The organism is Methylobacterium sp. PvP105, from assembly GCF_017876975.1.
Taxonomy (GTDB): Bacteria; Pseudomonadota; Alphaproteobacteria; order Rhizobiales; family Beijerinckiaceae; genus Methylobacterium; species Methylobacterium radiotolerans.
In genome coordinates, this window is record NZ_JAGIPA010000003.1 from 1 (window position 1) to 43915 (window position 43915).

Here is a 43915-nt window from a genome sequence, read left to right on the forward strand (position 1 = left end):
AGGATCCGCGCGCGCTCCTCCGGCCCCGCGAAGGCGGCGAGCACGCTCACGCTCTTCGGCGCGGCGAACTGGAGATCGTAGCCGACGCTGCGCCGACCGTTGGCTGGAGCCCGCACCAGCGGCCCCAGGCTCTCCGGGTCGCGCCCGGCCGCGAGGTCGCGCAGCACCCGCCCGTCGACCTCGGCACCATCCGGGCACAGGCGGAACGGATCGCCGGACCGGACCGGACCAGCCTCGGACGCGGGGCCACGCGTCCACCACACGCCGTTGGCCTCGCCCGCGCCGTTGTCGGTGTAGTACGCGACCTGGTCGCGACCCTCGGTGTGACCCCGGTGCAGTGTCGCCAGTGCCCGGTCGAATGCTTCCGCGTAGGCCGCCTCGTACACCGCACTGCCCTCCACCGCGACCGCTGCCGCCACCTTTCGGGCGTACGCCGCGGCCGTGTCGTCGCGCGGGGTGTCGGGCGTGCTCAGACCGGCCTCGCGCCGGATCTGGCGCGCCATCGACTCGTAGTACTCGACGCTGGTGATCCGTGTGCAGGTCATCATCGCTCAGGCCTCGCCTTAGCCTTCAGCCGGACCGGCCTCGTTGCTTGCCTGAGCCTCCGCCCGGTACAAATCGACGATGAAGTCCGAGATCACCTGGATCTGATCGCGCATCTCGGCAGCACTCACCCGAGCCTCGCGGGCGCTGGCGGCCGCGGCCTCTGCGAGTTCGGCCACGCGCGCCACCATCTCGGACGGGCCGAGCGCGGCGGTCAGCGCCTCCTCGACGAACAGGTACGGCGCGATCCCGCGCGCCCGGGCCGCCGCCTCCACCGCTGCCCAGAGAGCCTCATCCAGGGCGACGCGGACGGGACGGCGGGCCATGATGGGGCTCCGAACAGCGGGGCTATGAGATTTGGCAATAGCTTAGCCGCAAGCCGGGCCTCCGCCCAGCACCATCGGTGCGTGATGTGTCACGATTTCGGTCTCCAGGACTACGGTTATCCACAGCCCGTCCGCAGCTATCGTGCCCACAAGCTCGGCCGTGGTATCATGCTGATCGACCGGGACGGTGCGTTCGAGCGCTTTGCTGATCCGGTAGGCATAGCGGGTGCACCCGACCGAACGGACTGCGAGGAGCGCGAGAGGAGTGATGGAGATGGGTGAGGCCGTCGAACCCGATCCTTTCAGCGAGCTGCGCGCCTTCCTGCGCGAGGAGATCAAGCTCGCCCCGAGCCGCAAGCCGTCCGCCTATGAGGCGGTCAAGGCCGTGCTCCCGGAGATCAAGGAGCTCAAAGCCAAGTGCAAGACCGACGCCGAGATCCGTGAGCTCCTCGCCCGCATGGAGGTCAAGCTCAGCATCGCCACGCTGCGTCAGTACATCCAGACCGCCACGCGCGAGCTCGCCGGCCACAAGCCCGTGCGACGGCGCGGCAAGGTCCAGGCGAAGTCACCCGCTAAGGCCCCACGGGTGCCGGCAGAACACCGGCCCGGTCAGCAGCTACGCTCAAACACCGCGCGCGATCAGGGATCAACGCAGGGGCGCGCGCCCGCCTCACCTGCCCTCGGGCACAGGATGAGCAACAAGGACCTCTAGGCCGCGGAGCAGGCCTGGGCACCGGATCGGAAGGGCAGCATGGCAAGGGCACAACAGGCGCGCAAGGAGACCGCCCCGCAGCGGAAGCGACTCGTCCTGGTCACTTCTGAGAAGGGCGGCGTCGGCAAGAGCGTGACCGCCCGCACCTTCGTGGAGTACCTGCGCGAGGGCGGCACACGCGTGGCGGCCTACGACGCCGACGGCAGCGTGGGCGGCCTCGTCCGGGTTCTCGGGACCCGGGACGGGGCGGGCGAAGTCCTGGACGAGCAGGATCCGGCCATCGGCGTGGGCTACTACAACATCCGCGACGCTGCCGAGAGCCACACCCTGCTCAACTGCCTTGGGACGCAGGAGCCTCTGATCGTCCACGATCTCGCCGGCGGCAGCTTGGCCGACCTGACGCGCATCACGGATATGGGTGAGGGGCTCGACGACCTGCTGGTTGCCGTCGACGAGAATGGCTACCGTCTTACCGTCTTGCACCTGATCTCTTCGGAGGTCGCCGCGACCCACTCGGTCGCCCGCTGGATCGAGCTGGTCGGAGACCGGGTCGATCATGTCGCGGTCCGCAACACCCGCTGGGGCAAGGCCGAGTCCGATTTCCCCTTCTGGCACGGCTACACCGACGGCGACGGTCAGGAGCGGGGCGGCAAGGTCCGCAACCGCCTGCTGCAGGAACTCGGCGGCCTTGAGATCAGCCTTCCCGCCCTGCCGGCCGGCACGTTCGCCAAGGTCGATGCCGACGATCTACCGTTCTCGACAGCGGCCTCCGCGTCGCGCCTGACCATCGTCGAGCGCTCGCACGTCGCGCGATACCGGCGCGAGTCCGCGGCCGCCTTCGAGCCCCTGCGCCCCCTCCTCGGCCTCTGAGGCGAGGTCCAGCCCGCCGACCCCGCCCCGCGATGCATCCCGACGCCAAGCTCAATTTCGACAAGGCCGCCGAGGTCTTCGGGCTCGACCCGGCGCTCCGCGACCTCACATGGCGCCGGATGACGGATCTTGGGGTCAATCCCGATGATCCCCTCTGGGTCTATCTCGCGGTCACAGGGCTGCTGGAGAAGGCGGCCCGGACCATCCCGGAGGCGGTCGATGCGGTCCCCGCGCGAGTCGAGCAGGCGGCCAGGCGCGCTGTCGGCCCGGTCGCGCAGGCCGCTAGCGCCCGGGTCGAGGCAGCTCACGCCATGCTCGCGCAGACCACCGGCGCGGCGGTTGCGGCGAGCGCGAGCGAGCATTTCAGGAAGATGGAGCGCACCCGCGCCCACGAGGTCGGCCTTTGGGCGGCCGGAATCGTCCTGGCCAGCGGCATCGTATGCGGCGGTGTCGGTTACAGGATCGGACGGGCTGAGACCACGAGCGTAACCGCACAGTGGTCGGCCCTGTCCACGCGCGCGGACGGGTCCGAGTGGCTTAAGCTGATCGCCGCCAACGCGGACATGCGCGAGCAGATGGTCAAGTCCTGCGGGCCACATCAACACAAGACGGATCCGATACAGAAGCGACAGTACTGCGAGTTCCCGCTCTGGGTCGAGGGCACCGTCGCGCCCGTCGGCGGCTTCTGGGATGCACTGTCCTTCAGCGTACGCAGCTGGCTCTTGGATTGGGGGGCGGGCTGGCTGGTCGTTGCGGCTGGGTTGACGGTCCTCGTCGCCCGCCGCGTGCTGCGGGCCGTCATCGGGTGGCAGCCCGCAGCCTGGCTGCTGAAGTGAGCGCAGGCCCATGCTGGAATGCGGGCCGCCGGAGGCACGGCATCGGACCATTCAGGCCGGCTGCGTACCTGAGGTAACCGCAGGATAAATCCCAAACCGCACGCTAAAGGCTGACGCCTCTGTAGGCGGCAAGCGCGAAGCGGACCTCTGTCAAGTCTCAGAGGGGATCTATGGCGGCCCGAGCGAAGTAGGCCAAGGCCGGCATCATCTTGTACGAGCGACCGCCCTACGGTCTCCGCGATAGGCGGCCTGCGCGTCAGCCTCCGTCCAAGGTAAATTCAGTCAAAAACAACCGGACATATCAGCCGATTGTTCTTCAGTAGCATATTTATTATTCTAGCGCCTCATCGCATTTTCTATGACTTCGAAATCATCTTGCTCAACATGGTATTCAGTGCCGTCTCGCATTTTCACAGTATGGAAATTTTGAAGCACATTCCGAACTTCTCTTCCAAAGGTATTCTTGCCGACAAATCTATATGCTTCGATCGTATCTATATTTTCTGTGATTATACGTTCGATTTTTGTGTTTTGCTCGGATGGAATTCCCATGCCGGTTGCCATCCAGTCTCCGTTGAAGTCTTGTTCAACGTAGGAATAAGTCTTGACTTGAACCATAGGCAATTTGTTGTCCTCCAAGTTTGATCGCTAATCCCTCTTCGCCGACGCTGCTGCCTTCTACCTGCTCTAAGCGGAGGATCAACAGCGCTGCCTTGATCCCGCGGTCGGAAGAAGCATGGTCGGCTTGGCCGACCTCCCCTACGCCGAGATCATTGTGAGGGTCACCTTCGATGAGGCCGGCCAGTCCTCCCGTACGTAGATATGTCCCAAGTTCGGCCGGCTGGGGTCAAGGCCCGACAGCAAGGTCTAGATACCAGGCGTGTACCGGTGCGATTGCTGGAGCAGGCCGCTCGCACCATCCCGGCAGCGCTCGACGCCGTGCCTGAGCGAGTGGAACGGGCCGCGAACCGGGCGGTCAGCCCAGCACCGAGCTGCCCGTGCAGCTCGGTGCTCTCGGTTGCCAGGGGCAGGAGCGGCGAGTTTTCGTGCATCGGTCCGCTCCAGAATTGGGCTCGGCGCGTCTAGCCGTGCCGGGGTATCGACGCGCGCTGAACAGCGTGGACTGAACACTCCGTGATCTGCAGATCGTCCGGCCGCGAGCAGGTGAGCCGAAGCCACCCGCGTTCGTCAGACCGTCCGGGCGCAGACCCTTAGCGCATGGCTCTGGCTGTCCCACCACCCGCGCGGATTACCGTAAACGGTATGCGACCAACTGGAGTCGGTTGAACGGGAAAGCCGGCCCCAAATTGGCGGCCAGTCAGAGATTCGTGGGAACACCGGCCCCAGATTTCCCGGTTTTTCGACGCGAACCGCTGCAGGAAGCGCGATTTCGCGTCGGGCGCGGGCCGATCGACAGCCTGGCTGCGGGTACGCACAGGCACGGGAAAGCCCGCCCCAGATTGCAGCTGGCGACAGCGGGGGCCGAGTTCATCCGATGGACCGGCACTCCTCATCCGAAAGATTCGCAGTCGCGAAGCGACTGCCTCATCACACCACCGTGCTCAGCGCGGTAACAAAGCCTCTCAGGAGGGCTGTGAGCGGCTTTTCGAGGCTCTGCCGTCCGCTGTCGGTTCTGCCGCCCGAACCCTTCCTGAGGCCACGCAGGTGGATTTTTGCCATCCGCACACTCGCAGAGCTTATCTTTGGTCGCCGTTGGGCGACCACCATTCGGAATTGAGCCGCTGAAGGCGGCTTCTTTATTGGGTGGGGGAGCGGGTTTTCGCGCAGCGAAAAGGGGCGGGGTTTGTGCCTGCACCAATAGGTCCGGAGATACACAGGCTGTCCACGGGCTTGTTCAGGGTATGGTTTCTGCCCTGCTTTTCCCCAGATCTGTGTCTCTTTAGGTCTCTTTAAGATATCTATATAAAAGTCTTTATGAAAATTCCTGTTATAACGTAGGGGTTTACACCATAAATTTGGGGCCGGTTTTCCGGTAAATTGGGGCCGCACTTCCAGAATTTGGGGCCGCGCTTCCGGAAATTTGGGGCTGCACTTCCGGTGCCCCCTCGTGTTATCCACAGCACTAAGGCTCCGCTTGAGAGCCTCTGCCAACAGCGGATTTCTGCGGAAATTTGGGGCCGCGGTTCCCGCATGCCGTATTGCCGCTCTACACCCCCTAAAACGCTCTCTGACGGCGCATTCTGCGGCAGATTTAGCCGTGAACTTGGGGCCGGCTTTCCGCTGCGAAGCCAGCCGACACAAGCACTTAGCCCAAAGCATCCCTGCCCCGGCACAGCGTGCGGCACTGGCCTTTGGGCCAATTCTGGGGCCAGCTTTCCCGTGCACTTGCAATGATTGCAGGGACTTAGCGGCGGAGTCCACGAGGGGAGACGCCATCGACCTGCGCGAGGCCAGCCGGAATTTGAGGCTGCACTTCCGGGGTGAAGCCTGCAATTCCAGAGTGTTAGGCGGTCAGCTGCTCGGCAGCCTGCCCGGCCGCCTTGGCCAGGTCCATCTCCAGCTGGGTTGGCGCGGCGTGGGTGTAGTGATAGCGGCGTGACTTCTTCCAGCCCGAACCGGTGATCTCCTCGCGCCATTCCTTCAGGCCGCCGGCAGCAACCATGTCGTTGAAGGCCTGCCGGCAGTCCTTGCGGAACTGGGCCCGGGTCGCGCTGGTCTCCTTGTCCGACCAGAGATCCCGGCCGGCGAGCTGGGCGAGGCGCTCCTCACCGATCCAAGCAAAGGCCGGCTGGCTGTCGATGAACGGCCAGAACGTCTTGGCGTGGTCGCCCTTGAGGCGGAACTGCACGTCGGCGTTGATGCTGACCAGGTGGGCCTTCTCGATCATCTGCAGCACACTCGGGCCGTAGCGGACCGTGACGCTGCTATCGAGCCGGGCCCCTTCCCAGCTGACCTCGGTGATCAGCGGCGCAGCGCTGCCGCGGCTGTCCGGCAGGGCCCCGATCGAGCGGGATTTTTTGATCTTGTCGAGCTCGTCGAGGGAGCGGCCCTCATGGATTAGCACGCTGACCTGCTGGATCTCCTGGAACACGTGCACGAGGCTCAGGAGGTTGTTCACGTGCTCGGTGCGGCCCATTACGCGGATCAGCTCGCGCCAGCTCGTGCGCGTCTCGTAATAGGTCCGCATGGGCGGGATGAACGTGCCCGGCCGGTAGTCCGGGTTGGGCATGGAGACCTTTTCGCGCTTGAGGCGGAACAGGGCGTAGATCGCGTCGCGGTGCTGGCTGCCCAGCTCGCGCCCCCTTACCTCCACGACCGAGTAGCCCGGCACCTCGTAGACGCGGGTGAAATTGCTGTCGGTGATCAGGTTGACCTTGCGCGGCACGAAGGCCGAGGTCCGGGCCAGGCGGTCCGGCATCACGGCCGGGTTGCGCCGGCCGCGCCGGTTCTTGAGCGTCCGCTCGCGGCGCGCGAGGCGCTGCTGTTCTTCAGGCGTGAGTGGGCGTCCGGTGGTCATGGCTGCGACTCAAGCTAAGGCATGACGGGAACAGTGGCACCAAAATTTGGGAACAGCAGCCCCAAATTTTTGCTCACTGTGGCAGCAGCCCGTATGCGGTCGGTCGCCAATCTAGACGGTTTACGGTTTACGGCTTACCGCAAGCCGTAAACCGCCCCTTACTTGTCGGAAAACTCCGCCAGCGACGGCTGGCCGTATTTGGCCAGGACCATGTCGAGGCCTTCGCGCAGATAGCTGTTCAGGTCGCGATTGTGCTCGATGCACATCAGGCGCAGGCGCTTGCTGGCGGCGGGCGGCACGTAGACCGTGAGCTTGGCTTCCTGCGGCTTGCCCGGACGGGCGGCTGACGCAGACGGGTGCTGCACGACCTCGGCGATGTCGTGGGCAGCGGGTTGGCTGTGGCCGCTGAGGGCGACCTCAAGCGACGCGGGTTTCTTGGCCATGCTGTTTTCCTTCCATGCGGTTGAGCGCCCACTGCAGCAGCTCGCGTACTTCGGCGGCGGCCTTGCTGGTGGTGTCGCGTTCTGTGACCCCCTGCCCTGTCGCCAGCGCGTCCATGTGGTCGGCGCGCATGGCGAGCGGCGTGTTCGCCACCGCCCCGGACAGCTGCAGGACGCGGAACGCGTCGCTGGTGCGGATCGAGCGGCCCGGCGGGCACTGGTTGAGGACGTAGGAGAACGGTTTGCCGAGGCGGGTGATGCTGCGCACGGTCGGCGCGGCAGCCTCGATGTCGGCGATGCTCGGCCGGGCCGGGATCAGGCAGAGGTTGGCGACCTGGATCGCGGCAGTGGCTGCCGGGGTGTCGACGCCGGGCGTGTCGATGATCACGAGCTGGACGCCCTGCTTCTTCAGGATACCCATGGCGGCCTCAAGCTGGCCGGCCTGCAGGGCGTTGACCTCCGGCCCGCCGGTGCCTTCACGGCGCTCGTACCAGTTCTTGGCGGTGCCTTGCGGATCGAGGTCGATGATCGAGGTCTTGATCCCCCGCTCCTCAGCCGCGACGGCCAGGGAGACGGCCAGGCTACTTTTTCCGGTGCCGCCCTTCTGGGTGACAAATGCGATGACGTTCATGGCGGCATCCTTTCGGGGGCGAGCCTAAACGGCAAGCGGTTAACAGCAAACTGCACGCGGTAAGCGGCAAGCGGTGTGCCCTATGCGGCACACGGCAAGCGGTATGCAGTTTACGGCAAATCTTGCAGCGAGGCCAGTTCACCGCAGGGTCGATGATCTAGGGAGGACGCTCACAACGCGACGATCGCCGCCGAGTACCGCAAACGGCATACGGTAAGGCTGTCAAAACAGGAGCTTGATGGCTTCGTCCGCAACAATGAAGGCCGTGGGGTTGACCATCGCGGCTGCGGCATACCGCATGCGGTAAGCGGCAGCTCTATTCGTACTCGATCCCGGCCTGGGTCACGAAGTTGTTCCAGAGCCGTTCAGCGGCCTGCTCCGGCGTGACCTTCTCGTCGCGGGAACGGCCCAGTCCGTCGATCATCGCGTTCAGGAACAGGTTGTAGTCGTCTGCTTCGACGCTCATCCACCCGTTCGACGTGCCGTCGTCGGCATGCGGCTGATAGACGAAGGAGAGGTCGCCCACATGCATGCGGCCGCCGCGGGCGTGGCGGACCGTGATGTGCGCCTCGCCGTTGCGCATCAGGGCGCGGTTGACCACCGTGCAGGTGAACGCGTTCGGGCCCATCAACTCGAACCGCGCACGGATCTGGTCGCTGGCCTCGTGCAGCTCGGCGCAGGCGTTTTGGAAGTAGGTCTGGATCGTCCTGAAGGCGGCCTCAGCATACTCGGCCTTCTGGATCGCATCGAACTGCTGCTTGACCCGCACGCGACGAGCCGTGCCGGTCGCCGTCGCGCCAGTACCCTCAGCCGCCACGTCCGGTCCGGGGGAGGGGGTAGCGGCCAGCGCCCGGCGGATCCCCTCCACGGCATTGAGATAGGCGGTGTTCTCGTTGGTCCACTCGGACACCGGCTTGCCATCCTTGGGCAGGACGAGGATCTGGCTGAACGGTGAATTGAGCCAGTCGCACGGCTCGAGGATCACAGCCACGATGCGCAGGCGTCCCTCCGCCTGCAGCTGCAGCGCCCGCTGGAATTCCTTTTCGTAGCAGTAGTTAGAGTTCAGGTAATCGGGGCTTACCAACGCGATGAACAGGCTGCTCTGGTCGAGCGCTGCGCTGATCGTCTGGCCGACGTTGTCACCGGGGATGATCGCGTGATCCGACCAGGCCTGCAGGCGGCCGTCCCGGCGGAGCATGGCCAAGTGCTTGTGCAGGCGCTCCAAGTGCTTTTCGTCGGCGTGGGCGTAGGAGATAAAGGCGTTGTTCGGCATCGGGAACAGCGCCTCCGGGCGTGATCGGGTTGCGCTGCTCTCCCTCTAACGGCCTTGGCAGCTCAGCAGACCAATGGTCTGGCTAGGCGTTCGTTCCATCTTTGTTCAACGTCACCGTTTGCGGTGAACGGCTTACCGTAAACCGTGTACGGCATGCGGCAACGCGAGCGTTTTGGCAGAAACCTGCCGTTCCGGCAGGCAGCGGCAGGGACTCCCTAAGCCGCTCCGGTGTACCGAGGAGCCAGCAGCCTGTCAGAACAGGCTTAACTGGTAACATATACGGTACTATATTGAATGGAGATCAGGTAGTTTCTGGACGCCCGCGGAGGGAGCCCGTTCGCCAGCTGGTTCGATGATCTGGACGCCCAAGCGGCGGCCAAGGTCACGGTGGCGCTGACGCGAATGGAGCGCGGCAATCTCGCGAACGCCAAGGCGGTCGGGGGAGGGGCCAGGAGTTCCGGATCGACTGGGGTCCTGGCTACAGGCTGTATTTCGGCCGGGATGGGGACACGCTGATCATCCTACTGTGTGGCGGCACCAAGCGCCGACAGCAGGACGATATCGCCGAGGCGCAGGCGCACTGGGCGGAGTACAAACGACGCAAGAAAGAGGAGGGGTGATGGCCCTGACCCGCAGCTTCAAGGACACCGTGAAGGCGCGTGCTGAGCGCGACCCGGCGTTCCGTGACGCCCTGCTCACCGAGGCAGTCGACCAGTTCCTGGCGGGTGACCTCGATACCGGTAAGGCGGTGCTCCGCGACTACATCAACGCGACGATCGGCTTTGAGCGCCTGGCCGCAGAAACCGGCAGCTCGTCCAAGAGCCTGATGCGCATGCTTAGCCCAACGGGCAATCCCACGGCCAGCAACCTGTTCAGCGTCCTGAGCACGGTTCAAAAGGCGGCGGGTGTGCACCTGGCTGTGGCTGTCGGCCATTAAAGGACAATCAAGCAGACCAACGTTGGGAAGGGATGTTCGCATAAGGGCGGGATACTGTTGGCGAAGTGAGCGTGGCCGGCCTGTGGAGCGTTGAGAAGGTTTCCAGTCCGGAGGCCGCCCATGTCGCTCCGTTCGCAACCTCTGCCGCCTGTCCCTGAAGACACCGCTCGGATCGCGCAGACCGCTTTCCGGCGCGGCAACCCCTACATGCTCCTGCGCGACCGGCTCGGCGCCCTGTTCGCCGATGCCGACTTCGCCGACCTCTATTCGACGCTCGGTCAGCCAGCCTACGCGCCCTGGCGCCTCGCGCTCGTCACGCTGATGCAGTTCCGGGAAGGACTGAGCGACCGGCGCGCCGCCGAGGCGGTGCGAAGGCGGATTGACTGGAAGTACCTGCTCGCCCTCGATCTGGCGGATGCCGGCTTCGACTTTTCGGTCCTGTGCGAGTTCCGGGCCCGCCTGCTCGAACACGAGGCGGGCGAGCGCCTGCTCACTCGTCTCCTGGACGCCGAGAAGGCCCATTCGCGCCAGCCAGGGATCCACACGGCACTCGGTTCCGAAACGTTGGCGTAAGCCGTCCGCCGGACGCGCCGGGCAAGCGGCGCGTGTCGCGGTATGGTCGATGAAAGCGGTCAGCGATCTGCAGGGATAACCAGGATCGCAGCAGCGGGGTCGATGCCCCGCTGCATTTTGTTCGGAATGCGCCGGGATTTACTCGGCTGCTGCGCGTGCACGCCGAGCAGTCCGGCCTGCGGTGTAGCCGGAGGTGTAGGTCGCGCGGCCGGCGTTGAGCTCTGCATAGCCCTGATCGGACGGCGCAGCGGCGTCCGAGCTCAGGTTGCCGAACAGGCCACCGGGACGTGAGGTCGGCACTTCGATATGGGCGCCCCAGACGTTGAGCACGCGGGTGTCCTGAGCGAAGGCGGGCGAGGTCGAAGCGGCAAGGCTCAGAGCCAGCAGGCTTGCAGCGGCAGCGAGGCGGGGGGTCATAGTCTTGTCCTTTGGTGTTCTTTGCCGATTGGGCTGTATGCGTCGCCTGAAAGCGGCGGCGTGCAGCAACGCTAGCAAATGCGTTTCGGTTATACCAAGGCTACAAGATGCGGCTGGTTATGCGTGTATTGCATGAGATGCGACTATGTCGCCTTGGGCGTTGAGCATCGAACGGGAGCAGGAATGCCTTGGGATACGAAGCAAATGGTCAGGCGCTACGGGAGAGCGAACCTTACAACCGCAGAAACTCGCCTTCACGAAACGCGAACCGTTCGTCGCGTTTTGGTTCGAACCGCTGCTCCGCGTTCCCGTCGCGTTGAGCTGTCATGAGATCAGATGAGCCCAAGCATGAAGCCGAGCCGGTCCTTCAGCCAACAGGAACTGCGCGCCGGCCTGCGGGGAGGAGCCCGGTCCAAGATCGCAGCGCCGTGACGGTCGGTAAAATCAACGCCGCCGCAGCTCGTCTGCTTGGGCGTCGCATCCCACCCTCTCGGCTTACAACCGCGCAGATTGCACGAGAAGCCGGCGTGTCGGTGGGGGCCCTCTACCGCTTCTTTCCCGACAAGGAGACGCTGGTCCTCGCACTGGCCGCGGAGCGCTTCGAGGCATTCGAGGCGACGCTTCAGCGGGAGGTCGAACCCGGGCTCCTGACAGCAAACGGGCCAGCCTTGATCGCCCGCCTCGTGAATGCTGCCGCCTCCCTGTTCGCTGCCCATCCGGAGCTTCGCACCATCGTCTACGATGGACAGGAATTCGATTGCGGCGACCTGCCTATGCAGGGGCGGCCCGGTCTCGGCGCAGCCGCACTGATCCGGCGCCATATGGTTGAGGGGCTCGGTTACAAGCTGACGCCCGACCTCGAACTCCGGCTGCGCGTCGCGGCAGAAGCCGGAGATCGGTTGATCGGCTTTGCCCTCGAGCAGCAGGACCCGCAGCAGCGCGAGGCGATCCTGGACGAAGCGAAGCGCCTGCTGTCCGGCTACCTGTTCGGATAGCGATGTGCATCGCGCAGCGACCTGGACCATCGCCTGCGGCCAAGCTGTTCAATGTCTTCCAGAGCAGGTCAGTCGGAGCGTTCGCGAAGGATCACCGGAGGCGACGGTCTGGAGTTGACCCGTTTTGGTGGAGCGGTGGAACGTGAACCGCTCCGGGATTTCCGGAGGCTCCAACTCTTGAGAGGATGGAGCCATGACGAAGCGCAGCACACCCTTTTCACCTGAGGTCCGCGAACGCGCGGTCCGGATGGTGTTCGACCACCAGGGCGAGCACGGCTCGCAATCCGGTTCGATCTGGTCGTTGACGAAGACGGGCGCCGGTTCAGCTGTGAATTGCGGCACCGCTCAGGGTCGAGCGCGAACGTGCAGTTCCGGCAGGCTGACCAGCACAAACTGACATCTGTAGCGTGATTGCCAGCAGCCATCCTTCAATTGCTGCATTGCCGCACCAAGCTCTCTAGCGTCCTCCCAAGGGACACCCACCGGCTCGGTCCAAGGTGACCCCCCTTCCCCGCGGGCTGGGTCGGTGGGGCTCGTGCATTAACAGCACAGCGGGGTGGAACTCTGCGGCGCCCGGCGACTTATCGCAGTGCAGCAATGCGATAGCGTCAGCGCCGCTGCGCTGCAGCCCTTCCGAGGACGTTTCCTCCCGTGACTTCGGGCCGCTGCTTGAGGGCGGCCTCTTTTGTTCCGAGCCCTATCAGAGTTTGGAGTGAGCCCCTGGGGGTGGACAGTTCGGGCAGGACTAATTGACCGGATCACTGGGTCTTCGGAGGATGAAGACCGTGGACCGACATCGTTCCCACAGCATCGCATTCAAGCGCCAGGTCGTACAGGAGTACCCGTCGGGCGAGACGCTGCTCGGCTTGGCCAAGCGCCATGACCCCTCGCGCAACCTCCTGCGCGTCTGGGTGCAGAAATACGAGGCTGGCGCGCTCGACGACGATGCAGCCGCCGCCGACACGATCCAGGCCTATGAGGCACGGATCGCCACGCTCGAACGGCTTGTCGGCCGACAGGCGCTTGAGCTTGAGTTTTTAAAAGGGGCACGACACTGTTGGCGAAGTGAGCGTGGCCGGCCTGTGGAGCGTTGAGAAGGTTTCCAGTCCGGAGGCCGCCCATGTCGCTCCGTTCGCAACCTCTGCCGCCTGTCCCTGAAGACACCACTCGGATCGCGCAGGCCGCTTTCCGGCGCGGCAACCCCTACATGCTCCTGCGCGACCAGCTCGGCGCCCTGTTCGCCGATGCCGATTTCGCCGATCTCTACCCGAAGCTCGGTCAGCCAGCCTACGCGCCCTGGCGCCTCGCGCTCGTCACGCTGATGCAATTCCGGGAAGGACTGAGCGACCGGCGCGCCGCCGACGCGGTGCGAGGCCGGATTGACTGGAAGTACCTGCTCGCCCTCGATCTGGCGGATGCCGGCTTCGACTTTTCGGTCCTGTGCGAGTTCCGGGCCCGCCTTCTCGAACACGAGGCGGGCGAGCGCCTGCTCACCCGTCTCCTGGACGTGGCCCGTGCCGGTGGGCTGCTGAAGGCCCGCGGTCGGCAGCGCACGGACAGCACGCACGTCCTGGCCGCCATCCGCACGCTGAACCGGCTCGAACTGCTTGCCGAGACGCTGAGGGCGGCCTTGAATGCCGTGGCCAGCGCGGCGCCGGCCTGGCTTGGGTCTATCGTTCCGGCGGACTGGCACGAGCGTTACGACCGAAGGGTCGAGGATGCCGACCTTCCCGGACCGGGGCCCAAACGCGATGCCCTCATCGCTCAGGTCGGCGCGGACGGCTTCCACCTGCTCGATGCACTGGACAAACCTGACGCGCCTCAGTCCGCACGGGATCCGGCTGCGGTTGCAGTGCTGCACCGGGTGTGGGGGCGGCACTTCGTGCGGGGCGGTTCAGGCCCGCAGGGAAATCCGACCTCCAAGGTTCGATTGCTCCCCCTTCAGAACCGCGGCCCAGGCGATCGCATCCAGTCGCCCTACGATGCCGAGGCTCGCTACCGCACCAAGCGTAACACGGGCTGGATCGGCTACATGGTCCACCTGACCGAGACCTGCGACGCGGGCGCGCCGCACCTGATCGTCCATGCCGATACGACCGCGGCGACCGTGCACGAGATCATGCGGGTCGAGGCGATCCACGCCGCGCTGGCGGCCAAGGGCCTGATCCCCTCCGAGCATTTGGCGGATGCCGCCTACATCAGCGCAGCTCAGCTCGCCGCTGCTCGTGAACGCCACGGCATCGACTTGATCGGTCCACCCCGGCCGCAATCGACGTGGCAGTACAAGACCGCGGGCGGCTTCACCAACGCCGACTTCGACGTGGATTGGGACGATCACGTCGTGCGCTGCCCCGCGGGTCACCGCAGTACGGCCTGGCACGAGTTCACCCGCCGCTATTACGGCGAGGCACGCGGGCGGCGCATCCGGGTCTGCTTCGACGCCGCTCTCTGTGCCCCCTGCTCATCCCGGGCGCGCTGCACATCGGCCCGCGCGCAAGGGCGGCAGCTGACGCTGCACCCGCGCGCCGAGCACGAGGCACTCGCGGCGGTCCGGGTCCGGCAAGCCGGCGAGACGGAGCATCTCTACGCTCAGCGACGCGGCGTCGAAGGCACGATCGCCCAGGCCGTAGGCGCGTTCGGACTGCGCCGCTGCCGCTACCGCGGCTTGGCCAGGGCCGGCCTGCAGAGCCTCGCCACCGCCGCCGCCCTCAACCTCGATCGGCTCGCCGCATGGTTCGCTCGGCGCCCCCTCGCGACAACCCGCACCTCCCGCTTTGCTACCCTCGCCGCGTAGCCACTCACTTCGCCAACAGTGTCGGGCGGCTTACGGAACGGCAGGACGACGAGCACCGCTCGCGAGACAGTCGGGATGATTCCCTGCAATCGGCTGATCATCGCGACAGGTTCGTATTTGCACGGTTCGTTGTGACAGCTCAGACCGAGGAATTTCGATTTGTATTGAATGAATCCTTTTCAGCCCATCTTCTGACCGATTTGATTACGACATACCCAGATCGGACCAATTGTGTCAGTCGTGTTTGGCAGCATTGCGCCATCCAGCTTTGGCTAGCCAGTTCAGCGCCGAGAAGCTCGGCATGAATAGGTACTCGCCACCTTTCATGACGTTGAAGGTTTGCACGCCGTCGACGCGCTTGCGTGCCGGCGTCTGCGGGATCGTGAAGCGTTGCTCACCCTCGTGCAACCCCACGACCGGATCTCGCTCCTCCCCGAGGTCGATGAAGTTGCCGCGGTTGATCCACTCCTGCTGCATGAACTCGATCGTATCGTAAGCGCGTGCGCTGACGAAGATGAAGAAGATGCCCCGCTCGCCCCTGGCATCGTCCGCCGGTACCACGTCATCGGAGTAGACAGGCCCGAAGGTGCTGGAGCGGCGGATGATGCGGTGGATGTTGACGTCGGTGAGCAGCGTCAACTCGGCGTCGCGTGGGTTGAGCCGGCGCATATGGCAGCCGAGCGGGACGAGACGCCCTTTCGGGTCGTCCGCGTAGGCGAAGTTGTTGTTGCGGCGCGGATCAGCGCCGAGTTCGGGATCGTCAGTGTTGGGCGCGAGGGTAAGGGGCGCGCCTGAGCGCCAGCGCCCGAACATCTTGGCGGCGAGGCGCTCACGTGCTTCCGCCGTCTCGCCGTTGGCCTTGAGGAAGGCGTTGAAGCAGCCGACGCGGCTCTGGTATTTGCGCAGCACCACGAAGGTGCCGTTCCGCCCCAAGACGGCTGGCTCAGGCATCGCGAGTGGCACGCCGGTCTCGCTGGGGTAGCCTAGGATGAACTCGCCAGCCTTGATCGGCCGTGCCTCGCCGGGCAATGGGGCGACGCCGCTGCCCTCGATTGCTGGCTGCGAGATTGAGTCTCGGAAGCCGAATGGGTTTTTCGCTCCCTCGGGCGCGCCGAAGCGGTGCTCTCCGAGCAGCGTCACCCCCGCAGCACGGTCGAGCTCCGCACGGGCGCTCGCGAGCGCCCTGTCGAGGGCGGCATCGTCGACTGCATAGATGGTCAGCGCGAGATGGCACCGGCCGGGCGTGAACACCGCGTCCCAGTTCTCTGGCGCGTTGGGCCCCTGATCGCGCAGCTGCGGCGCGCGTGCGGCCATGCCCTGCTGGAAGGGCAGTGGGAAGGTCTTGAGCTGGTCCTCGGGCAGGCCGAGGGCCTGAAGCCCTTCGTAGCTGAGGGCTACACCGATCCAGTGATCGAGCTCATCGGTCCAGGTATCGGCCGATGCGATATGAGGGGTAAGGCGCCCGAGCAGGTCGCGTGCACCCTCCGCTTCGTCGAAGTGGAGCATGGCGTGGATGCCGACGTACGGCTCGGGCCGGCTGCGCAGGATCAGCGCCTGGATGTCGTCGAGCTCCAGCGAGACGGTGTCTCTGCGGAAGCGCGATGCGAGTCGTTCTATGATCGACATGCCTCAACCCACCTTGTCCAGGAATTCGTTGAAGGCGCGCTCTAGGCGCTGGAGCCGGCGCACGTCGACGACCGTGACCTGTGGGTTGGCCACGAACCAGCCGGCCGCGGTGATCTGATGGGCGGCGATGAAGTCCTTGACCTTCGGGCTCTTGATCCCCGGCCAGCCCTCAACCGACTGGAACAGCAGGTCCATCAGGTCCGGGATCTTGGTGGCAAAGTCGTTGATGTACGTGTCCCAGTCGCCGTCGTAGGTGGTAGCGAACAGGATGCGCGTGTCATCGTCGAAGAAGGCGAAGCGCATGTCGTGGAGTGTGCCGACCTTCTGCGCACCATCGAAGTTGCCGTTGACCAGGCCGAAGATGCGCCGCAGCCGTTCGGCGCCTCCAGGCTTCAGCCTGGCGATCGCCGTCAGCTCCGAGACGTTGCCGGACTGCGCACCGACCCGCCCGGCCGAGCCCGCGGAGCCCTTCAGGTCGGGATTGTGCTTAGTCATCATCTGTTCGAGCGCAAGCTTGGCGAGCTGCGGCGCGTCGCCCGCGACCTCCTCGATCCGGCGGCGGATCGCCTGGAGACGGGTCTCGTCGATCTGCGGGGCGTCGTGGCTGTTGGTCATCGGTGGCTCCTGTCGCGTCTGGGGTTCGAGATCCCTTCAGTCAGGTATCTGCTCGATCAACGTCGGCTCGACGCGTGGCTGTGCGTTCAGCATGTGTCGACGTGCGCTCGACCGTTCGTAGGCGGCGATGCGCACGCGCATGATCGAGCCGAGTGGCCGGTGCTCCTGGATGCCGTGCCAGGGATTGAACGAGAGCACGTCGTCGCCGTAGACACGCCGGGTCGGAGAGTAAGCACCCTGCGGGGGGAACCGCAGGGTGGCAATCGGCTGATGCGGGGAGAGATTTTCCGGCCAGAGCACCGACGCATCCTCGACTGGCATCGCCGCGAGATCGGTGCAGAGCTGGGCACGGAGCTGATACTCGGCCCCTTCCGTCCGGAAGTGCTCGACCACGAGATCGCGCATAGTCCCATCGTCGACCGGGCCGACTTCCTTGCCCGCCAGCGCCCTCACGTTCGCGGACAACGGCGCGGCGCTGATCTTAGCGACGTGGTCGCCGAAGCGGAGCGCCGCCATGGAGTGGTAGGTCTCGCCGAGCAGGTGGGCGTTGTCCCGGGCCAACCCGCGCAGGGTCGCGCCGGGCGTGAGACCGATTGCTTCGGCCGCCGACTCGATCCCGCGCGCTGCGCCGGCGAGCGCCCGCTGCAGGAAGGCGGGATTTCGGGCGTTCTTCTCCAGGAGACCGACGAGCTGCCTGTAGGCCTGGATGGTACCGAAGCTGAGTACGGGGATGTTGACCAGCAGGAAGTCCTGGTTGCCTCCCGCATCCTCAGGCAGAAGGCGTTCGCCCTTGACCCCGAGCACCTTGATCGCCATGCCGCGCGGACTCGGGATTGTATCGGAGTGGATGTCGCCGGGCGCGGAGGACAGGCGCACGACGACGGGATAGACGGCGGGTCGTGCGAAGATCCCCTGCTGCAGGTATGCCGGCAGCCCGTCAGATATGACGAGCTCGCCCGTGAGGATGCCGTGGCTCTTCGCGTGGGCGTCGCGAACCGCGTGACGATGCCGTTCAAACGCCACATGGTTCGAGCGCGCCATGACGTCGAGGATTTCGGCCGTCAGGGCCGCCTCATACGGTTGTTGAACCTCGACATCCGACGTGTAGCGGAGATAGGGCCTTCCGGCTTCGCGGTGAGAACTCCCGTCGAGCGTACTCATGCCGCGAGCTCCGCCGATGCGCCCGGTGCGACGGCGTCAATAGCCAAAAGCAACTGCCGTGGACCGCGCAGCGAGGCGCCGGGGCGGTATGGTGGTGGGTCGGCGAGAAGCCGCGGCGCCCGCAGCCGCTGGGCCAGTGCCACGAGTGCGACCTCCGCCTCGATCCGCGCGAGCGGCGCTCCCACGCAGTAGTGCAGGCTGCCGCCAAACCCGAAGTGCTGGTTGTTCGCACGGTCGGGATTGAAGCGGTCCGGATCGGCGAAGCGCAGCGGGTCGCGGCTGCCGGAGGCGAGCAGGAGCACCACCGGCGCCCCTTCCGGGATCGTGGTTCCCCCGATCGCGATGTCAGCGCACGCCAGCCGCGTGCGATAGTGGACGGGCGGCTCGTAGCGCAGCAACTCCTCGATCAGCCGCGGCGCGACCTCCGGCTCCCGGCGTAGGCGTTCCAGGTGCTCAGGGAAGCGGAGCAGCGTCAGGACGCCATTAGTGATTAGGTTCACGGTCGTCTCGTGACCCGCTACCAGGAGCAGGACGGCCGTGGCCACGAGGTCATGGTCGTTCATCCACTCGCCGTCGTGCTCGGCCGCGAGCCCGGAGAGCAGGTCGTCCTGCGGTGCCCGACGCTTGTCCTTGATCAATCCTCGCAGGTAGTCGGTGATCGCAGTAAACGCTTCCTCGGTCCTGCCGGCGTTCTCGCGGTCCGTACGCCGGTCCGGTTCGAGGGCAGTCGCGAGCTGCGTCGCCCATCCCTGGAACCGGGGCTCGTCCTCGCGCGGAACGCCGAGCAGCTCGCAGATCACAGTAACCGGAAGGGGGTAGGAGAAGTCGTCGACCAGATCGAGGTCGGTCCGGTCTTGCAGCCCGTCGAGGAGGGTGTGGGTGAGCTGCTCCGACTTGCGGCGCATTGATCGCACGCGGGTGGGTGCGAATTCGCGCATGACCTGCCGGCGCAGGAGGTCGTGGTCCGGCGGATCGCGGAAAATGAAGGGACGATGGCGCGCGGTGATCCGGCTGCGGACTGGGCGCACGAACAGATCGCTCAGTGGATGCCCGGTCCAGCGGAACAGAGGCGGATCGGGCAGATCCTCCGAGCTAATGCGCGGATCGTGCAGGAGGCGGTAGAGTTCCGCGTGAGTGCTCACGACGTAACTGCCGTCGTCCTGGCGGCTCACGGGCGTCCGGCGCATCTCGGCGTAGAGCGGGTACGGGTCGGCGCGGTTGGCCGGATCGAGGATCTGCTGGAACAGCGTGCCGTTCACGGTGAGCTCCTGTCGGACGGTGGTGCGGGATGCGGTCAGGACACAGTCTGGGCCAGCGGTTGAGGCCGGATGTCGGCTTGGTCGAGGGCGCCGACGATCGGTGGGAAAGGCGTCGCCTCCGCCACCGCCGCCCGGTAGGCGGGCAGCCAGCGGGCGCTGTCTACGGAGATAGCGGCCACGGTTCGCCCCTGCGCGCCGTACACACCGATGAACCGGCGATCCCGCAACGAACCCTGCACGACCGCGAATTGGTCGGCCCCGGTCGGCAGGCCGACGAGTTTGATGTTGAGGCCGAACTGCTGCGACCAGAAGTCCGGCAGGTGATCGTAGGGGACTAGCCCCGCTTCCCCAGCGACCATGTTCCGGGCTGCCGTCTCCGCTTGAGCGACCGCGTTGCCCCAATGCTCGACGGCGAGGTGGCGGCTGCCGTAGATGGCGCTCGGCCAGTGAGCGATATCGCCGGCCGCGAAGACATCCGGCACAACTGCCCGAGTGGCGGTGAGAACGCGGCAGTGGGTGTCCACCCGGACGCCTTTGGGCGAAACCGCCAAGCCCGCACCGGCCAGCCACTCGGTGTTGCGCAGGGCGCCGAGGGCAGCGACGACGCAATCTGCCTCGATCCGTTGGCCGGTGCGCAGGATGACCGCGACGACCCGGCTATCCGAGTCGGCTTGAAATCGCGCGACTTCCGTCTCCAAGCGGAGGTCCACGCCGCGGTCGCGGATCACGTCCCGCATGAAAGCGGCCGTGACGGAACCTAGGGCATGAGCCAACGGGAGCGCACCGCGCACCGCCAGGGTCACGTCGAGGCCGAGATCGCGGCAGCACGACGCGATCTCGCAGCCGATAAAGCCGCCACCGATGATGAGCACGCGGCGCGGTTTCCCGGCGAGGCCGCGCGCGAGCTGCTCGGCGTCCGCGTGGCCGCGGAGCGTGTACACGTTCGAGGAAGCTGCTTCGGCGCCGTTCGGCCACGGGCGTGCCCGAGTCCCGGTCGCGATGAGCAGCCGGTCGTATACGATCTGCGTGCCGTCCGAGAGGTAGATACGATGTGCGAGCGTATCGAGCCCCAATGCACCGACCCCGAGGCGGAACGTGGCGTCCAGATCGGCCCGTTGCGGCAGGGAGGTGTCCGCGCCGTACAGGCCGCGGAGCACCTGCTTCGACAGCGGCGGACGATCGTAAGGCGGCTCGTGCTCGTCACCGATCAGGATGATCCTGCCTCTGTAGCCCACATCGCGCAGTGCGTGCGCCGCGGACAGGCCGGCGAGCGAGGCGCCGACGATGACGATTTGGCGAGGAGCTTCGGTGGGCGCCGTCATCGGTCGCCCGCTCTCTGCAGCGTGGGAGACGGAACGTCGCTCGTCGCAGTGATGGCGCGCACCGGGCAGGCCTGCACCGCGCGCTCAATCTCGGCTCGGGCGGCTTCGTCCGGCGCCATGTCGTAAACCAACGCTTCTGCACCATGCAGGGCGAAGTGGTCGGGAGCGGCGTAGATGCACTGCGCGTAAGCTTGGCAGCGGTTGAGGTCGACGACGACCTTCATGGATAACACTCCGTCGAAGAGGGAAACGCCGGAAGCGGCAGTCACTGGCTGACGCGGAGCGTTAGTCGTGCGACCTCCCGGGGGAGGATGGCGCGCTCGTCCCCTCATCGAACACGGCACCGCACCGGGCACTCAACTGCTCGCGGTGTTGATGCATGCAGGCGATGATCGCCGGACGGTTAGGCACGTCCTCTGCGCACAGGCGCAGGACGTCGCTACGACACGCCACGGTCGCTTCCGTGATACTTGTCTCGGCGGCAGCGCCTTGGAGACTGCTACCGACCACGAGGAATAGGACTGGAATGGTCAAACGCGACATGATGCGGCTCTCTGGATGCGCCCCGTCCAAGAACCATAAAGGAAATAATAAGTTCCTTTTCAAGTAGGGCTGTCCCGGGGAGGTATGCAATGACGACAAGCCAGAAAGAGGCGTCGCCGTCGGCATCAAGGAAGCGTTCGCTCAGCCCCGGACGCCCACGCGCGGCGACGATCCAGGCACGTCAAGATCGGCTGATGGACATCGTCACTGCCGAGTTTCTGACATACGGCTATGAGGGGGCAAACATCGCACGTATAGCCCGCACCGCAGGAGTTTCACCCAAGACGATCTACGCGCGCTACGCCACAAAGGACGAGTTGCTGCTGGCAGTAGTGGTTCACTTGACGGAAGCCTCGCGCGAGGGATTGGCCCAGGAGCTGACGGATGGCTCAGTTAGCCCCGAGCAAGGTCTGACGACCTTCGCCTTGACCACCGCCTACCATTGGACATCGGAGCGCGAGTTCGGACTCTACAGGCTTGTCATCACGGAAGCCGGACGCTTCCCCCACCTCGTGACGCTTTATCGAGAAAGCACCGACGCGTTCCGTGAGGTCGTGACGGCGTACCTCACCGATCAAGTCGCTCGACGTGTGCTTGTGATCAAAGATGTCACGACCGCTGTTCAGTTGTTTGTATCCGTAACAACAGGCCAGATCCGAGAGCGGATGCTTCTAGGTGAGTGCCCTTCTTCTAGCGAGATCGAGTCTCAGGTGAAAGAAGGTGTTCAAATGTTTCTGTCTTGGTGTAAAAATAAATAATCTTGACCATTAATCATTGGAAAAAATCCTTCTTCAGATCTATGCCTTCATATTCGATGTATATCAGGTGCAGCTGTAAGCAATATTTCGCTGAGAGCGCAAATATAGTGGAACAACAGTTAGGTTTCTCTCCGTGACCGGACCGGCAAGGCTGAGTTCCAGCTGCGCTGTCCCACATTGCTTACACTATAGGAACCCAACGATAGGTGGTGCGGTCAGCGATGTAAGGAAAACGATCGTTTTCCCGACGCTAACGAAGAGGGGCCACCGAGCCGCTCCAAACGGCCTCGCTTTTGTCGGAGAAACGTGTCGGCTTTTCTATTGCCGGAGAAACGCTCTTTTGGCACTGTCCCGACATGCTCGTTGGATATGCCCGCGTCTCGACTCAGGATCAGAACCTCGACCTCCAGCGCGACGCCCTGACCCGCGTCGGCTGCGAGCGCCTGTTCGAGGAGAAGAAGTCCGGAAAGGCCGGCACCAAGCGACCAGCCTTTGAGGCAGCGCTGGCTTTCCTGCGCCCCGAGGACGTGCTCGTGGTCTGGAAGCTCGATCGCCTCGGTCGCTCCCTCATCGAGATGATGCGCACCATCGACGGCCTGCGGGTGAAGGAGGTCCACTTCCGCTCCCTCACCGAGCAGTTCGACAGCGCCACCGCACACGGCCGCTTTGCCCTGCAGATGCACGGTGCCATGGCCGAGTACTTCCTCGACCTCAATCGCGAACGCACCATGGAAGGCCTGAAGGCAGCGCTCGCTCGGGGTCGCAAGGGTGGCCGGCCAAAGAAGCTCAGCGAAGCCGACCTGGAGGCGGCCCGGGCCATGCTCGCAGCCGGCACGATCAGCGTGGCAGAGATCGCCAAGCGTATGGGCGTCAATCGCGACACCTTCTACAGCTACTTCCCCCGCGCTCGCGCCAACAGCATCGCGGTCAAGCCGTGAACCCGCGCATGACACGTGTGGCTCCGGCGTTCTGCCGGTCCCGGCACAACGGATGTAACGACGGACCACGTATCCCGATACGTGCCTCCGCTGGCCTCGCGGGGCTGTCGCTCACCGTCCGGTCCGAGATCATCGAAGCTTCATGACGATCAACCGCCCTCAGCTCACTGACGCCCTGCTCACGGCTACGCACATCGCCGAGCGGAACCTGATCGCGGCATTTATCGCCGATGCGGCGACTGAGCCCGCGCCCAACCCATTTCCAAACACCAGCGTCGGCGCCGTGCGACAGATCTGGCGGCAGCGCGCCGCGGAGTTCCAGTCGTTTGACGTTCAAGTAGCGGGGCTCGCCTGTCTGCTCGCGGCCTTGTCGGACATGAGCGTGAGTGAGCCGTTGGTACAGGAGATCCTACGTGCCGGGCCGCACACGGCAAACGTGTTCCACCAGGGTGCCCACTGCCAGATCGTAGGCGCCGTTCTCTACGGCAAGCCCGGGCATGCGCTGCCGGATGCACCGGCCATGCCGCTTGCGCATCGTGGTCCCAGGCGACGTGTCCGAACCGCCGTGGGGCAGCTCGACCTATTCATGTGAGCGGGACAGCCATGGCTGGGGTGTGCAGCTTTCAGCCGTGGGTATGCACATGTGCTTCCTAGCCAGCGCCCTGTAGCACTCCGAAACGGTCGCTTCGATTTGCAAACAGGCAATCAAGAGTGTAGCAGGTGACTTGAAGTTGTATCGTTAGATCGCCACGTGTGACTGCCGTTGGCAATAGTATCACGTCCGCATAAAGTCCTCTCTTTTTCACTCGTCGCTGTAGGTCGGTGGTGACCAATGTCGAGTTCTACAACTAAAGAAACAACTGGCGCCTGGGTAATTCATCACGGCCGCAAGTTAGTGCTCGATGCTAATGGTCCCGCAGAATTTCCCGCGTTAGATGAAGCAGCCAAGGCTGACCTGACCGGTATTTTGGACCGGGCCAGTTGCGAGATTACTGCATGGTAGCGGCCATGGGTAGCCGGAAGGCCAGATCCGGGGAGCTGACGGGCGCGGGCGGCCGATAGCCCAGCGACGAATGCGGTCGGATGCAGTTGTACGTGGTTTGCCATAGACCGATGACGATTGTCGACGCCGGGTGAATGATGGACGAAGGCGCCGACTGAAAAATCCCCAGTTCTGCGCGCGTCCGCAGGGTCGGAGGCGCTGATCTGGGCAGCCGGGCGTCGTCACCTCGCCGATGATCGAACCTCGTGAGCGCACGAGGAGTGTCGGCGGTGATCCAGCTCGGAGAACTCGTCATGATCCTGGACCTGCACCGCCAGGGCCTGTCCGTCACGGCCATCGCTCGCCAGCTCAGCCTCGACCGCAAGACGGTACGTCGGTACATCGCCCGCGGCCTCGAACCCCCGGCCTACACACCACGCCCGCCCCGCGAACGTCGCCTCGACCCCTTCACCGCCTACCTGCGCGAGCGCGTCGCCGCCTATCCCGCACTGACCGGCTCGCGTCTCTGGCGCGAGCTCAAGGAGCGCGGCTACGCGGGCGGCTACACCGCTGTCACCGACTACCTGCGCGGGATACGCCCGGCGGTGCCCGCGCCGTTCGAGGTCCGCTTCGAGACCCCGCCCGGCCAGCAGGCCCAGGCCGACTTCGCCCGCTTCGTCGTCTCGTTTGCGGACGAGCCGGGCGTGACGCGCATCGTCTGGCTGTTCTCGATGGTGCTGGGCCACTCCCGCCACGTCTGGGCGCGCTTCGTCCTGCACCAGGATCTGCAGACGGTCCTGCGCTGCCACATCGCCGCCTTTACGGCCCTGGGCGGCGTGCCGCTGGAGATCCTCTACGACCGCATGAAGACCGCGGTGACCGGCGAGAGCGAGGACGGCAACATCGTCTACAACCGCTCGCTCGTGGCGCTGGCCGCCCACTATGGCTTCCTGCCGCGCGCCTGCCGGCCCTACCGGGCGAAGACCAAAGGAAAGGTGGAGCGGCCGTTCCGCTACGTGCGCGAGGACTTCTTCCTCGCCCGTAGCTTCCGCAATCTCGAGGACCTGAACGTCCAGCTTGGCGATTGGCTCGCCACCGTCGCCAACGTGCGCCTGCACGGCACGACGCTGCGCATCGTCTCGGAAGCCTTCGCCGAAGAGCGGCCCAGCCTGCAGCCGCTGCCGGTCGTGCCGTTCCGGGCCGTGCTGCGTCTGGAGCGGCGCGTCACCCACGATGGCCTCGTGAGCGTCGGCGGCAACCTCTACAGCGTGCCCGACCGGACACGGCGTGTCGTCGAGGTCCACCAGTTCGCCGACGAGATCCAGATCTTCGACGCAGGCCGTTTGGTGGCGGCGCACACCGTCGTCGAGGGGCGTCGGCAGATCCTGGTCGCGCCCGGGCATCGCCGCCGGCCGGAACTGACGCGCCGCACCGCAGCGGGACGCGACGGCCCCATCGTGATCGGCCGCACCGGCGAGCACGTCGCGCGGCGCTCGTTGGAGGTCTACGCCGCCGTCGGCCGCCGCTTGGCCGAGGGAGGCCGGCCATGACGGGGCGGCTGGATCCTGCCGCGACGCTGGAGAGCATCCGGCGCAACCTCGTCGGGCTCAAGATGGCTCGGGCATTGGAGGTGCTCGACCAGACCCTGCGCCAGATCGAGCAGGGTCAGATCGGCGCGGTCGAGGCCATCGACGTGCTCCTGACCGAGGAACTGACGCTGCGCCAGACGCGGCGGGTGAAGATGGCGCTGATGACGGCGCGGATCACGACGGTGAAGACGTTGGCCAGCTTCGACTTCGCCTTCCAACCCTCGCTGGACCGCAACCGCGTCCTGGCGCTGGCAGGCCTGGACTTCATCGACCGGCGCGAGGCCGTCCACCTGCTCGGTCCACCCGGCACGGGCAAGAGCCACCTCGCTGTGGCCTTGGGCGTGGAGGCGATCAAGGCAGGGCGCGGGGTCTACTTTGCGACGCTGGCCGACATCATCGCTTCCCTGGCCAAGGCGGAGCGAGAGGGTACGTTGCGCGAGCGCATCCGCTTCCTCGCGGCCTTCGCCCTCCTGATCGTGGACGAGATCGGCTATCTGCCGGTGGTACCGGGTGGGGGCAACCTGTTCTTCCAACTTGTCAACGCGCGCTACGAGCGGGGCGCGATGATTCTGACCTCGAACCGCGGCTTTGCGGAATGGGGCGAGGTGTTCGGCGATCCGGTCGTGGCCACCGCGCTCCTCGACCGCCTGCTGCATCACGCGGTCGTCGTACAGATCGAGGGGGCAAGCTATCGGCTGCGCCAGCACGCCGACCTGGTGCCCGAGCACGTGCGCTCGAAGGCGACGATCACGCCGCCGCCGGCCCCCAAGCGCCGCGGTCGTCCGCCAATGCGTCACGAGCCCGACCCCAATGCGGCCTGACCCACGGGAGTGGGGACTTTTGCTTCGGCGGATCTGAGGACGATGCACTCGGCGTTGACAGACGATCTGCGCCTCCTTCAGCGAGTAGAAGATTTCCTGGCGTAGGCACTCGTCCCGAAGTTTGCCGTTGAAGCTCTCACAGTACCCGTTCTCCTACGGCGATCCTGGTGCGATGTACTGGATCTGTGGCCCCGTCTTGGCGACCCACTTGCGCAGCGCCTTTGAGATCATCTCAGGGCCATTATCGCAGCGGATGTGCTCGGGGATGCCGTGCAGGCACATGGCATCGGCCAGCGCCTCGATCACGCCGACGCTGTTGATACGCCGTGCCACCTTCAGCGCCAGGCACGCCCGGCTATGCTCGTCGATCAGCGTGAGGATGCGTAGGCTTCGGCCGTCGTGGGTCTGAGCCTGCACGAAGTCGAAGCTCCACACATGGTTGCGGTGGAGCGGTCGTAGCCGCACGCATGAGCCGTCGTTCAGCCATAGGCGGCTGCGGGGCCTCTGTCGGCTAGGGACTTTGAGCCCCTCGCGACGCCAGATGCGCTGAACCCGGTCCTTGCCCACTTGCCAGCCGGCTGCCTGCAGCAGCGCGGTGACGCGGCGGTAGCCATAGCGCCCGTACTCGGACGCCAGGGCGATGATGGCGCGGGTCAGCTCATCCTCGTCGGCCGGCACGGTGGGCACGTAGCGCTGCGTACCCCGATGCTGGCCGACGATCCGGCAGGCGTGACGCTCCGAGAAGCCGTACTTCTCCCGGATGCCGTCGACCGCCTGCCGGCGTCGCTCGGGGGCTACAAGTTTCCCGAGGCGACGTCCGCCAGAACTTGTTTCTCCAAGGACAGGTCGGCTACCAGCCGCCGCAATCGAGCGTTCTCGCGCTCCAGATCCTTCATTTTCTTGGCTTGATCGACCTTCAGGCCGCCGTACTCCTTACGCCAGCGGTAGTAACTCTGCTCTGAGACATCCGCTTCCTTGCATGCAACGGCGATGCTCTTTCCCTGGGCCGTCTGCACCTCGATCTGGCGCAACATCAGCACGACCTGCTCCGCACTTGGCCTCTGTCCTCGCTTCATCCCCAACTCCTCTGGTCCAAGCTGATCCTCTCAATCAGCCCGGTCCAAAGCCAGCCGGTCAGGTCAGTCCGCCATCGTGCATTGGGCCGGCATTGGAAGCACCTCGCCCGCGAGCGCCTGAAGGACGTCGAGCCCACCATCCCGCTGGGTCGCAAGTTCTGGGCACTCAACGAAGAGGAACGCGCCGCCCTGAACGACCTGTTCGAGGAGGAGCGGGTGCGCGGCCTAGTGCTGTCGCTGACCGGGCGCGGCGAGAACGCCGACCTCCGCTTGATCGACGCGGCCTACTGGATGAAGGGCTGCTCCTCGCTGGGCTTCCTGCGCTACGCCGCGCTGGTGCGGATTGAGGATTGCGGCAAGCGGCGCCTTGCGCTCGTCGACCTGAAGGAGGCGGTCGAGCCGGCCGCGCCGGCAGCCCCCGGCGCCGAGATGCCGGCCGATCCGGCCGAGCGCGTGGTGGCCGGGGCGCGGGCGCTCTCGCCGAACCTGGGCGAGCGAATGCTGCCATTGCGCCTGCTGGGCAAGCCGGTCGTCATGCGCGAGCTCGCGCCGCAGGACCTCAAGCTCGACGTCGATCAGTTCACCCGCGAAGAGGCGGTGCGGGCGGCGCACTACCTTGCCTATGTCGTGGGTAAGGCGCACGGGCGCCAAATGGACGAGGCTACCCGTGCCAATTGGCGGCAGGATGTCCTGCGGGGCACCGACGGCGGGGAGCAGGCTCCGAACTGGCTGTGGTCGAGCTCGCCGGCCGGCACGAGGTCGGTTACCTCCAGCACTGCCGACTTCACGCTACCGCGGAAGCCGCGTGATTCCCTGCGTCCCCGGGGACAACGAGGCTGTCGGGAAGGGTGAGGTAATCGAAGCGGCCGCTCGGGCGTCTGCCGGGCGCCAGTAGCCCAAGGCCCCGCATGGCGTCCCTTCCGCCCGCGGCCCAGCGGTCGCGGATGGACGAGGGCGAGAAGTCGAAGCTCTTGGCCGCGAGCTCGTCGGCGCCAGCCTGGTAGACGAGGTGGAGCAGCGTCACCGTCGGTCCCGTTGGATCGAGCCGCTCCCGCAACTCGTACTCGCGCCTCAGGCCCGCTATGGCCCGGCGCGGCGGGCTGGCAAAGATGAGGTCGTTGGCGCGCTCCAGCACGGCGTCGAGCGAGGCGGGGCGCGGCGCCCGTAAGGAGAACAGGTCCGAGGCGATGCAGAGGAGGTCGCGCCCCGGCTCGGTTTCGAAGAGCGGGTCGAGAGGCAGGTTGTTCGTGTACCCCGCGTCGCACAGGACACGCCCGTCCACCTCCACCGGCGGGAAGGCGGGCAGGATGGCCGTGCTAGCGAGGATGTGCTCGGGGCGGACCTCCTGGCGGGCGGTGTCGAAGTAGACCTCTTCCCCGGTCTCGATGTCGACGCAGCCCACCGTCAGGCGCGTGTCGCCTCGGTTCAGCCGCTCGAAGTCGACGAGGCGCTCCAAGGTCCGGAGAAGCGGCCGGTTGTCGAACAGGGCCACGTCGTTCGGCACCCACGGCAGGGCCGACCACAGGCCGGGTAGCCGATGGCCGAAGATGCTGGGGCGTCCCAAGGTGAGTGCCAGGAGGGCATGGAGCCCGTTGTAGACTTGGCGCGGCTTGAGCAGCCCGGTCGGGCTCGGGCCCGTGGCCTGGGTCGCCTCGTCCCAGAACGTCCGGAGCTTGGCGACCCTATCCTCGGGCGGGTTGCCCGCCACGATGGCGGCCGTCACCGCACCGATGGAGGCGCCGACGACCCAGTCGGGCCTGAGCCCGTGGTCGTGCAGCGCCTCGTAAGTCCCGGCATGGTAGGCGCCGACGGCGTTGCCGCCGGCGAAGACCATGGCGAGGTCGCGTGTGTCGTCCGGCATCCTTGCCTTCGCGTCTTGAGGGATCCCCTCGCTGTAATCGGACGGAGCACGCGGCGCCATCCGACCCGACGAGAGGCTGGCAGGCGTCCGCCGCACCCCATACAGGCGGGCGTTCACCCGTTCGGCACGGTCCGACGTCAGCCGTGCGGCTTGAACACGACCTTGGTGCAGTTGTCCTTCTTGTCCCGGAACATGTCGTACAGCGCCGGGCCATCCTCCAGGTTCGTGGAGCGGTGGCTGATGATGAAGGACGGATCGATCTCGCCGTTCTGGATGCGCTCCATCAGCGGCTTCATGTATCGCACCATGTGGGTCTGACCGGTCTTCAGGGTCAGGCCCTTGTTCATCAGGACGCCGAGGGCGACGGGACCGACCGGACCGACGAAGACGCCGGGCATCGAGACGTTTCCGCCCGGACGGCAGGCCAGGATGGCCTGGTTGAGGGCGAAGGGCCGCTCCAGGCTGACGGTGTGCTCCATGATGGCGGAGGACACCTTCTGCAGGGTGGTGTCGGCCCCGTGGGACTCCATACCCACCGCCTCAATGACCGAGTCCGGGCCGAGGCCATGGGTCATCTCCATCAGCGTGTCCTGCACGTTCTCCTTGGACAGGTCGATGGTCTCGGCCCCTGCCTCCCGGGCCAGTGCGAGGCGCTCCGGGACGCTGTCGATGGATATGACCCGCTTGGCGCCCAGCATCAGGCAGCACTTGACCGCGAGCACGCCGACCGGGCCGCAGCCCCAGATCGCCACCGTATCCTCCGGGCCGATGTCACAGTGTTCGGCGGCTTGGTAGGCCGTGGGGAAGATGTCGGAGAGGAAGAGCACCTGCTCGTCGGTGAGGCCCTCGGGCACCACGATGGGTCCGACGTCGGCGTAGGGCACCCGCAGGTACTCGGCCTGCCCGCCGGCGAAGCCGCCGGTGATGTGCGAGAAGCCGAACAGGCCGGCCAAGGGGTAGCCGTAGGTCTCGGCCTGGAGCTTGCCGTTCGGGTTGGTGCGCTCGCAGCAGCTCCAGTTGCCCCACTTGCACTGGCGGCACTCGCCGCAGCAGATGGTGAAGGGCACCACGATGCGGTCGCCGACCTTGAGCTTGTGGTTGTCCCGACCGACCTCGATGACCTCGCCCATGGTCTCGTGGCCGAGGACGTCGCCGCACTCCATCGTCGGCATGAACCCGCCCATCAGGTGGAGGTCGGAGCCGCAGATCGCGCAGGCGGTGACCTTGATGATGACGTCGCGTCCGTGCTCGATCTTGGGGTCCGGCACCGTCTCGCAGGTGATCTTGCCCCGGCTCTGCCACGTGAGTGCTTTCATGATCGGTCGCTTTCGTTCGTAGGGTTTCGCTATCGGGGTGACCTGACCGGTATTTTGGACCGGGCCAGTTGCGAGATTACTGCATGGTAGCGGCCATGGGTAGCCGGAAGGCCAGATCCGGGGAGCTGACGGGCGCGGGCGGCCGATAGCCCAGCGACGAATGCGGTCGGATGCAGTTGTACGTGGTTTGCCATAGACGGGACTGTCAGGAATTTCGTGTGGGGGCGGCCATAGTGGATCCGACGGAGGTTTCCGATGGCACGACGCAAAGCACCCCGTATCCCTGACGCGCTCCTGGATCAGCTCCTGGCCGGGGCTGATCCGAAGACGGCGTTCGAGGCCGATGGCCTGCTGGACGAGCTGAAGAAGGCCCTGGCCGAGCGGGCGCTCAACGCCGAGATGGACCACCATCTGGCAGGCGAGGACGCCGGCAACACGCGCAACGGCTACGGTCGCAAGACGGTCACGACCGAGACCGGCCGGATCGAGCTGGCGATCCCGCGCGACCGGCAGGCGACGTTCGACCCGCAACTGATCGCTCGCTATCAGCGCCGCTTTCCCGGCTTCGACGACAAGATCGTGTCGCTGTACGCCCGCGGCATGAGCACCCGGGAGATCGTCTCCCACCTGCGCGAGCTCTACGGGATCGAGGTCTCCCCCGACCTGATCAGCGCGGTGACCGACGCGGTTCTGGAGGAGGTCGCCGCCTGGCAGGCCCGGCCCCTGGAGCCGGTCTACCCGATCGTGTTCTTCGACGCCCTGCGGATCAAGGTGCGTGATGAGGGCGTGGTCCGCAACAAGGCCGTCCACATCGCGCTGGGCGTGCGCGCCGACGGCTCCAAGGAGATCCTCGGCCTGTGGCTGGAGCAGAACGAGGGCGCCAAGTTCTGGTTGCGGGTCATGAACGAGCTGAGGCACCGCGGCGTCGAGGACGTGCTGCTGGCCGTGGTCGACGGCCTGAAGGGCTTCCCCGATGCGATCCGGGCGGTGTTCCCCGAGGCGCTGGTCCAGACCTGCATCGTTCACCTGCTGCGCCACAGCCTCGACTTCGTCTCCTACAAGGACCGCAAGCTCGTGGCGGGAGCGCTGAAGGAGATCTACCGCGCGCTCGATGCGGCCGCCGGCGAGGCAGCGCTGTCCGCCTTCGAGGCGGGCGAGTGGGGCCGGAAGTACCCGGCCATCGCCCAGAGCTGGCGGCGAGCCTGGGGCGAGGTGATCCCGTTCTACGGCTTCCCCGGCGAGGTCCGGCGGATCCTCTACACCACGAACGCCATCGAGGCCCTGAACGCCACGCTGCGTCGGGCTGTACGCGCCCGCGGTCACTTCCCGACCGACGAGGCCGCGCTGAAGCTGCTCTACCTGGTCTTGAACCGCTCCGAGAAGGCGTGGAAGGTAGGCCCGCGTGAGTGGGTCATGGCCAAGGCGCAGTTCGCCGTCATCTTCGGCGAGCGCTTCACCCGGGCCATGGCAGCCTGATGTTCAACCCGCCGCCCGCACACGGAATTCCTGACAGTCCCCCATAGACCGATGACGATCTGCGCCTCCTTCAGCGAGTAGAAGATTTCCTGGCGTAGGCACTCGTCCCGAAGTTTGCCGTTGAAGCTCTCACAGTACCCGTTCTCCTACGGCGATCCTGGTGCGATGTACTGGATCTGTGGCCCCGTCTTGGCGACCCACTTGCGCAGCGCCTTTGAGATCATCTCAGGGCCATTATCGCAGCGGATGTGCTCGGGGATGCCGTGCAGGCACATGGCATCGGCCAGCGCCTCGATCACGCCGACGCTGTTGATACGCCGTGCCACCTTCAGCGCCAGGCACGCCCGGCTATGCTCGTCGATCAGCGTGAGGATGCGTAGGCTTCGGCCGTCGTGGGTCTGAGCCTGCACGAAGTCGAAGCTCCACACATGGTTGCGGTGGAGCGGTCGTAGCCGCACGCATGAGCCGTCGTTCAGCCATAGGCGGCTGCGGGGCCTCTGTCGGCTAGGGACTTTGAGCCCCTCGCGACGCCAGATGCGCTGAACCCGGTCCTTGCCCACTTGCCAGCCGGCTGCCTGCAGCAGCGCGGTGACGCGGCGGTAGCCATAGCGCCCGTACTCGGACGCCAGGGCGATGATGGCGCGGGTCAGCTCATCCTCGTCGGCCGGCACGGTGGGCACGTAGCGCTGCGTACCCCGATGCTGGCCGACGATCCGGCAGGCGTGACGCTCCGAGAAGCCGTACTTCTCCCGGATGCCGTCGACCGCCTGCCGGCGTCGCTCGGGGGCTACAAGTTTCCCGAGGCGACGTCCGCCAGAACTTGTTTCTCCAAGGACAGGTCGGCTACCAGCCGCCGCAATCGAGCGTTCTCGCGCTCCAGATCCTTCATTTTCTTGGCTTGATCGACCTTCAGGCCGCCGTACTCCTTACGCCAGCGGTAGTAACTCTGCTCTGAGACATCCGCTTCCTTGCATGCAACGGCGATGCTCTTTCCCTGGGCCGTCTGCACCTCGATCTGGCGCAACATCAGCACGACCTGCTCCGCACTTGGCCTCTGTCCTCGCTTCATCCCCAACTCCTCTGGTCCAAGCTGATCCTCTCAATCAGCCCGGTCCAAAGCCAGCCGGTCAGGTCAAGGCTTCTACCTTGCTCACCAAACTCGGTCAGGCAGATCAAGTCGATATTCCAAAGTCAGAAGTCCGCGCAATTGCTGTAGCATCGGGTTTTAATCCGAGGCACGAGCTCAACGGCCTACTCAAGGTCTTAGAAGATAAGCGTCTCATCGAGCAATCGGAGAATGAGGTATCCGTTCTCGGCATCACAACTCGTGGCTCCCTTGGCCATGCAGCCGACATTTTCCAGGATGCGGAACCGACTCAGTACGAGAATGCCTCCCTGACACTCGCCGAGCTAGCCTCCACCGCCCCTGTTAGGTCATCAGATATAGTCGAGCAAATTGGAGATGAACACGAACTGACGAAGGCTCAAACTATCGATTTTCTGCGTAGGGCCGAGGAAGTTGGGTTTGTTGACAAGGAGGGCGAGGGCGACGACAAAATTTTGTTTAACGGAAATCTGTTCCGCCGCGACTCCGTCGTCAAAAGTCGAATGGTATTGGCTTCCTTAACTGAGTCTGATCAGAAACTTGTGACAGAAATTAGCGGCCAATTATCGATCGTCGGCTGCCTAACAGTCAAACATGTTGAACGCGTACTTACTAAGCCTCTATTCGAAAAACTCATTGCTGCGGGCGTTTATGACCTAAATCAAGTAACAAATGAAAAGGGCAACCACGTTTATGTGACGGCTCCATCCGCATTTCATAAATTTGTCGATCCAATGATCGATGATTGCTTTGATATGGCTAAATCTCTCGTTGCAGCTCTTACCTACGGAATGAAATCACGATCAGCATCTCAAGGACGTATCAGTATGCTGCCGGCGCTTCTCGGCAAATTAATTAGTGGTCGAGAAATCGGACCGGCGACAGCGATTGGACAGGATTATCGAGTGCTGGAGGTAAACCGGGTTATCAAGCTTCGTGCCGATATATCCTACCCAGATCGCTATTATATGAGGCTTGTTAAAACTGAAATTGGCCAATTGGCCCTACAGGTACTTACACAAGGCAACGCTTATGAAGAGTCACTAACCAGCTTGGTTAGCGCGCCTATGTCAGGGTATATCGGCCCTGAGGAGACCCGGAGCTCGGTTCGACGTAGACAATCAGCGATGAGTAAAAAAACAACCCAGGACGTCCTGGAAGCTGTGCGAGGCGGGCGGACTCTGAGATGAGTGATCAGTCGACACTGCCAAAGGGCGCAGTCTTAGAAGAAGTTTTGCGCGCCTATTTTCTACGTGCGGGATTTTTTGTGATCCGCGGCGTTCCATTCCGCTTTGCAGACGAAGATCTTACAGATGTGGATTTATGGCTGTATGAAAGGCCCACCGGAACGTCTCGTCGCGTGCAAATCTGCGATATTAAATACAAGCAACGACCAAAAGCCGTCGAGCGCCTGTTCTGGACGAAAGGGCTGGCAGAAGCGCTGAATGTCGATGCTGCTTATGTAGCGACCACTGACAAGAGAAGAAATCTTAGGTCAGTAGCTGACAAACTAAGCCTTCAACTTATCGACGGAACAGACATTCAGAGGATTCATAATAGTCCGTCGATCGTTTATGTAGACGGCATAAGCGACGAAGATATGATCAGAGAATTGCAATCTGTAGATAAGGAATTCAGAAATAAGGAGCTTTCTGAAGCGAGGATTGATATCCTTTCTTCTCTTTCTGAAGGATTTGGCGCACCATCGACTGTTCGCTCTCTGGAAGGGTTCGCTCGCCTGGCTAGGCTGGCGGTCAGTTACCACCCAGACTCGTCTGCTGCTCGTGCGGCGGGTAGACTCGCTTACCTAGCGGCAGCCATCGCATGCGAAAGCCTAGATTATGTGAGCGTTGGAGCAGCTTTCCGCACAATCGAGGAGAAGCGAGAGCTCATATTAGGAGCAGTTCGCTTGGGCGCGTTGAGCAATGAGGACAGACATCAAACCCTCAGACTCGCCTTGGGACTGGTGGAAAGATATGCTCCTGGAGGCAGGGCAACAGCAGCGGCCGTCGAGGCAGCACTTAAGAAAGAGCTGGATCGCATACCCGCAGAAATCGTTGCTGATCAATGCGTCAGGTTGTTGAAAGCTGACCAATTATTCTTTGTTGGTCGTGAACTGGAAATGACTGCTTATAAAGCAAATTTGCCGAACTTCGATCACTTGAGCACCCAAACCAAGTCTATGCTGGGAGCACTTCTAGATTATTCGCACGTGGACAGGGAGCGTTTCGCAAAATCGTGGGACTTCAAGAGCAGCTCTAAAACATCTGACGATGTCAGGGAGCTTATCGCTGAAGATCAAAACAAAGAACGAAATCTTTTTTCTGATTAATTGAGACCGTCCAATCTGTCAAAAAGCTATTTCTCCCGCGAAATTGTCTGACGGTTGAAGTTGAAGCTCCGGCCAATGCTGGCTGGTGACTCACCATCGATATCCCTGCGCCGGATCGCCTCCCGCTGCTGGTGTGGAGTCAGTTTGGGATTGGGCCCGAACCTTACTCCATCCGCCTTCGCCTTGGCGCGGACGGCCGTGGTACGCTCACGCAGCCGCTTATGCTCCAGCTTCGCGGCGAGGCCGAGGACAGCCAGAATGACGTCGGCCATCTCGTTTGTCGTGTCGAGGATTGGCTCGGTGAGCGAATGTAACCCGACGCCGGCAGCGCGCAGATCACGCGCGATCGTCAACAAGTCGGCCGCCCCGCGAGCTGCGAGACGGCCGTCGCACCCTTCTGCTTTGCGGCAGCGCTAGGCGGCGGACTGGTAGTAGGGGATGATGACGGCAGCTGGCGCGGGTCGGTCGCTCACGCCCGCTCGACCGTCTTGGCGTCGGTCGGGTCCCCTCTCCGACATGCCATGTAGGCGCTGGCGACCTCCCGCAGGAAGTCGGTCGGCATAGTGCCATAGACCGCTGACGGTGGATTGCTTCCCGAGATCGTCCGCAGATCGGGACCCGGCCACGTGAAAAGGTTCGCCTCGTTCACGACGACCCACTGGCGATGCTCGTCGAGGCCAGACGCCGCCTTCACCTCCGCCGGGATCTCCACGGCGGCGGCATCGGACTGCGGCGGTGAGTGGGTAATCACCAGGGCGAGCACCCGGCTTGATTGGACTGACACGATGACGACTGGGTGAGGGTCGTCAGAAACCTCGTGTCCGTCCTCCTGATCTTGATGAAAAAGGTAACAGTGGCGAGCAATCAGGCCACGACTTGGGACTGGCAACATAGTTTCTCCGCGCGGTTAACATTCATTTCTTCTCTCCAATATTCTTTTCTGAAATGAAGCTCTCTAGATCATCAATGAATTCTTGAGGCGTATCTTCAGACTTTAGTGAAATAAGGTCGCGCTTAGTTAGGCGATTGTATTCTTCAAACGACAAAATGACGTTCCGATCACGACCGTGCTTACTTACAATAACAGGGCTCGTTAGAGCCATGTCGGCATAAAGAGAGAACTGCCGCACAACATCGGCGGAGGACACTCTCACAGGCTCGAATTTGGCCAATCTGGATCTCGTTGGAATTCCTAAGAATGCGCAAAATACATGTTTTGTGGGGTCTTGTCAAGGCCGCGCTTCAGGTGCTGATCCAGTGCGCCTGACGATCTACCCGCTTGGACTAGAGGCCCGCTTCGGCGGGCCTTTCCGTTTGTGTGACCGGGCCTCTCGGCCGAGCACCGATCGTTCATCGCGACAGGCTGGGGCGGGGATCCCTTGCGTACTGCGGGTTGATATCGTCTCTGCAATCTGTGGAGGCGAATCAGTGCCAGCCAAGAAGGCGACGGTCGACAAGGCCGCATTCAATCCGAAGGCCACGTCCCTCCCGTTCGCCTTGCGCGTCAGCGACTTCGAGGTCGCGATGCAGGACGTCTATGACTTCTTCTCTGACGTGAACGAGCTCCTCTCGTCGAAGGGCCTACACCGCCTGGACGACATGATGCGGCCAGCTGCCTTGAGCGGGATGATCTCCGACATGATCACCGCCTCGCTGGCCAAGTTCTCCCGGTCCCTCGTCGAGAACCGGCATTTTAACGGCCATCCCGATCTCGTCATGCGGGGCCAGTACAAGAACGACGCCGTGCCCTCCGGAGAGCACGGGATCGAGATCAAGAGCACGCGCAAGCCAGGTGGCGCTGTCGACACGCACGGCGCCCGGGCACAGTGGATGTGCGTGTTCGTCTACGAGGTCGACAACGAGACTGAGCCAGCGAGCGCGCGGGAACCGATGCGGTTCACCGAGGTGTACTTGGCGCAGGTCGAGGAAGGCGACTTCAGGTCGAACGCCCGCGGTACCCTCGGGACCCGAACCGCGACCCTGCATGCGGCCGGCGTCGCGAAGCTGCGCGAGGGTTGGGTCTATAGAGCCGTGTCCGCTGCGCCCAAGAAGGTGGCGAAGAAGGGCGCGCAACCGGAAGGCCTCAAACCGCCAACGGTGAAAGCCTCATCAACAAAATCTTAACTCGGCTGGCCGAGATTTCGATTGACGTCCAGACGTCTTTCGTTGCGTTCTCCGCAGATCAGGTCACCGAGTTCAAAGCCATGCTCGCCCCCGGAGCTGTTAGAGACGCAATCCTCGAACATCTCAAGCTGCTTGGCGCCGACGCCAGCATGGACGAGATCCATGCTGCGGTGAACCGGAAGCTAAGCGCCGAGGTGCCCCGCTCCTCCGTGCGATCCTATCTCAATCTCAACACGGGTCCGGGCAAGCACTTCGAGCGAACCGGACGCGGTCGGTACAAGCTCCGGTCAACAAAGGTGGCCGCCGCTTCGAAGACGAAGGTCAAGACGGCAGAGAGCGAGGACCCCGAGCCGGCCCCCGTCTTCGTCGACAATCTGACCAAGCTCTACCACGCGGATTGTTTCTCGTGGTTGGCGCGCCAGCCCGAGCGCTCCATCCATGCCGTCGTGACGGACCCGCCGTATGGACTTGTCGAGTACACGGCCAAGGAACAGGAAAAGCTGCACGCCGGCCGCGGCGGCGTCTGGCGTATCCCGCCATCCTTCGATGGACATCAGCGAGCGCCGCTTCCGCGCTTCACGGTTCTCGACCACGACGACCGCGCGGAGCTCCATACGTTCTTCAAGAAGCTGGCCGTCCAGCTTGCCCGCGCGACCGTGCCGGGCGCGAACGTCGTCGTCGCCTCGAACCCGCTGCTCGCGCACATCGTCGCCGCGGCCATGGCCGAGGGCGGCCTGGAGCTCAGAGGCTACATCGCGCGGCTCGTTATGACGATGCGCGGCGGCGACCGACCGAAAAACGCCCATGAGGAGTTCGCGGGCGTCTCGGTGATGCCGCGCTCGATGTGGGAGCCGTGGGTCGTCCTGCGGAACCCGCTGGAGGGCCGGGTGCAGGACAACCTGCGCAAGTGGGGGACCGGCGGCTTTCGCCGTCCCTCCGCGGAGCGACCATTCGGCGATGTAATCAAGTCGGGGCCCACGCCGGCATCAGAGCGCAGGATCGCACCGCATCCGTCGCTGAAGCCGCAGGCCGTCCTCAGACAGATCGTTCGGGCTTCCCTGCCGCTTGGCGAGGGCATCGTGCTCGACCCGTTCGCGGGGTCCGGCTCCACGCTCGCGGCGGCCTGCGCCGTCGGATATCCGAGCATCGGGACGGAGCTCGACGCCCGCTACGTGGCTCTGGCCTCGAAGGCGATCCCGCGCCTCGCCGGTATCTCGGTGCAGGACGCGTTCGTCGGCTTCTAGCCCTTCTTGATTGTCTTCTTCCCGGTCTCAACCTTCTTGATCATGGACGGGTCATAGGGCGGGATAGAGGCCCGGAGCTCTGCTTTCGTCGGCGCCGCGTTGCCGTCGATCCGGGTCACGATGTCCATACCCGCGGCGATCTTCTGTTGCACCGCCTTGTAGGCGTTGCTGCCCGTCCTTCCCTTGCCCATCGAAACCTCCGCATCAGCTCCGCACATGTTGCAGCCTGAGTCCTGCAGAGCAAGGCGCGCTCCGCGGCGGGCGTTCGAAGCAAAATCCCCAGGGTGCCCTCAGCTGCAGCTTCTTCAAAAGCGCAGCCGGCCGGCACCCGGACCAAACTCTCAAACGAGAAACACCCCAAGAGCGGGTGCTCCCAGGGTGTCGCTGGCCTCGCGGCCAGTTTGATCGGGCTGGGGATGCGAAGGTCAACCGGATGGCTGCTCTTCGACGGCGGAGAGCGATGAGGAGGACCAGCTACCCCTCGCCCGCCGCCGCAGCTCCCGGGACAGAGACCGGGAGCTGCGCGACAGGCTCTTAGTACGAGCCGAACTTGTAGTTCAGGCCGGCGCGGACGACGGCGAACTCGTCGTCGCGGCGACCGATGGCGCTGTAGGCGACCGGGACGAGGTTGGCGGCGTTGACGACCAGGGCGCCCTGGTTGCGGTTGCCGCGCTCCAGGTTCACGTACAGGCCTTCGATCTTGAACGTCACCGCCGAGGAGCGGAAGAAGTTCAGGAACGACTCGGTGGGCAGGGCGAACTCGACGCCGCCGCCGACCGCGTAGCCGGTGCGGAAGCTGTCGTTGCCGGCGTAGCCGCCGAACGAGCGGTCAGCGCTGCCCGAGCCGTAGGCGAAGCCGCCGGTGGCGTACACGAGGGTGCGGTCGAAGGCGTAGCCCAGGCGGCCGCGCACGGTGCCGAAGTAGTCGAGGCTCGACAGGCCGCGCGGGTCGGTCACGTAGTAGCCCGGGGCGACGGCGCCGGAGATGAAGGCGTTGTTCCGGTTGCGGCCGAAGTCGAGGTACTGGGCGTCGGCCTCGATGCCGAACACCACGCCCGAGCCCGGGGTCAGCTGCCAATTGTAGCCGATCTGGGCGCCGCCCGAGAAGCCGTCCTGGCTGCGATCGCGGAAGGTGGCGGTGGTGCCGAGGGCGGCGTAGGGGGCGGGAACGCCGAACACCGAGCCGTTGGAGCGGCTGCTGGCGTCGAAGGCGTAGCCGGCGTTGATACCGAAGTACGCGCCGGTCCAGGTGAAGACCGGGACGGGGGTGAACACCGGCGGCGGAGCAGCGCGGCGCGGCAGGTCGGCGGCCGAAGCGGCGGCGGTCAAGGCGGTGAAGGCGGTGAAGGCGGTCAGCGAGGCCAGGAGCTTGGTCATTACGTAAGGTCCAGATTTCAATCTGACGGTAAGGCTACCGGCCCGTGGACGAAATGGCTGTAGCTTTATGGACACACTGCCGCCTAATGCCGCCGGTCGGCACAGTAACCCGTCTGTTAATATGCGCTAGACTACCGGAATACATCGCGATGTACCTGGCCGATCGCCACAACATCTAAGCACAGGTTTGATTGCACTTTTCTGCCACGTTGGTCCGCAACTGTGACCGAGAGGCTGCCTGGATCTTCCTCAGGTCCTAGCGGCCCCGAGATCGGTGGGCCGATCGCGCCGAAGGGATCCCCTCCCTCCCACGATCCTGTCCTGTCCGCTCGCCGCGTCGGGGGCGACCTTTTTCCTTAGAGAGAGGTTCAGCCGACACGACGTGACCTTCACCGAAGCTCAGCTCCACGGGTACGGAACGCCGCACCGTCGCACGAGCCTCGCGCGTCCGCCCCTTGCGCAGAGCCGCGCGCACGCGCGTCTCGAACGCCTCGGCCTCCGCCTCATCATCCCGTGCGTCGATCGCGACCTGCACGGTCGCCCCCGGATGCCGGGCGATGAGGCCAGCGAGCGCGCTGTCGGTCTCTTCGGCTTCATCCCCTATGCCGCAGAGCAGAGCACGATCGGGCAGCCCATCCCGCTGATACAAGCCCAGCGCCGTCCTCGCGGTCCTGGCCACGTAGATCCTGTCAGGAGCGCGTCTGTCGCCCAGCTGGATCAGGCCCGGCGGACCTGCGGGCGCCAGCGTCTCGGTCCCGGGCCAATCCGCCTCGAACCGCTCGATCCCGTCGATGCGGCCGAGCGGATCCCGGCGGGCGAACAAAGCTCGGCCCTGTGGGTCGATCAGCACGTCGCTGGAGAGGCGCTCCAGCAGCCGCGGGAGCTGCCCCTGCAACGCGGCCGCCGCGCTCCAGGCTTGGCGCCTCAGCCCCTGCCACAAGACCGCGGCGAACCGCCCGACCCGGTTCTGAAGCTTGCGATCTTCGAGTTCGAGCGGTGTCGCCTGATCCGGCACGTCCGGACGCGGCACCGGATAGGTCGCGGTCGCATGCAGGCGCGCGTCCATGCGCTGCCTCAGCGCCTGGGTGGCCGGCGACGGCTCGCGCTCGGGGGCTGGGGTGATCCCGGCGATGGTCGTCCTCCACGCCCCCGCGCGCTCCAGGCCCATCCTGCCGCCGGGCGGCACCGGGACGTCGCGCGACCGGACTGGCGCGCCACACCAGCCGCGCAGGTCGGTCCCGGCGTAGTCGGCGACATTCGCCTTGCCGCCGCTGCTCGCGCTCTCCGCCAGGAAGCTCTGCCGGATCTCGCTGTGGCCGATCGGGGCGAGCCCCGAGTGCGCGCCGCCGCGGCTGCCCGGCAGGCCGCGCTCCTCCGCCCGAACGCCGGAGCGCGCCGACTCCAGCCGCTCCCGGATCCGGTCCGTGTCGACGAAGAGCTGCGCGCTGCGCCGATGCCGGGTCATCGCCACGTAGGTCGCCTCCGCCCCTGTGCCGCGCAGGTCGGCCACGAACGCCTCGTCCACGGTGACGCCCTGGGCCGCGTGCGTGGTCAGGGCGTAGCTGTGCTGCAGCCGCGGCACCTGCGGCTCGTCCGGATCACGGTGCCCGACCAACGCGCTCGCCCGGGCGCTCAGCCGCGCCCCGTTCTTCAAGAGCCGCAGCGTCAGCACCGGATCAGCTGGATCACCCGAGAGCGCCTCGATCCGGGCGAGGTCGGCGTTGCGGATCGTCTGGCCCTCGACCTCGACGGTCTCCCCAAAAATCACCTCGTCGCCGACCGCCAGCGCCAGCGCCTCGGCCCGGCTGCCCCCGCGCGGGATCGCGGCGATCTCGACGTCCTCATCCTCCGGCAGCAGCCCGTCGTGCTTCAGCCGATCCCGGATCCGCGCGTTGAGCGCGCGCACGTCCTTGTTCCAGCCGGTCAGCACCGCCCGCGTCCGCTGCGCCCCTTCGGGGTCGTGGCGGCTCTCGGCGTAAGCGTCGACCAGGGCGGCGATCGTAGCCTCGCGGTCCGCCCCCCAGGTGATCGCGCCGCCACGGTCGTACGCCTCCAGCGCGCTCGCGGTCCGGCCCGCGGCGAAGTCGACGCTCGCCGCCCGCATCCAGGCTCCCTCCGCCTCGCTGCGCCCGCGCTGCCGCTGGATCTCGTCCATCCGGCTTGCGCCCAGCGCCCGGACCAGCAGCCGCATCGGCGCGCCCGCCACCACGGGCGCGAGCTGGCGCGTGTCGCCGCTCAGCACCAGCTTCGCCCCAGCCGCGCCCGTGGCCTCGACCAGCGCCGCGAGATCGCGCGTGCCGATCATCCCGGCCTCGTCGGCGATCACGGTCGTCCGCGGCCCCAGCGCGATCTCGCCCTTGTCGATCCGGTTGAGGAACCCGGTCACCGCCCGCGCCATCGCCTCGGCGGTCGCCGTGTCGGTCTGGATCACGCCCACCGCCTTCCACGATGGCGCGATCACCCAGACCTCGCCGCCGCTGGCGCGCACGGCGTCGGCGACGCTGGCCATGGCAAACGACTTGCCCGAGCCGGCGCTGCCCTCGACCACGCTGACCCCGTCGCGGTTCAGCGCATGCCGCACTGCCGCCCGCTGCTCCGCGCGCAGGCTCGGCCGCTCCGCCAGCACCCGCGCCACGACCTCCTGGGGAACGAAGTCGCGCTCGTCCTGCCGGGCGTAGGCACGGTGGAGCATCCCCCGCTCCGCCGCGATCATCTCAGGGCTCGCGTACACCGCCTCGCCCTCGGCTGTGCGCCCGACCGCGACCACGCCGCCGTCCCGGCGCAGCCGCTCTACCTCTTCCAGGACGGCGTCGGCCCCGGCTTCGCATTGCAGCGCCTCCGCGACACGGCGCACGAGCGCGCGCTCTTCGACCACCGCCTGCATCGCCAGCGCCTCGGCGAGGCCGGCCTCGGCCAAGGTCTGCACCCGCCGCGCCGCCGAGCCCGTCCGTGCCGCGCGGATCCCGTCCGCCGCGATCCGCACCCCTTCGAACAGCGCCCTGCGCGCCCAGCCGGCCTGGATCAGCTGGCGCTCCCAATCCGCCTCCAGGGTGGCCAGCGGCGTCTCCCGGTCCTTGCGCCCCCGCGTGCCGTGGGCGGCGGCCTGGGCCGCGACCCGGTCCTCGGCGGTGTCGAACCCCCGCTCCCGTGCAGCCGCCTCGATCGCCGCGCGTCGCTTGGAGAACAGCTCCAGCACCGACTCGGCCACCCCGGCGATCTCGAAGTTGCGCCCGGCCCGCACCGCCTCGTAGCCCAGCTCCGCCCGCAGGGTGCTGGCCAGCTCGCTCCGGTACAAAGCCGCGATCCCGCCGGCGTTCTTCAAGATCGCGCGGTTGTCGAGGCCCCCGGTCGAGCCGTCGGCCCGGACGCACAGGTTGAGCAGCACCGCGTGGCTGTGCAGCTGCGGGTCCTGCGCCCGCGAGGTGAAGTGCCGGTACAAAGCCGCGCTCACCCCTGCGGCCGGCGCCCGCTCTCGGCCCTGCGCCCCGGTCCGGGTCACGATCAGCCCGGCCGCATGCGCGTAGTCCAGCGCCCGGCGCACCGCCCTCCGGTCCCGTGCGCCGCC

Annotated in this window: 40 protein-coding genes and 8 pseudogenes; 21 read left to right on the forward strand and 27 right to left on the reverse strand. The window is 65.2% G+C overall.

The window, feature by feature from the left end:
* The coding region (locus tag J3A75_RS32355; protein ID WP_209650982.1) for a relaxase domain-containing protein at positions 1–548 on the reverse strand (548 nt) is incomplete at its 3' end.
* A 15-nt stretch (positions 549–563) separates the two neighbouring features.
* Positions 564–869, reverse strand: a complete 306-nt coding sequence (locus J3A75_RS32360; RefSeq protein ID WP_209650983.1) for a hypothetical protein — start codon at positions 867–869, stop codon at positions 564–566.
* A 274-nt stretch (positions 870–1143) separates the two neighbouring features.
* On the opposite strand from J3A75_RS32360, the gene J3A75_RS32365 reads away from it, so the two are divergent.
* The 3 genes from J3A75_RS32365 to J3A75_RS32375 are packed head-to-tail and all read left to right on the forward strand — an operon-like array spanning position 1144 to position 3287.
* On the forward strand, positions 1144–1581 hold the full coding sequence (locus tag J3A75_RS32365; RefSeq protein WP_209650984.1) for a hypothetical protein: 438 nt from the start codon (positions 1144–1146) through the stop codon (positions 1579–1581).
* A gap of 39 nt (positions 1582–1620) precedes the next feature.
* Positions 1621–2451: a hypothetical protein gene (locus tag J3A75_RS32370; RefSeq protein ID WP_209650985.1), complete on the forward strand. Its 831-nt coding sequence runs from the start codon at positions 1621–1623 to the stop codon at positions 2449–2451.
* A 32-nt stretch (positions 2452–2483) separates the two neighbouring features.
* Positions 2484–3287, forward strand: a complete 804-nt coding sequence (locus tag J3A75_RS32375) for a hypothetical protein (RefSeq protein ID WP_209650986.1) — start codon at positions 2484–2486, stop codon at positions 3285–3287.
* 336 nt (positions 3288–3623) lie between these two features.
* Here the strand turns inward: J3A75_RS32375 and J3A75_RS32380 are convergent, their stop codons facing one another.
* The 5 genes from J3A75_RS32380 to J3A75_RS32400 all read right to left on the reverse strand — a co-directional run bounded on the left by J3A75_RS32380 (position 3624) and on the right by J3A75_RS32400 (position 9109).
* Positions 3624–3905: a hypothetical protein gene (locus J3A75_RS32380; protein WP_209650987.1), complete on the reverse strand. Its 282-nt coding sequence runs from the start codon at positions 3903–3905 to the stop codon at positions 3624–3626.
* Between the two features lie 1846 nt (positions 3906–5751).
* Complete coding sequence (locus J3A75_RS32385) at positions 5752–6765, reverse strand: hypothetical protein (RefSeq protein WP_209650988.1); 1014 nt, start codon at positions 6763–6765, stop codon at positions 5752–5754.
* Between the two features lie 158 nt (positions 6766–6923).
* Positions 6924–7208: a ribbon-helix-helix domain-containing protein gene (locus tag J3A75_RS32390; protein ID WP_209650989.1), complete on the reverse strand. Its 285-nt coding sequence runs from the start codon at positions 7206–7208 to the stop codon at positions 6924–6926.
* Complete coding sequence (locus tag J3A75_RS32395; protein WP_209650990.1) at positions 7183–7836, reverse strand: ParA family protein; 654 nt, start codon at positions 7834–7836, stop codon at positions 7183–7185. Before J3A75_RS32395 ends, J3A75_RS32390 begins: the two co-directional genes overlap by 26 nt.
* A gap of 316 nt (positions 7837–8152) precedes the next feature.
* Positions 8153–9109 carry a toll/interleukin-1 receptor domain-containing protein gene (locus tag J3A75_RS32400; RefSeq protein WP_209650991.1) on the reverse strand — a complete coding sequence of 319 codons (957 nt, stop codon included), beginning with the start codon at positions 9107–9109 and terminating at the stop codon, positions 8153–8155.
* Positions 9110–9421: 312 nt separating this feature from the next.
* Between J3A75_RS32400 and J3A75_RS37305 the strand changes: the two are divergent.
* From J3A75_RS37305 to J3A75_RS32410, 3 genes and pseudogenes are all read left to right on the forward strand, one after another.
* Positions 9422–9729 (forward strand): annotated as a pseudogene (locus J3A75_RS37305) (type II toxin-antitoxin system RelE/ParE family toxin).
* Positions 9729–10046, forward strand: a complete 318-nt coding sequence (locus J3A75_RS32405) for a DNA-binding protein (RefSeq protein ID WP_209650992.1) — start codon at positions 9729–9731, stop codon at positions 10044–10046. The pseudogene J3A75_RS37305 and the gene J3A75_RS32405 overlap by 1 nt, the downstream one beginning before the upstream one ends.
* Positions 10047–10166: 120 nt before the next feature.
* Positions 10167–10565: pseudogene (locus J3A75_RS32410) on the forward strand (transposase); the annotation flags it as partial.
* Positions 10566–10757: 192 nt separating this feature from the next.
* Here J3A75_RS32410 and J3A75_RS32415 read toward each other — a convergent pair.
* Positions 10758–11036, reverse strand: a complete 279-nt coding sequence (locus J3A75_RS32415) for a hypothetical protein (RefSeq protein ID WP_209650993.1) — start codon at positions 11034–11036, stop codon at positions 10758–10760.
* A 428-nt stretch (positions 11037–11464) separates the two neighbouring features.
* Here J3A75_RS32415 and J3A75_RS32420 point away from each other — a divergent pair, with 428 nt between their 5' ends.
* The 4 genes from J3A75_RS32420 (at position 11465) to J3A75_RS32435 (ending at position 14825) form a co-directional block, all read left to right on the forward strand.
* On the forward strand, positions 11465–12031 hold the full coding sequence (locus J3A75_RS32420) for a TetR/AcrR family transcriptional regulator (RefSeq protein WP_163006161.1): 567 nt from the start codon (positions 11465–11467) through the stop codon (positions 12029–12031).
* A 193-nt stretch (positions 12032–12224) separates the two neighbouring features.
* A complete protein-coding gene (locus J3A75_RS32425) occupies positions 12225–12428 on the forward strand; it encodes a hypothetical protein (protein ID WP_209650994.1) in 204 nt (67 codons plus the stop codon).
* Between the two features lie 388 nt (positions 12429–12816).
* Complete coding sequence (locus tag J3A75_RS32430) at positions 12817–13125, forward strand: transposase (RefSeq protein ID WP_209651017.1); 309 nt, start codon at positions 12817–12819, stop codon at positions 13123–13125.
* Between the two features lie 26 nt (positions 13126–13151).
* Positions 13152–14825, forward strand: coding sequence for an IS1182 family transposase (locus tag J3A75_RS32435; protein ID WP_209650995.1), 1674 nt, complete (start codon positions 13152–13154; stop codon positions 14823–14825).
* A gap of 234 nt (positions 14826–15059) precedes the next feature.
* Here the strand turns inward: J3A75_RS32435 and J3A75_RS32440 are convergent, their stop codons facing one another.
* The 6 genes from J3A75_RS32440 to J3A75_RS32465 are packed head-to-tail and all read right to left on the reverse strand — an operon-like array spanning position 15060 to position 21032.
* Entirely contained in the window at positions 15060–16451 is a 1392-nt protein-coding gene (locus tag J3A75_RS32440) for a peroxidase (protein ID WP_209650996.1), read from the reverse strand.
* A gap of 3 nt (positions 16452–16454) precedes the next feature.
* Positions 16455–17066 carry a hypothetical protein gene (locus J3A75_RS32445; RefSeq protein WP_209650997.1) on the reverse strand — a complete coding sequence of 204 codons (612 nt, stop codon included), beginning with the start codon at positions 17064–17066 and terminating at the stop codon, positions 16455–16457.
* A 36-nt stretch (positions 17067–17102) separates the two neighbouring features.
* Positions 17103–18227, reverse strand: coding sequence for a catalase family protein (locus J3A75_RS32450; protein ID WP_209650998.1), 1125 nt, complete (start codon positions 18225–18227; stop codon positions 17103–17105).
* Complete coding sequence (locus J3A75_RS32455) at positions 18224–19486, reverse strand: cytochrome P450 (RefSeq protein ID WP_209650999.1); 1263 nt, start codon at positions 19484–19486, stop codon at positions 18224–18226. The genes J3A75_RS32450 and J3A75_RS32455 overlap by 4 nt, the downstream gene beginning before the upstream one ends.
* A 35-nt stretch (positions 19487–19521) precedes the next feature.
* On the reverse strand, positions 19522–20808 hold the full coding sequence (locus tag J3A75_RS32460; RefSeq protein WP_209651000.1) for an NAD(P)/FAD-dependent oxidoreductase: 1287 nt from the start codon (positions 20806–20808) through the stop codon (positions 19522–19524).
* Positions 20805–21032 carry a ferredoxin gene (locus J3A75_RS32465; RefSeq protein ID WP_209651001.1) on the reverse strand — a complete coding sequence of 76 codons (228 nt, stop codon included), beginning with the start codon at positions 21030–21032 and terminating at the stop codon, positions 20805–20807. Before J3A75_RS32465 ends, J3A75_RS32460 begins: the two co-directional genes overlap by 4 nt.
* A gap of 513 nt (positions 21033–21545) precedes the next feature.
* Between J3A75_RS32465 and J3A75_RS32470 the strand changes: the two genes are divergently transcribed.
* The 3 genes from J3A75_RS32470 to J3A75_RS32480 all read left to right on the forward strand — a co-directional run bounded on the left by J3A75_RS32470 (position 21546) and on the right by J3A75_RS32480 (position 23639).
* Complete coding sequence (locus J3A75_RS32470; RefSeq protein ID WP_209651002.1) at positions 21546–22109, forward strand: TetR/AcrR family transcriptional regulator; 564 nt, start codon at positions 21546–21548, stop codon at positions 22107–22109.
* A 356-nt stretch (positions 22110–22465) separates the two neighbouring features.
* Positions 22466–23047, forward strand: coding sequence for a recombinase family protein (locus tag J3A75_RS32475; RefSeq protein ID WP_209651018.1), 582 nt, complete (start codon positions 22466–22468; stop codon positions 23045–23047).
* A 142-nt stretch (positions 23048–23189) separates the two neighbouring features.
* Positions 23190–23639, forward strand: a complete 450-nt coding sequence (locus tag J3A75_RS32480) for a hypothetical protein (RefSeq protein WP_209651003.1) — start codon at positions 23190–23192, stop codon at positions 23637–23639.
* 397 nt (positions 23640–24036) lie between these two features.
* Here J3A75_RS32480 and J3A75_RS32485 read toward each other — a convergent pair.
* Positions 24037–24165 (reverse strand): annotated as a pseudogene (locus J3A75_RS32485) (integrase core domain-containing protein); the annotation flags it as partial.
* A 154-nt stretch (positions 24166–24319) separates the two neighbouring features.
* Between J3A75_RS32485 and istA the strand changes: the two are divergent.
* On the forward strand, positions 24320–25579 hold the full coding sequence (gene istA / locus J3A75_RS32490; protein WP_209651004.1) for an IS21 family transposase: 1260 nt from the start codon (positions 24320–24322) through the stop codon (positions 25577–25579).
* On the forward strand, positions 25576–26439 hold the full coding sequence (istB, locus tag J3A75_RS32495) for an IS21-like element helper ATPase IstB (protein ID WP_209651005.1): 864 nt from the start codon (positions 25576–25578) through the stop codon (positions 26437–26439). The genes istA and istB overlap by 4 nt, the downstream gene beginning before the upstream one ends.
* A gap of 60 nt (positions 26440–26499) precedes the next feature.
* Here the strand turns inward: istB and J3A75_RS32500 are convergent.
* Positions 26500–27515: pseudogene (locus tag J3A75_RS32500) on the reverse strand (IS3 family transposase); the annotation flags it as partial.
* Positions 27516–27569: 54 nt separating this feature from the next.
* Here J3A75_RS32500 and J3A75_RS32505 point away from each other — a divergent pair.
* Positions 27570–28324, forward strand: a pseudogene (locus J3A75_RS32505) (DUF2252 family protein); the annotation flags it as partial.
* On the opposite strand, the gene J3A75_RS32510 reads toward J3A75_RS32505, so the two are convergent.
* The 3 genes and pseudogenes from J3A75_RS32510 to J3A75_RS32520 all read right to left on the reverse strand — a co-directional run.
* Positions 28300–29376, reverse strand: a complete 1077-nt coding sequence (locus J3A75_RS32510) for a patatin-like phospholipase family protein (protein ID WP_209651006.1) — start codon at positions 29374–29376, stop codon at positions 28300–28302. The pseudogene J3A75_RS32505 and the gene J3A75_RS32510 sit on opposite strands and share 25 nt — an antisense overlap.
* A 137-nt stretch (positions 29377–29513) precedes the next feature.
* On the reverse strand, positions 29514–30692 hold the full coding sequence (locus J3A75_RS32515; RefSeq protein WP_209651007.1) for a zinc-dependent alcohol dehydrogenase: 1179 nt from the start codon (positions 30690–30692) through the stop codon (positions 29514–29516).
* A 76-nt stretch (positions 30693–30768) separates the two neighbouring features.
* Positions 30769–30888 (reverse strand): annotated as a pseudogene (locus J3A75_RS32520) (IS3 family transposase); the annotation flags it as partial.
* A gap of 59 nt (positions 30889–30947) precedes the next feature.
* Here J3A75_RS32520 and J3A75_RS32525 point away from each other — a divergent pair.
* A complete protein-coding gene (locus J3A75_RS32525) occupies positions 30948–32168 on the forward strand; it encodes an IS256 family transposase (RefSeq protein WP_209651008.1) in 1221 nt (406 codons plus the stop codon).
* A 20-nt stretch (positions 32169–32188) separates the two neighbouring features.
* Here the strand turns inward: J3A75_RS32525 and J3A75_RS32530 are convergent.
* Positions 32189–33237, reverse strand: a pseudogene (locus J3A75_RS32530) (IS3 family transposase); the annotation flags it as partial.
* Here J3A75_RS32530 and J3A75_RS32535 point away from each other — a divergent pair.
* Both J3A75_RS32535 and J3A75_RS32540 read left to right on the forward strand, forming a co-directional pair.
* Positions 33216–34463 (forward strand): hypothetical protein, encoded by a 1248-nt coding sequence (locus tag J3A75_RS32535; RefSeq protein ID WP_209651019.1) that lies wholly within the window; start codon positions 33216–33218, stop codon positions 34461–34463. The pseudogene J3A75_RS32530 and the gene J3A75_RS32535 sit on opposite strands and share 22 nt — an antisense overlap.
* Entirely contained in the window at positions 34460–35605 is a 1146-nt protein-coding gene (locus J3A75_RS32540) for a hypothetical protein (RefSeq protein ID WP_209651009.1), read from the forward strand. Before J3A75_RS32535 ends, J3A75_RS32540 begins: the two co-directional genes overlap by 4 nt.
* 26 nt (positions 35606–35631) lie before the next feature.
* Here J3A75_RS32540 and J3A75_RS32545 read toward each other — a convergent pair.
* The 3 genes and pseudogenes from J3A75_RS32545 to J3A75_RS32555 all read right to left on the reverse strand — a co-directional run.
* Positions 35632–35967 (reverse strand): annotated as a pseudogene (locus tag J3A75_RS32545) (recombinase family protein); the annotation flags it as partial.
* 107 nt (positions 35968–36074) lie between these two features.
* Positions 36075–36368 carry a hypothetical protein gene (locus J3A75_RS32550; protein WP_209651011.1) on the reverse strand — a complete coding sequence of 98 codons (294 nt, stop codon included), beginning with the start codon at positions 36366–36368 and terminating at the stop codon, positions 36075–36077.
* A gap of 151 nt (positions 36369–36519) precedes the next feature.
* Positions 36520–36777, reverse strand: a complete 258-nt coding sequence (locus J3A75_RS32555) for a type II toxin-antitoxin system Phd/YefM family antitoxin (RefSeq protein ID WP_209651012.1) — start codon at positions 36775–36777, stop codon at positions 36520–36522.
* A gap of 256 nt (positions 36778–37033) precedes the next feature.
* Between J3A75_RS32555 and J3A75_RS32560 the strand changes: the two genes are divergently transcribed.
* The gene (locus J3A75_RS32560) at positions 37034–37729 is read left to right on the forward strand and encodes a hypothetical protein (RefSeq protein WP_209651013.1); all 696 of its coding nucleotides are present in this window, start codon (positions 37034–37036) and stop codon (positions 37727–37729) included.
* Here J3A75_RS32560 and J3A75_RS32565 read toward each other — a convergent pair.
* On the reverse strand, positions 37726–37893 hold the full coding sequence (locus J3A75_RS32565) for a hypothetical protein (RefSeq protein WP_209651020.1): 168 nt from the start codon (positions 37891–37893) through the stop codon (positions 37726–37728). The genes J3A75_RS32560 and J3A75_RS32565 overlap by 4 nt on opposite strands.
* Here J3A75_RS32565 and J3A75_RS32570 point away from each other — a divergent pair.
* Positions 37879–38973, forward strand: coding sequence for a DNA methyltransferase (locus tag J3A75_RS32570; protein WP_245365154.1), 1095 nt, complete (start codon positions 37879–37881; stop codon positions 38971–38973). The genes J3A75_RS32565 and J3A75_RS32570 overlap by 15 nt on opposite strands.
* Here J3A75_RS32570 and J3A75_RS32575 read toward each other — a convergent pair.
* From J3A75_RS32575 to mobF, 3 genes are all read right to left on the reverse strand, one after another.
* Positions 38970–39164 (reverse strand): hypothetical protein, encoded by a 195-nt coding sequence (locus J3A75_RS32575; RefSeq protein ID WP_209651015.1) that lies wholly within the window; start codon positions 39162–39164, stop codon positions 38970–38972. The genes J3A75_RS32570 and J3A75_RS32575 overlap by 4 nt on opposite strands.
* A 343-nt stretch (positions 39165–39507) precedes the next feature.
* Positions 39508–40350 carry an outer membrane protein gene (locus J3A75_RS32580; RefSeq protein ID WP_209651016.1) on the reverse strand — a complete coding sequence of 281 codons (843 nt, stop codon included), beginning with the start codon at positions 40348–40350 and terminating at the stop codon, positions 39508–39510.
* A 256-nt stretch (positions 40351–40606) separates the two neighbouring features.
* Positions 40607–43915, reverse strand: a 3309-nt coding sequence (mobF, locus tag J3A75_RS32585) for a MobF family relaxase (RefSeq protein ID WP_245372215.1), incomplete at its 5' end; no start/stop codon positions are given.

Coding starts and splice junctions, on each gene's coding strand:
- J3A75_RS32475 (WP_209651018.1), top strand. CDS start 22,466: ATGCTCGTTGGATATGCCCGCGTCTCGACTCAGGATCAGAACCTCGAC.
- J3A75_RS32360 (WP_209650983.1), bottom strand. CDS start 869: ATGGCCCGCCGTCCCGTCCGCGTCGCCCTGGATGAGGCTCTCTGGGCA.
- J3A75_RS32390 (WP_209650989.1), bottom strand. CDS start 7,208: ATGGCCAAGAAACCCGCGTCGCTTGAGGTCGCCCTCAGCGGCCACAGC.
- J3A75_RS32440 (WP_209650996.1), bottom strand. CDS start 16,451: ATGTCGATCATAGAACGACTCGCATCGCGCTTCCGCAGAGACACCGTC.
- J3A75_RS32445 (WP_209650997.1), bottom strand. CDS start 17,066: ATGACCAACAGCCACGACGCCCCGCAGATCGACGAGACCCGTCTCCAG.
- J3A75_RS32365 (WP_209650984.1), top strand. CDS start 1,144: ATGGGTGAGGCCGTCGAACCCGATCCTTTCAGCGAGCTGCGCGCCTTC.
- J3A75_RS32525 (WP_209651008.1), top strand. CDS start 30,948: ATGGCACGACGCAAAGCACCCCGTATCCCTGACGCGCTCCTGGATCAG.
- J3A75_RS32415 (WP_209650993.1), bottom strand. CDS start 11,036: ATGACCCCCCGCCTCGCTGCCGCTGCAAGCCTGCTGGCTCTGAGCCTT.
- J3A75_RS32540 (WP_209651009.1), top strand. CDS start 34,460: ATGAGTGATCAGTCGACACTGCCAAAGGGCGCAGTCTTAGAAGAAGTT.
- J3A75_RS32575 (WP_209651015.1), bottom strand. CDS start 39,164: ATGGGCAAGGGAAGGACGGGCAGCAACGCCTACAAGGCGGTGCAACAG.
- istB (WP_209651005.1), top strand. CDS start 25,576: ATGACGGGGCGGCTGGATCCTGCCGCGACGCTGGAGAGCATCCGGCGC.
- J3A75_RS32465 (WP_209651001.1), bottom strand. CDS start 21,032: ATGAAGGTCGTCGTCGACCTCAACCGCTGCCAAGCTTACGCGCAGTGC.
- J3A75_RS32385 (WP_209650988.1), bottom strand. CDS start 6,765: ATGACCACCGGACGCCCACTCACGCCTGAAGAACAGCAGCGCCTCGCG.
- J3A75_RS32395 (WP_209650990.1), bottom strand. CDS start 7,836: ATGAACGTCATCGCATTTGTCACCCAGAAGGGCGGCACCGGAAAAAGT.
- J3A75_RS32400 (WP_209650991.1), bottom strand. CDS start 9,109: ATGCCGAACAACGCCTTTATCTCCTACGCCCACGCCGACGAAAAGCAC.
- J3A75_RS32570 (WP_245365154.1), top strand. CDS start 37,879: ATGGACGAGATCCATGCTGCGGTGAACCGGAAGCTAAGCGCCGAGGTG.
- J3A75_RS32405 (WP_209650992.1), top strand. CDS start 9,729: ATGGCCCTGACCCGCAGCTTCAAGGACACCGTGAAGGCGCGTGCTGAG.
- J3A75_RS32580 (WP_209651016.1), bottom strand. CDS start 40,350: ATGACCAAGCTCCTGGCCTCGCTGACCGCCTTCACCGCCTTCACCGCC.
- J3A75_RS32370 (WP_209650985.1), top strand. CDS start 1,621: ATGGCAAGGGCACAACAGGCGCGCAAGGAGACCGCCCCGCAGCGGAAG.
- J3A75_RS32470 (WP_209651002.1), top strand. CDS start 21,546: ATGGACATCGTCACTGCCGAGTTTCTGACATACGGCTATGAGGGGGCA.
- J3A75_RS32425 (WP_209650994.1), top strand. CDS start 12,225: ATGACGAAGCGCAGCACACCCTTTTCACCTGAGGTCCGCGAACGCGCG.
- J3A75_RS32480 (WP_209651003.1), top strand. CDS start 23,190: ATGACGATCAACCGCCCTCAGCTCACTGACGCCCTGCTCACGGCTACG.
- J3A75_RS32460 (WP_209651000.1), bottom strand. CDS start 20,808: ATGACGGCGCCCACCGAAGCTCCTCGCCAAATCGTCATCGTCGGCGCC.
- J3A75_RS32450 (WP_209650998.1), bottom strand. CDS start 18,227: ATGAGTACGCTCGACGGGAGTTCTCACCGCGAAGCCGGAAGGCCCTAT.
- J3A75_RS32565 (WP_209651020.1), bottom strand. CDS start 37,893: ATGGATCTCGTCCATGCTGGCGTCGGCGCCAAGCAGCTTGAGATGTTC.
- J3A75_RS32435 (WP_209650995.1), top strand. CDS start 13,152: ATGTCGCTCCGTTCGCAACCTCTGCCGCCTGTCCCTGAAGACACCACT.
- J3A75_RS32510 (WP_209651006.1), bottom strand. CDS start 29,376: ATGCCGGACGACACACGCGACCTCGCCATGGTCTTCGCCGGCGGCAAC.
- J3A75_RS32380 (WP_209650987.1), bottom strand. CDS start 3,905: ATGGTTCAAGTCAAGACTTATTCCTACGTTGAACAAGACTTCAACGGA.
- J3A75_RS32375 (WP_209650986.1), top strand. CDS start 2,484: ATGCATCCCGACGCCAAGCTCAATTTCGACAAGGCCGCCGAGGTCTTC.
- J3A75_RS32515 (WP_209651007.1), bottom strand. CDS start 30,692: ATGAAAGCACTCACGTGGCAGAGCCGGGGCAAGATCACCTGCGAGACG.